Below are 57,391 nucleotides of genomic sequence, written 5' to 3'. Positions count from 1 at the left end.
CGATGGCAGCCGGTCATTTTGAGTACGAGGGCCAAGCTTACCGGATCATTGACCTTCCCGGTACGTATTCGCTGTATTCCAACTCCACTGACGAAGAAGTGGCGCGAAACTATATTATTCTGGAGAATCCGGACGTGACTGTTGTCGTCCTGGACGCGACTTCGCTGGAACGGAACCTCAATCTGGCGCTGCAGGTAATGGAAATGACCAACCGGGTCGTCATCTGCATCAATCTGATCGACGAAGCCATGCGTTTGGGCGTTCGGATCGATGTGGCAAAGCTCCAGGAGCGGCTGGGAGTTCCGGTTGTAACCATCTCGGCCCGGAAAAAGATCGGGATCGACGTCCTGCTTGAGAAAGTGGACCAGGTCGCGTCAGGAAAGCTGATCCCGAAGCCAGCACAGATCGAGTACAGTCAGGAAATCGAGGAGAAAATCAAGGCGCTGGAGCCTCACGTTGTCCGCATTTTGGGAAACCGATTCCCTCCGCGGTGGGTAGCGCTTCGCTTGCTTGACGGAGATACGGATCTCATCGCCACGCTGAAGGCCCCAGCCAGCATCCCGGTTGTTGAAGCCAGGGAGGTGATGCAGTTTGGGAACGCCTCTTGCCACTGAAAAACCGGACTCTCTGGATGCGCTTCTCGCTATGGCCCAAAGACTGGCAAACGGCGAGTCGATCCGCGACGAGATCGTCGGCGACATTTACAAAGCGACTCATTCCATCTGCCAGGAAGCCGTAACATATGAAGACAAAAAAAGACTGGAACAGACCTATCGCCTGGATCGGATCGTAACGTCTCCCATTTGGGGCTTCCCTATTATGCTGGCCATTCTCGGAGTGATCTTCTGGTTGACGATCGCCGGGGCCAACGTCCCCTCCTCCATGCTTGCCTCTCTGTTCGGCACGCTGGAAGACTATCTGACTGCCGGATTTGAGGCCGTTCATGCGCCGGATTGGCTGTACGGAGTATTGGTTCTGGGACTGTATCGGGGCACTTCCTGGGTCGTATCCGTCATGCTGCCGCCGATGGCGATTTTCTTTCCGATCTTCGCTTTATTGGAAAATTTTGGATATTTACCGCGGGTAGCCTTTAACATGGACCGTTTGTTCAAAAGCTCGGGCGGACACGGGAAGCAGGCCCTCACGATGTCCATGGGATTTGGCTGCAATGCCGCTGCTATCCTGTCGACACGCATTATCGAGTCGCCCCGCGAGAGAATGATTGCCATCCTGACCAACAATTTCGTTCCCTGCAACGGCAGATGGCCTACCCTGATCCTGCTGGCTTCCCTCTTCATGGCTGCTGGCGTCGCCAGCCAGTACAACACGCTTGTGACGGCTCTGGTGCTGATGGGAATGGTACTGCTCGGCATCATCGTGACTCTGGGCGTCTCCTGGATCTTGTCCAAGACTGCGCTGCGCGGGGTACCGACGCATTATACGCTGGAGCTGCCGCCGTTTCGCAGGCCGCAAATCCTGAAGACGGTGCTTCTCGCCTCCAAGGACAAATCGCTGAGCGTTCTCAACCGGGCGATTATTGTCGCGGCACCGGCAGGGATCATCACCTGGATCCTGGGCAACATCACCGTAGGGGATGCCAGCATCCTTGCGCACATGGCCTCCTTTTTCGATCCATTTGCCCATGCGCTCGGGCTGGACGGCTATATCATCATGGCCTTTCTGCTCGGCTTGCCTGCCAATGAAATCGTCCTGCCGATTCTTTTGATGGGCTATCTCTCTTCCGGAGCGATGGTCGATCTGGAAAGCACGGCAAACATCAAGGATATTTTCCTGGCACATGGCTGGACCTGGCTCACGGCGCTCAACATGATGCTGTTTTCACTGCTGCACTACCCTTGCGGAACTACGCTGTACAATATTTACAAAGAGACGAAAAGCGTCAAATGGACGGTACTTTCGGCAGTCATCCCGCTGTTCATCGCCATTGCGGTTACATTTGCGACAGCGCAGGCTGTACGTGCATTTGGCTGGTTATAACTCATTTCGGGCGGCCCCTTTGGCCGCCTTTCTTCATTTTCCCCCTCCAATTAATTATCCCCCTCCAATTGAGCTTGCAGAACATACACTGTAGGAAACTCGCTTAATTAGGAGGACCATTGTGGGAAGAAGGAAATGGAAATTCAAGAAAGTTTTTCGCAGCAGATTCGGAAGAGAAATATGGATCGTGAAAGACCGCGCGGGAACAAAGGGGTACTTTAAGTTTCCGGTCACTAAACAGTGGAAAAACTACCGCATCTTGCTCGCAAACGAATATATAGCAGCGGAGCTTGCCGGGCTTGTCGGGCTCCCCGCAGCCGGGGTAAAAGAAATCTCCGTGAAAGGACCAAAGGGGAGACGACCACGAGGAATCGTATCCTTGCGTGCGACGGCCCGTGAAGTCATTCCGTGGAAAAAGGCTTCGCCAGAGGTTCATCAGAACCCGGAGCGGCATGTGCAGCAGTCAGAGCTTTTGGCCCAGCTTGCCGTTTTCGACGCGTGGATCATGAACCCGGATCGGACCAACCGAAACCTGATCCTGTACCGGGATCAGCCTGAAGACCGCTACCGTTGGTACTTGATTGATCACGGTCTCGCTCTGTTTGGATCGCCAGAGAAGTGGAAGGCCAAAAGAGCAAAGCGATCGCAGGCAAGCGATACCCTCTTTCCCCGTACCAACAGAAGAAAAACGAAGCTGCGGGTTCCTGCCGGCTTAAAACGCTTCACATCGGAAAACCGCGCTGCCGTTTCGAAAATGATTGAAAAAATCCAGGCTTTATCCTCCCAGGATGTAAGCAAAGCGATCAAGAAGGTGCCGCCAACATACTTGAAGAGATTAGAGAAGGACTATATCAAGCGGGTATTGCGCTCCAGACAAAAAATGTTGCCAGCGTTCATGGAAGAAGTATTGGCAAAAATCGACAAAAATCGAGCCTGCCGCCCTGAAGCCGGGCCGGGAACGGGAGGGATGCGAAAACAAAAAAAGATGAGAAACAGGAGTTTAGCCGCTGTTTCCCACCTTGCAAACAATATGTATTGGTGCCGATAGAGGGACTTGACCCCCCCCACGGTTTCCCTCACGATTTCAAGTCTCGAGCGTTATTATAACACATGTGGAAATGAAGTCAAGGAAGAAGAATTTAAAACCCGCGAAAAGCCTTGTAAAATCAAGGTTTTTCACGGGTTTTTCTAGTATAAACTGTATGCATGTGTCGTCATGTAACGATTCGCCGATCCAGAACGAGCTGGACCGTAAGTTTACGAAAGAAGAACCGCTGAAAGCCGTTGTGAGTGACTTAACGTATGTTCGGGTCGCAAACAAATGGCACTATATTTGCTTGCTCATGGACTTGTTTAACCGGGAAATCATTGACCACCTAACCTATTCTAGTCGAACCGTTGAATTACGAATTCGTCGAATCACGTATAACCGTCAGCTTTTCTTCAGCCGGTGTTCGCTGTACTGCAGGTGGAATTACTTCTGGATAGCCGATTTGCAGCAATCCAATCAATTTTTCGTCCGGCTTCACGCCTATGCTCTGCCTGAATCCTGGCTGATAGGTGAACGGCTCGGTAAGCCAGACGGCGCCTAACCCCCGTTCCCATGCAGCCAATTGAAAATTTTGTATCAATGCGGCACAGGCGAAGACATCTTCGTCCCACTCCCGCTGCCGTTCGTCCTCCCGAACGCTAACCGCCAAATAGGCTGGAACTTTCATAAGCATGTCCGGATCACGGCGCTTGACTGCATTATGAATAATAGCTTCAACGACTGTTTTTTTCCCTTCACCAACAAATAATGTGAATCGCCATGGTTCGCGAATCCGATGATTTGGCGCCCAGACCGCAACATTTAACAGCTCACAAATCAATTCTTCAGAAACAGGATCCGGTTTGAACTTCTTGATGGACCGTCGCTCCCGGATAATTTGAGCGACAGGAAAATATTCCGTTGTCTTCATTTCCCAAGATGCTCCTTGATCGCTTCGAGTCCTGCAATCTGTCCGAGGAAAAATGTATCGCCAACCAACGTGTCAACAGAATAGACCTGGTTGTTCTTTACGGCTTTAAGATTTTTCCACACCGGGTTATCCGTCCAAATATTAACCAATCCCTGCGGGTCATCCGGATTCATCTGCCTGCGGTTTTCGGCAATAAAGATATGATCGGCACCGAATTCGTTCAAGGCTTCAATCCCGATTCGTCCGCCGATTTTGCCCTCTTCAGGCAAGCCTTTCACCGATTCCAAACCTACTTCCTCATAAAATATCGGAAAGTTTGTCGGGTGGATAACGGTAAAATCTTTCCCGTTGGATATTAGAAATAATACCGTCTCTCCTTGATGCTTGGCTGCCGCAGCTTTTGCTTCTTCTTTCAGCCTCTTAAAGTCGGCGATCACTTCTTTCGCCTTGTCTTCCTTGCCCAGAAGTTCCGCGAATTTCATCAGACGCCCCGGGGCATCCAGCGAATAATCGATAACAACGGTATCCGCCATTTTGTTAAACTCTTCGAATCTGTCTGCCTTCCCCGTACTGCTGATGACAATCAGATCCGGGTCCATCTCCAGCAATGTTTCCAGGTTTGTTTTGCTGCCCAGATCGACGACATTTTTTCCTTCCGCGTATTTCGCAAAAATCGGGGACTTCTCTTTCGTTCCAAAGCCTTCAGAAACGATCGGCGTTTCATCCAGAACGAGCAGATAGTCCGTCGCCATAATATCGACACTGGCGATTCGTTCGGGTTTTTTCTTCAGTTCGAGTTCTCCCATCACATGTTGTATTTTGCGCGGAAACGGTTGAATCTCTGCCTGTTGTTGTTCCGGTGCTTCTGACACCCGCGGTGTTCCATCCTTTCCTGCGGTATTTTCATTCCCTCCACCGCAAGCCGTTAATACAAACGAAATTATTAGAACAGCAAGTAAACCTGCGAACAGTTTGGATATTTGCATTCGTATGTAAACTCCCTTTCTGATAAATTGACAAAAGAAATGGTTCTACCGTCTTAAAAGCCCAGTGCGTTTCTTTAGAGTGATATGAAAATAGCTTTCCATGCTGCGCGTTATCTGGATTTCATCAACAAATAAATAAAATAAGGACCGCCTAATAGGGAAATGATCACACCTGCTGGAACTTCCGTGTACTCCATAAAGCTTCGGCCAATCGTATCTCCCGTTAGTACCAGCAATGCGCCAACTGTTGCCGTAATGGGCAGCATATATTGATGCTGCGGACCAACCAGCCTTCGTGCAATATGCGGACCGAGCAACCCGACAAAGCCGACTCCGCCGCCGACAGCTACACTGGATGCGGCCAAGCCAACCGCTGCAGCCATGAGCACGAGACGCTCCCGTTGAATCTTTACCCCAAGGCTTCCCGCGATTTGCTCATTCATGCCAAGGATGTTCATTACTTTCGATTTCCAATATACAAAAGGCAGCAGGATTACAATCCAAGGCAGCAGTGCCAAAACAAACTTCCAGTTCGATCCCCACAGCGATCCCATTTGCCAAGTGACGACAAATTCGAGGTTGCGGGGATTTAACTGCAGGGTCAATATGATGCTGATCGCGCTCAGCCCCGCCCCCGTCGCAATCCCGGTCAATAGAAGCCGAGTGGGAGAAATGCCGTGTCCTTTTTTATAGGAAAGAATATAGATCAATCCGGCGGTCAACCCAGCGCCAACCATGGCCAAAAAAGGCATCAGGAATGGGGGCGCAACACTTGTGGCTGGATAGAATGACACAAACAGCAGGACGGCGAGGCCCGCACCGGAGTTAATTCCCAGAATACCGGGATCGGATAATCCGTTGCGCGAAATCCCTTGCAGGACAGCTCCCGATACAGCTAGCCCCGCCCCCATCAAAACAGCGATGACCATCCTTGGCAGGCGCAGATCGAACAGTACGATATTTTGTTTTTTCGATCCGTCTCCCAACAGGGTCTGCAGTACCGCAAGCGGCTTAATACTATAGCGCCCTGTATTCAGGCTGATGACAAAACCAACCATTAATAATGCCGCAAACAGGGCAATCAGCAGGATGCTGCGATTTCTCTTTTTATATGAAAACAGGTCGTCCTCCACTATAGCTCCCTCCTTTCCTTGCGAGCCAGGTAAAGGAAAAAGGGAACACCCAATACGGCAATAATAGCGCCAAGCGGCGTCTCATACGGCAGAGCGATCAGTTTGGCGCCGATGTCGGCGAACACGACCAGCGTTCCGCCCATAATGGCAGAACAAGGAATAATCCAGCGATAATCAACGCCGACCAAAAAGCGGACCATATGAGGAATGATTAGGCCGATAAAGCCAACTCCCCCGACCGTGGATACGGAAGCTCCGGCCAGCACCATAACGACAACGGTGCCTATGCCTTTAACCAGACGAGTCCGCTGACCGAGGCCTGCAGCGACATCCTCTCCCAGGCTTAGCACTGTAATGGACCGAGAGATCAGCATGGCTGCAATCAACCCTCCGATAATCCACGGCAGCATGACGGAAACCTGAAACCATTCTGCGGTCGAGATGCCGCCCGCTGACCAGAAGGCCAAGTCATAATGAATCTGAAAAAGCAGCGACAAAGCCTGGCTCACTCCTGTAATGAGCGAACCGACGACGGCTCCGGCCAGCACCAGCTTCAGCGGAGATAACCCGCCTCTCGACATGAAGGCAATGCCGTATACAAGCAATGCACCCAGCCCGGCCCCCAGAAAAGAGAATAGAATAATAAACTTAAAGGGCAGCCAGGGTACAAATGCGAACACCAGCACGATGACAAAGCCTGCTCCTGCGTTAATCCCCAACAAGCCCGTATCGGCAATCGGATTTCGCGTCATTCCCTGCATGATAGCCCCGGCCACGGCAAATGCCGCCCCCACCAGCACGCCAGCCAGCGCTCGCGGCATGCGCAGCTGCTGGATTATCACATGATGGTCGTTACTTGCGTCATAAGCAACGATCGAATACCAGACGGTACTAAACGAAATATTAGCCACTCCCGTAACAATGGAAGCGCCGATACCGAACACAATGGCGAGCAGGCCCGCGAAAATAATAGCGGTTGCTGCCCACGGACGAGTTCGGATCGGTGTTTCATGGAGCAATGTCTGCGATGGGCTCATCGGTATGCCAATCCTCCGTCAATATCAATGAGTGAATTACAATCATCTTTTCTCCCCTCTTTTTACTGATATTGATATTCATTATCAACACAATTGTACAATAATCCATTAAAAATGATATGGAGAATCCTATTTATTTTGTTGTACATTTCTCCGGCCGCCTAATCGGAAAAATGCGCAAGCGCTTCGCTCAGCATATGTTCGTGACCTAATGCAGAATAATGGAACCAGGGATAAACTTTGGTATGATGGACATTCCCGTTCAGGGAAGCTTCATCGTAACCGCTCTGGCATCCATCATGAAAAAGCAGGATATGGTCTGCCTGGAAACCGTTCAACTCCTTCAGTGTACCAAGATCTGTGAATGAGAAGCGATACGTATCGGCAGGCGCATTCATTTGCAGATCACCGTATAAGAACTTGCCGATTTTGCGCCGGTTGGCTCCAAACACTCTGATTCCATCCTTCGATACTCTGGCGGCCAGTACGGTTTCGTAGCGGATTTTTTGAAAAATCCGTTCTTGCGCTGCGGCGACTTTCTGATCGAACTGGATCAGCCATCGCTCCGCTACCTCCTCAATCCCGATGATTGCTGCAATTTCCATCAAATGGTCGCGCCAGGAGGCCGGCTTAAGCGTCAATAACCGGGCAGGCGCGATTTCAGCGAAATATTCAAGCCATAACGTATCCTTATTTGTTCCAATGATCATATCAGGCCTGATCTTGCGCAGTCGATTCAGATCGAAGCCTTCTGCCCTGATCCGCATGTAGGGGGACTTCTGATCATGCTGGTTCCAGAACGGAACAAGACTTTCGGCCGGAACCTTAAGCGCCAGGAGATTCTCCCAAATCGTAGGATGAAGCACCGCTATTCTTCTTCTCAGGGATTTCGCATAGTGGACAGGCGCGACTCCTGTTGTTTTTTTGAATGTCCGGCTGAAGTAGCCGACATCTTGATATCCGACGATTTGCGCTACATCGCCAACTTTGACATCTTCGGTTGCCAGCAGCTGGCATGCTTTATCTATTCTTTTTTGCGTAATATACTGCTGAGGACTTAGGGAAGTATGTTTTTTGAATTTATGATAAAAAACGCTTGGCGTCATTCCAGAGGCACGCGCTATCTTCTCTACCTGAAATGGCTCTGCAAAGTGTTTGTCCATATGTTCCAGCACATGCCGCAGATGAGCCCCGGGATCGGGTTGACCTGCGCTTCGGGACAAGCTTGACAGGAACGCTTGCAAAAACTCCATAAAGCTTAGCTGCAGCAAAGCAGACTTATCTGAAGACTTTCGGAAGCAATGATAAAGCTCCTTCATCCGGTGAAGGATGATCGAACAAGGATGAACATGAATTCTCCCTTGCAGGGGCAGGGGAGTATCCGCAATCTGCCATTGATCCCCCTCCCTGAAAGCTCTGGCAGAGGAAAATACGACACAGTAAATGGATGCCGAATTGGTCATGGGTTCAATCAACCCTTCATCAGAGCCAGGGGGAAGCACATACAGTTCTCCTTTCTCCAATTGATCCATGGCAGGCGGAAAATAAAATCTTGCACTTCCGTTCGCTATAAGAAAAATGCGTTGTTCCCGTCCGGTAACGGGAATGATGCAGGCATCATTAGAAAAATACTGAACATCTGCTACATCAAACACATTTGGCATATTATCCGTCCCTTTCATGATTCTCCATTCCTTTCACAAGAAAACGGCTCCTACCAGTAACATTGTACTCGTAGGAGCCGTTTTAGAAGAAATTGAGACTTTCCTTAGGCAGAAGCTTCTTTCCTCGAAGGCATCGCAAGAGGCTGCTCTATGTTTGGACCCGTTTCGGATGGGGCAAGCTCGAATGGCAAACATAGCGGCACTCCCGTTCGCGGATCAGGGATAATATCTGCTTCGATTCCGAACACTTCACGTAAAACTTCCTGCGTCATCACTTCTTCAGGGGCCCCTTCACTTACGATGGTTCCCTGCTTGATCGCTACCATATGCTGGGCAAATCGGGTAGCATGATTCAGGTCGTGAACGACCATGACAATGGTTCGCTGCTGTTCACTATTTAACTGCTGCAGCAGCTTAAGCACCTCAAGCTGGTGAGCCATATCAAGATATGTTGTCGGTTCGTCCAGAAACAGCATGTTGGTTCCCTGTGCAAGCGCCATGGCGATCCAGGCCCGCTGCCGTTGACCACCGGACAGCTGATCCACCGGTCGATCGCTGAAAGCTCCCATTCCGGTCACCTGGACAGCCCATTGAATGATCTCCTTGTCCTGTTTGGAGAGCGAACCGAATCCCTTCTGATGCGGGAATCGGCCATAGGAAATCAGCTCGGATACGGTCAAGCCATCGGGGGCAACCGGGTTTTGCGGCAAAATCGCAAGCTGCTTGGCGACGTCTTTGGTCGGCTGACTATGAATCGACTTCCCATCCAGAAATACGGTTCCGCCATTCGGCCTCATCATCCGTGCCATTGCTTTCAGAATCGTTGATTTTCCCGAGCCATTCGCGCCGACAAGCGCCGTAATCTTACCTTCTGGAATCGACAAATTCAAATTCTCCACAATGAAACGGTCGGAATACGCGATGTCTAATTTTTCTGTATATAATCGTTTCATAGCCTGCATCTCTCCTCTTCTTACGTCGTAGATAAATGCTTCATGATCTCACGGTTTTTCTGTGCAAATAATTCGTTATGGGAAGAAACCATTCCCTATGCTCTCGCATCAGGTGCAATATATTGTTTTGCTTTATTCACTGTATTCGCAGCATCCTGGAACGCACCTGCGATCAAATGAAGCTTTCCTTCGTGATGCAAGATATCTCCAGCGGCGTACAATCCTTCCACCGATCATATCGATAATGATTATTATTATCAATATATACTTTACCAAATAAAGAGAGATGAATCAACATCCAATTAGACTTATAACCAGATTAAGCAATCCTTTTGAACTGATCAAATTGAGTGAGTGTTTGACAGTTGTAAAAATAAAAAAGTCCTTTAGGTTTTAATCCCAAAGAACATCATCGTTGTTGAATGTTGTATGGTGCCGGTAGAGGGACTTGAACCCCCACGGTTTCCCTCACGATTTTGAGTCGCGCGCGTCTGCCAATTCCGCCATACCGGCACGTATGAAATTCTCATGGTCGGGAAGACAGGATTCGAACCTGCGACCCCTTGGTCCCAAGCCAAGTACTCTACCAAGCTGAGCTACTTCCCGAATAAATCGAAATGTTCGCTCCCCAAAAAGCGATGATGCGTCCAGACATATTGGGGATAAAGTGGCGTGCCCTGAGAGATTCGAACTCCCGACCTTTTGATTCGTAGTCAAACGCTCTATCCAGCTGAGCTAAGGGCACATCTTGTCTGATTTTGTCGCAGCTTGGCGACAATTCAATAATATACAGGTTTTTATCAAAAAAAGCAAGTACAATCTTTATCACCTCCTCCCTTCTTTTCTTCCCTTGTCTCCGGGAAGACGCCCGTTTTTTGCCCCCGCACAGGCAGGTACCCGTATCAGCGGGAAGCTGCTGCTGATCCTATGCACACCTGACACAGGGAGAACAACAGCCCGTCAGAAGCCTCCGAAAATACCGATTGAACGGATAATCCAGCGGATGGCGTCCGTACACAATCCACTTTCCCTTCGCGTTGCGTCGCAATTGATACACCCGGAAAAATATGTCGTCCTTATCAAAACCGAACCAGACAGCGATCGTCACCCCGCCTTTTCCGCGGGAGAGCAATTTCTTTTTGAGAATCGGCGGAGCTCCAATTCCGTCTCCTACCGGTACGGCTAAACGTCCCCGAATCCTCCTCAGCTGCAAATTTCGGATCACTCGCTCCGCCAGGCAGGGGGACATGCTTTTTTGCAAATACCGCCTGATTTTCGCCTTGGAATCAAACCGCTTCGGCAGCAAGACTCCCCTTTCTCCTACGCGCTTTCTAGCCGAAAAGACAATCGTCCAAAAAGAATCCTCAGCCCTTGCGATCGCCCTCATCCATGCTTCGTTCACCCGCAACACCTCCTGCTAAAAGGGTATGCATCTGCCTCTTTGTGCGGTTGGGCTGCTGCCAGTCTACATAATTTTCCTTTGAACGGACAATCTAAATGAGACGATGAAGACAAATGAGGAGGTATGGTATTCGTGTCGGCACAAATCAACACCGATCAATTGAAAAAGGCGGAGGTATCGGCTACTCTTGCCAAGACGCTCATTACGCAGGCGATTGAACAATCCGCCGCCAATCCGCAATTGGCGGAAGAAGCGCTCAAGCAAGCTTCCACAGAGATCGCGCAAGCGCAAACAATGGTATCCCAAGTGCAATCGACTATCCAGACGCAGTCCAAGCAGCAAAAACAGCAAGCGTGACAACAAGGGCAGACCCGTGGCGGTCTGCCCTTTCGTTTGTCATCCCGGGAAAGGCTGGGCTGTTTTCCTGGCGGCGAAGCGCTTTTTGCAAATGAATAACGGGCCATCGGGGTTTCCGCGGCCATGGAAAACCGGGGAATTTTGCTTCCATGGAGGTCTTCCCGCTACAATAGTGGAAGCAAAACGAATGGAAAGGCGTGATTCGCATGTTGCAGCTGCAAGGCATCAATCACCTGCTGTTTTCTGTTTCCGACCTGGATCGTTCCATCCGCTTTTATCAGGATGCGCTTGGAGCCAAGCTGCTTGTCCGCGGTAGAAAGCTGGCATATTTCGACCTGAACGGCCTATGGCTCGCACTCAACGAAGAGACAGACATCCCCCGGAATGAAATTTACCACTCGTACACACATATTGCCTTTTCAGTGGAGGAGAACCAGTTCGAAGAGTGGAAAGATCATCTCTTAGCTTCGGGTGCAGCCATACTGCCCGGGCGCGAACGGGATGAACGGGACAAACGCTCCATTTACTTCACGGACCCGGACGGTCACAAGTTCGAGCTGCATACCGGAACCAGGGAGGATCGGCTAGCTTATTATCGGGAGACAAAGCCGCACATGACTTTTTTTGATTAATACCAGACATCCGGAACGATCGAAGGCAAAATCTTCCCATTCATGGGAAATTTCCTTTTTCCCGCCTATCATTCGTGGTAGACTGGTACAAAAGAACTACAAAAACCAGCTGTTTTCCCCCAAATGAAAACTTCGAAGACAACATTGTAAAAAACCGGCCTATCCCCTGTGAGGAATAGGTCATTTTTACGCTAGCGGAGGTATTTCCCATGTTATGGAACAATGCGAATTCGATCACGATCAACAACAACCCAGGCAAGGCTGATGACGTCGAATCCCCTGAACGAATGAAGAACAAAGTGAAATTTTTGCGGCTTACAAAACACGATCTGGAGATGGTCCGCCGTCTGCAGCCTCTCTTGCGGGAGGCAACCCCTGTCATTACCGACCGGCACTACCAAATGCTTGGCGAATTTCCCGAGCTTTTGTCCATCATTGACCAAAACTCGACAATCGAGCGGCTCTCTGCCTCTTTTCGCCGCTATCTGCAAACGCTTGCCACAGGAGAGCTGACGGAGGAGTATCTCGCCGGGCGGGAAAAAATCGGTGTCATTCACAGTAAAATCGGCCTGGCTCCCGAATGGTACATGGGCTCGTATTTGCGTGTCTACGAGCAGCTGGTGCCGGTGATCGCAAGCGCGTACGCCAAACGGCCCCAAGAGCTTTCCGACGCCCTTCTTGCGCTGCTCAAAATCATTACCCTCGACTCTCAAATCGTGCTGGAATCGTATCAGGCGGACAACGACTTCAAGGTGATAGACCGGCTGGGCAATGTACTGGAGCTCGTCATGCAGATCGATAAAATCAAGCTCGTACTCGACACGCTGGAAACGACTACCAGCGAGGCCGGCAACGTCAGCACCGCTGCCAACGAGCTTTCCCTTTCCGTCCAAAAAGTGGCCCGGTCGGCAGCCGAGGTGGCGGAAAACGCCATGTCTGCCATGGAGCAGGCAGATCAGGGAAAGGAGAGTATCTCCGCTTCCCTGACAGGCTTTCTTGCTATGGCAGAGGAATTTTACGAGACGAAAGCCAAGATCGCCCGCCTGCAAAAATCGATCGACGAGGTCTCACAGGTGGTGGAAATGATCCGCTCGGTCGCCGACCAGACCAATCTGCTCGCGCTCAACGCCTCCATCGAAGCGGCGCGGGCAGGCGAGCACGGGCGAGGCTTCGCTGTCGTAGCCGGAGAGGTGCGAAAATTGGCGGAACAGACCAAATCGTCTGTCCAGTCAATTACGGCCACCATTCAAAACGTGCAGACGGAAGCAAGGCTGGTCGGGGAAACTGCCGACCGGATGTCCGAGCACATCGGCCAAAGAGTAGCTCATACAGAAAAGGCCATCCAGCTGTTTCATGAGATCGTGGACAGTATCGGACTGGTCAGTCAGGCGACGGGGCATATTGCCGCGATCGCGGAAGAGCAATCAGCCGCCACGGCAGACATTACCAGGCGTATTTCGCATGTGCAGGAAAACATGGAGCTGGTCACGTCCAATGTCTCCACAGCCGGCAAAAACGTGTACGACATCGGCGCAGCTGTCAACGAAATGCACAAGCTGAGCGTCAGCCAGGCCGCTTACGTACGAGACAAGCACTACCTGCGAATTGTCAAGACGGATCACCTGCTGTGGAAGTGGTGGCTCAACAACTACATGCTCGGGTATCACCAGATCGAAGAAAATCAACTCGTCAACCATCACCAATGCCGCTTGGGAGCGTGGTACGATGCGGCCAAAGAAAACAGCTCTTTCGGCTCTCTGGAAAGTTTCCGAAAGCTCGAAGAGCCGCATCGCCTGTTTCACGAGCTGGTGCGCGTCATCTTTTTCCATGTAAAGGAAGGCGGACGCGAGGAGGCGCAAGCAGCCTTCTTGCGTCTGGAAGAGGTCTCGGAAGCGGTGATCCGGTGCCTGGATGAGCTGGCTGATGACTTATAGGCATGTCCAGGCAGAATAAAAGCCGTTTACTTCGCTTCGGTCACCTGCGGTTTCCGCTTGTTTTGTCCGAGCGAAAAGGATTTGGAAATCAGCGGATACAACAGCGACACTGCCGCCATCAGCAAGATGACCGCTGATAGCGGCTGCGTGAGAAAAGAAGCGAAGTTTCCGTCGGTGATCAGGAGCTGCCAGTGAAAGGTTTCCTCCATCATTTTTCCCAGAACCAACCCCAAAATCAAAGAGGCCGGGGAGAATTCGTACTTTTTCATGTAGTACCCGATCAGTCCGAATGCAAGCATCATCCACACCTCAAAAAGGGTGCCCCACCCGTGTTTCACCGTAGTGGGGCACCCTTCGTATTTTGTATCCGCGAGTCCGATCTTTTTCGTTGTCCGTTACACCTCTGGAACCGTCGTAGCGACATTCACAGGCTGGCGGTTTTCTTTCTTCGTGTGAATGAGCAGGATATTCAGTATGACGGCGGTCAGCGAACCGGTGACAATCCCGTTTTGCATCAGCATTTTCAGCATGTTCGGCAATTGGTCAAACATCGAGGGCACCGCTGCCGACCCCAGCCCGACGGCGATGCTGCATGCCGCGATCAACAGGTTTTCGTTTTGACGCAAATCCACGCGGGACAGGATGTTAATGCCCGATGCGACAACCATTCCAAACATCGCAATCATTGCTCCGCCGAGCACCGGATCGGGAATGATCGTCGTCAGGGCAGCCAGCTTCGGCAACAGCCCCAGCACGACGAGAATTCCGCCTGCCCCGATCATGACGTCGCGGCTTTTGATGCCGGTCAGCGAGACGAGACCGACGTTTTGCGAGAAGGCCGTATACGGGAACGCATTGAAAATGCCGCCGAGCATAATCGCCGCGCCTTCGCCGCGCAGCCCTTTGACGACATCCTGCTTCGTCACTTCCTTGTCGGTTATCTTGCCCAATGCAAAGTAAACCCCTGTTGATTCCGCCATGCTGATGATATTGACGAGAATCATCGTCACGATGGCAACGATATTGAATTCAGGCACGCCGAAATAAAACGGCTGAACGACGTTTACCCAGGAAGCGGACGCCACGCTTTCAAAGCTGACCATTCCCATAAAGTACGCGACAAGTGTACCCGCAGCAAGACCAATCAGCACCGAAATGGCGCGAATGAAGCCGGTAAACAGGCGATTGACAAGCAGGATGACGACCAGTGTCCCCAGTGCCAAGAGGAGGTTGCGCGGATGCCCGAAATCGGGATTGCCCGCTCCTCCGGCCGCATTGTTCATCGCGACGGGAATCAGCGACAAGCCGATAATCGTAACAACCGAACCTTGCACGACCGTAGGAAAGAACCGAAGCAGCTTGCCAAAGAGCGGAGCGGCCAGCACGACAAATAAACCGGATAAAATAATGGCTCCGTAGGCCGTGGCCAGGTTGCTGGATGACGCAATGGCGATAATCGGTCCGACTGCCGTGAAGGTACAGCCCAGAACGACAGGAAGCTTGATGCCGGTGTAGCGCGTACCGATCACCTGCAGCAGTGTCGCAATCCCGCTGGTAAACAGGTCAGCGGCGATCAGGTAGGCAATCTGGGTCGGGGTCAGATTCAACGCATCCCCGATGATCAGAGGAACGATGACAGCCCCGGCGTACATCGCCAGCACATGCTGCATGCCCAGCGTGAGCGTTTTTTGTTTGGACAACATGGACGTAACTCCTCTCCTTTTTTGACTGCGCAGGATGCTTGACTCGCCTCACAGTGTAAAATCGCTCATTATTCCAACACCGAAATGTGCATTCAGTGTGCTGCTCTCTATGATGTGTGAACGGGAGAAGACTCTGCAAAGTGAATTTCTCCCGGCTTCATCGACTTGATCCGTGCCAGTGATTCGACCCGGACGCCCGCTTTTTCCAACAGTCCTCTTCCCTCCTGGAAGCTCTTTTCCACCACAGCTCCCACTCCGACGAGGTGAGCGCCGGCATCCGCGGCGATCTGCGTCAGTCCGACCAAAGCTGCTCCCGTCGCCAAAAAATCGTCGACGATCAAAACGCGCTCGTCTGCGCTGAGGTATTGCTTGGCGATGCTGATTTGATAGCTTTCTTGACGAGTAAAGGAATAGACAGGAGCGGAGTATACGTCGTCAGAGAGCGTCACCGCTTTTTTCTTTTTCGCGTAAACGAAAGGGACGCCCAGTGCATAGGCAGTTGCAAGAGCAAAATGAATGCCGCTCGCCTCCACCGTCAGGACCTTGGTCACGTTCTCCGATCGGAAGAGATCCGCAAATGCTTGACCAATTTTCATCGTCAGCTCCGCGTCAACCTGATGATTGAGAAAAGCATCCACCTTTAACACAGTTTCGGACAGCGCTCGCCCGTCCCGAATAATTCGCTCTTGCAATTCTTTCACACTATTTCCTCCTATCGCGTTTCATCCAAGTGGAAGTAAAAAAGCCCGGATCAGACAGTCCACCCGCCGGTCTTGCAACCGACTCCAAGTGAAACCTGTCCCTCCGGGCGTATCCTTCAGGGGTCACGAAAACGTGCAAGCGACAACAAGAGGCGGTTTTCCTACGGGAAAAAGCAAGAATCACGCAACTCCCAGTCGCTCGTTCACTCGTAGTCAGGCGATTTACGGTCACCCGGTAGAAACTCATGGGCCAATTCCCAAAATTATACGAGTCATTGATTATGTTCAATTGATACTGACAAATCTATCATATCCTCTATGAAAGGGGCAAGCGTATTTTTTGGAATCCCGAAAATGCACAAACACGCGATGAAAGTAAGACGGCCGGACATAGAAAAACCCCTTGCCAGGCAAAGGGGCGAATGTGATCCGATATGAAAAGCACCGAGTCAAAAGTCATCGTCGACACGGCTGACGGCTACCGTTTCGGCTTCGTTTGCCGAAGAGCCATGTTGATCTTTTTCCATTTGTCTTTTTCGGCTGCCCGCATTCTGGCATCCTCTTTGCGGGCTTGATGCGCCAGCTCCCGCTGCAATTTTCGATAGCTGTCAAAACGGGAATGATCCAGTCTCCCCTCTTCGATCGCCAGCCGGATCGCACAGCCCGGCTCCTTGGCGTGCAGGCAATCGCTGAAGCGGCACTGGGCGGCCAGCGTCTCGATGTCATCAAAGGCATCGCGAAAGCCTTCGTCGCCCTCCCAGAACTGCAGCTCACGCATCCCCGGCGTGTCGATCATCAGGCCGCCGCCCGGGAGCTGAAACAGCTCGCGATGCGTCGTCGTATGCCGCCCGCGGTCATCTCCCTCGCGAACTTCCTTGACGAGCTGGACATTCCGTCCAGAAAGGCGGTTGATCAAGGTAGACTTGCCGACACCGGAAGACCCGAGAAGAGCGACTGTCTTCCCTTCCGCCACATACGGCGTCAGGGCCTCAAGCCCTTCGCCCTGCTCCGAGCTGATCGCATGGACAGGCACGCCGACCGCCACTGATTCTACCTCGGCGATCTTGTCCTCCAGGTCATCGCACAGATCGGATTTGCTCAGGATAATGACCGGAGTGGCTCCGCTCTCCCAGGCTAAAATCAGGTACCGTTCCAAGCGGCGCAAATTGTAATCGTTGTTTAATGCGTTCACCAGAAAAACGGTATCGACGTTGGTGGCGACAATTTGTTCTTCGACGGCTTCGCCCGCCGCTTTTCGGGAAAACTTGCTTTTTCGCGGCAGGATGGCGTGAATGGTCGCCTTTTGTTCATGCGGCCGGGCGCTGATGACCACCCAGTCGCCTACAGCGGGGTAGTCTTCTCTGCCTGTGGCTTCATACCGCAGCTTCCCAGATACCTCGCCCAACAGCTCGCCGTGCTCGGTTAAAATTCGATACAGCCGTTTATGTTCGAGAGCAATACGCCCTACTTCCCATCCTTGTTCGATAAAAGGGGAAAAATGGCCGGCAAAAAAATCGTTCCAGCCCAAAGTCTTTAGATATTGGTTCACGTGCGGATTCCTCCTGCATTCGGTTTTATATGAATATCTTTCAAAACCGGCCACAGGAAATCCTCACTTAAAGAACGGCTACTGCCCGACTGAAAGGAGGATCTTTCCTGTGACCCTTGCTGCAATACTCTTCTCGGCAATCATCATACATACCATAAAACATCTCTCCTTTCAGACCGGTTCCCCGATCCGTACGTCATTATTTCCCAATCATTGTAACACGGATAGCTGGCAGCTTCCATCGGCGGCCCGAATTTTTTTCCCTGGCCTAATCGCCGCCACCGCCGCCACCATCTCCGCCGCCGCTGTCGCCGGATCCTCCGTCTCCCCAGGAGCTGTCGGAATTGCGGGTTCTGTCGTTGTCATTGTAAAACGACGAGGAGCCGCCTGAGTCTCCTCCAGAGGAATGACGCCTTCCGCGGCCCTCTTTCTTAAAGGCTTGCGACATTAATCCGATGAACACCACAAATGCGGCAAGCACCCCAATAAAGACTGCCATTCCCATCGCTCTCCCTCCGTTCTGTTATTTTCTGCGTGTACGAACAGTATAGCACGAGATGCGGGCCCGGTTCACAAAATGCCCGCATTCAACCTTGCTGCCGCAAAACACAGAACGATAGAGGCAGCAGGAAATTTCAACCTTTCAACAGAAACTCGTTTCCGTCTGTATCCTTGAAACGGGCGAAGCTGCCCCAGGCCATTTTCTTCGGCTCCTCCAAAAAGATTACGCCCCTCTGGCTCATCTCCTGATAGGTTTTGTCGATGTCCTCACATACGAACACGATCGAGGCCTTCATCTGCTCAGACCCGGGCATCATGGCTTTGGGGTAGATGACGAGATGCGACTCGGCCCCCTTCGGACCGACTTCCAGCCAGGAGGCATTGGGCGTCATCGGGTCGTCGCGATGTACGACAAATCCCACCTTCTCGGTCCAAAATTCACGAGCCTTCGCCTGGTCCTCCACGTAAACTGCTACTGTAGCGATTTGTTTAATCATCACGCTGGCCTCCTGAAATGAATGTAGTCATATTCACCATACCATATACAATACATGCTGCACACGGATGACAGCGCCCATACATGGCTTCTGCGGAGAGAAAGTCGGACTCACAGGCCCGCTGCCCGCTGCCCGCGAGGTGCGACTGCCAGGATGTTGGCAATGCAAAACACCCGGCAAGCTCGTCGGGCGTAGCAGTACGCTTTTACCCGGTCTCCGTTTATCGCAATAATTTTTACGGCCCGCTTGGTCGTCTCTCCGGTGCGGCTTTGGTAGATCAGATCGACCGTCTGCTGCCGCTTGCAATAGCGCTCCAATTCGCGTCTCATGATGTCACCACCAAACAGGAACATTTGTTCTTATTATAGCGAACGACAAAGCTACATGCAAGAAACCTCTTCAAAGAGCGGTAACAGGCGAGTAGTGCCTGCATCTGCCCTCCAAAGAGGTTTTTCTCCGCGCGGGAAAAGGCCCGAGCGAAATTCTATTCCTTTCTCGTCAGCATCCGGGAGCCCAGAAGCACAGCCCACGCTTTTTCCCCATCCTTCCAGAAAAACGGCAGGGGCATCTCGCCTTTCAGGGTAACCAGCGTATGGCTGTCACTCGCCCGAAGCGTGAACTGCCCGCCGGCAATATCCGCTTGCAGCGCGCCGCCAACAAAGGATATGCGGACGCTGCCGCCTTCCACGCACGAATAGAAGCCGACAAAGCGCTCCAGCTCTTCGGCGGATGCCTCGTAATCCGGCTCCTTCGCCCGCCACTCCAACGGAAGGTCCAGCGCGCTGTTGACGGCCGCGAGCCACAAATCCCGCACCGGGACATCCGCTACATTGGTCAGGACGACGGCAACAATCCCCTCCTCGGGCACAAATCCGAAGTGTGACGAGACCCCCGGCTGCGAGCCCCCATGCTCGACAAGCGTCCGCCCTTCCCAGCCGGGCGTAGACTTCAGCGCGTACCCGTAGTATGTGTTTCTTCCGACCTTGTGGACCGGATGCCGCATCCGTCTGAGCGAAGCCTCGCTGACGATGCTCTCCTTCCGGCAACGTCCTCCATTTACGTAGAGCTGGCCGTATTTGAGCAAATCATGGACATTGGAGCGGATGCCTCCCCCTACCTCATAATTCCCCAGCAGCGGCCAATCCGCTTGCTTCCAGCCATTGCCGCCGGCCTCCTTGACATAGGGAACAGAGACGTCCGGCAGCCGGCTCACCTCTTCCAGACTAAAGGTAGAGCGGTTTATCTCCAAAGGGTCCAGCAGCCGGCTCGTCACATGCCTGCGGAACAGACGCCCCGTCACTCTCTCTACAATCAGCCCGAGCAGCAAAAACGTGTCGTTGCAATAGCTGAAATACTCTCCCGGTCTGCCCAGCAGCTCGTGCCGTTCTTCGGAAAGGTACTCCAGATGGTCCGACAGCTTGCACAACTCCTCTCTGCGGCGAACCGGAGCAAGGCCGGTCGTATGACTCAGCAGGTGATGAATGCGGACGCTGGCCGGGTCCTGGAGTGACCCGAGGGAGAATTCCGGCAGATAGGCGTTGACCGGATCTTCGATAGACAGCTTCCCTTCCTCCGCAAGCTGCATGACAGCCATCGCCGTGAAGGACTTCGTCACGGACGCGATGCCAAATACCGTATCCGGCGTGACCGGTTCCTTCGTTTCCAGATTTCGCACCCCGAAGCCTTTTTGAAACAGCAGCTCCCCGTGCCGGGAAACGGCAACCGCTGCCCCAATGATTCTCTCCTCCTCCATTTTGCGGTACATGTACTCCTCAAAAGGCGACCACTGTCCTGCGCTCACCGCTATTCCTCCTGTTCCGCAAACGGGTACGCATAAATGGTCCGACCGGCTCTCCCTGTTGTCGTCGCGGCCTGAGAGAGCGAATTGAGGATCGCTTCCTCCGCCGCTTCACTGGCTGCGGCGAACAGTTGATTCATGACCGGGTGGTCCTCGCGAAGCTGGGTCCTCGCTTCCGTCATCCGATCCGAGGCATGGGGAATTTTATGCGCTGTCGAAAAGGCGATGCAAATGTCGCCGCTTCCGTGGCTGTAATGGCTGCCCGTCCGTCCCAGCCCGATGCCCGTCCGCTTGGCCACGCGGAGCAGCTGGCGGTCGCTGAACGGCGCGTCCGTGCCCAGCACGATGATGATCGATCCGTCCGGCGGGTTGTCCAGCGCCCGGGCGGCTGACGAGCGGAGCCACTCGTACTTTTCAGCCTGAAAGTCTTCGGGCTTCCCGAAATTGCTCAACACGAGCACGCCCACTGTGTACGTCGCTTCTTCCGTCTGGATGAGCCGCGAGGAGGTTCCGATACCGCCTTTGTGTCCGAAGCAGACCATCCCTTTTCCGGCGCCCACGGCCCCCTCCTCCGCTTGCTCCGCCGACGCCCGCCGGATCGCTTCGAGCGCATGCTCCGGCTTTACCGCGCAAGCCCTGATCGAATTGAGATGGCCATCGTTGCACTCTCCCACGACGATGTTGATCGTTCCCGTAGTGTCGCCGATTTCGCTGTTCTGCTCCAGCATGTAGTTGAGCGTCCCCTGCGTGACGGCCGGTACGGAAAACGTATTGGTCAGCATGATCGGCGACTCCAGAACGCCCAGCTCATTTACCTGGACCAATCCGGTCGTCTTCCCGAAGCCGTTGAACACGCAGCTTGCCGCTGTCACCTTTTCGCGAAAGAGGCTTCCGCCGTGCGGAAGGATCGCGGTCACTCCTGTACAGACGTATTCCCCTTCGCCCGACTCCAACGGATAATCCAGCGTGACATGCCCGACCAGGACACCCTCCACGTCCGTCAAACAATTTTTCCTGCCGGTCGGCAGCTTTCCGATGACGATGCCGCGATCGCGGATTTTTATACGATTCATATCCAAAGCCCCTCTGTCTGCTCTTCGTTAACGCGGGCGATTCCGCAGGAAGTTCTCGCTGGCAAAGCCCCGCACTTCGCTTTCTGAATAGCGCTTCAATAGTTCGTTGAGCAGGTTGTCGATCATCCCTGCATGCTCCAGCCCCTCCACAAAGCTGCCGATCCCGTCAAAATCGGAGCCAAGGCCGAGCTGGCGAACACCGCCAAGCGAGCAAAAATGGTCGATATGCCGGATCAAGTCGTCGATTGTCGCTTGTCCGCCTTGTTTGACAAAATACGGGTAGTAGACGATATGGATCATCCCGCCCTTGTCAAACATCGCCTTGGCCTGCTCATCGTACAGGTTGCGGGGATGGTCGCAAATCGCCCTGGCGTTGGAGTGGCTGGCGATCGGATAGTCAGCCAGCTCCATGACGTCCCAAAAGCTCTGTTCACAGAGATGGGAGACATCGGTCAGCACCTTGTGCTCGTTGTTCAGGCGGACGATCTCCTTGCCAAACGAAGTCAAGCCGGCATTTCTCTTCTCCAAAGCGCCATCGGCGGCCAGATTGGCAAAATTCCAGGTCAGGCCGACAGAGCGCACGCCGAGTTGGAACAGGATTCGCAGCTTTTTCAAATCATTTCCAATCGCATCCACGCCCTCCAGCGTCAGCATCGCTCCGATCTCGCCGTCCCCCAGGGTGTCGAGGTCGGCCCATTTCTTGATCTGCTTCATCTCGGGATGCGTCAGGACGTCCTGGTAAAAGCAGTCGATCTGGTCGAGCACTGCTTGAAATTGCTGCTCGGATTTCAATTGCGGCGGCACGTACAGGGCAAAGCATTGCAGCTTTACCTCTCCCTGCTTCAACCGCTCCAGATTGGTATGCAGCTCAGCCGAATCCATGTAAGAAAGCGGTTCCTTGCTTTTCCACATCTTGTAAAGGGCATCACAGTGAAAATCTACGATATTCATCAGCTTTCGTTCCTTTCACATTGTTGTAGCAAACACTATTCGCGATCCTTTATCCGGGCTGCATTCGCTGTTAAGCGTCGGCGGTGACCGCTGTCGTCAACGCTTGGAAATGGCGTTGGAGCAAGCGGGTCAGCTGCCCCGGCTGTCCGTCTCCGATGAGCTTTTCCCCGACCTGGACGATCGGCATGACCTCGGAGGTCGTGCTGGTGATGAACACTTCATCGGCCTCATACAGCTCTTCGATCGCCACATGCCTTTCCTCAAAAGGGATTGCGGCCGCCTGCGCGATTCGCTGAACAGCCATTCGCGTAATGCCCGCGAGAATATGGCGGGACAGCGGGGTCGTCCGGATGCGGGAATCCTTGATCACAAACACGTTGGAGCTGGTTCCTTCCGTGAGCTTTCCGTCCCGGTGGAGGATCGCCTCCAGGCAGCCTGCCTTGTGCGCCTCCTGCTTCGCCAAAAGATTCGGCAAAAGGTTGAGCGATTTGATGTAGCAATTCATCCAGCGTTCGTCCGGATGCAAAATTGCTTTCGCCCCTCTCTCCCGAAATTCCGCCGGGATGCTGCGGAACGGCTTGGCGGTCATCGAGATCGAAACGGGCGCATCGGGGAAGAGGTGGTTGCGCGGGGCCAAGCCTCGGGTAATTTGCAGGTAGACGTCCAGATTGTCCAGACCGCTTCGCTCGATCAACTGGAAGATGATCTCCTTGAAGCTCTCGCGGCTCTGATCAAACGCCAGCGCGATTGCTTCCGCGCTCATATACAGCCGGTCGAGGTGCTCCTCCAGCATGAACGGCTTGTTATTATAGATTCTTATAACCTCGTAGACACCATCGCCAAATTGATGCCCTCTCTCATCTATCGGAACGACCGGATCGTTTGAACCGACAAATTTTCCGTTAAAATAAGCCACGCTCATCTATCTGTTGTCCTCCTTTTTGCAGGCTGGCACCTGCCTGTATGCGGCGAACAGCCGTCCTTCCTTTCAAAGTAATGTATTTTTTTACGCGAATCCAATAGAATAATGCCATACGCGTTATCAACTTTTTCAATAAGGAGTCCAACATGAATGCGGAGCAAATCGAAGCCTTTATTTTTGTCGCGCTGACCGGCAGCTTTAGCAAGACGGCCGATCTTTTGTACTTGTCTCAGCCGACCGTCAGCATGCGGATCAAAGCCCTGGAAAACACGCTGGGCTGCAAGCTGTTCCAGCGTTCCGGCAATTCCGTTTTCCTTACGCGGGAGGGGGATGTCTTTCTGCCTTACGCAAAAAGCGTGCTGCAGTCGCTGCAGGACGGGCAGATGGCGATCCAGCGTTCTTACGGCCGTCTGGAGGGCGAACTGGTCGTCTCCGCTGTGTTCGTGGCCGCGTTCTACATCCTGCCGGAGCTGGTGGACAAGTTTACGCAGCTCTATCCCAAGATCAAGCTGACAATTTTCACGGGTCACTCCCATCAGGTGCTGGAGATGGTTCTGCGCCATGAGGTGTCGTTCGGGATCGCCCGCGCCGTCAATCATTCGCAAATCAAACGGGTCCAGCTGATGCCGGACGAAATGGTGCTGGCTGTCCACCCGGACCACCCGTTTCAGAACAAAACCCAGGTCACCCTCGAAGACGTATCGCGGGAAAAGCTGATTTTGTTTAACAGGGGGTCTTTGGACTGGACGCTGATCAACGGAGCATTCAGCCATTATCAGCTGGAGAACAACGTGGTGATGGAAGCGGACAATATCGAGGTGGTCAAGCGCATGGTGAAGCAAAAACTGGGAATCGCCTTTTTGCCTCGCTTTTCGATTCAGGAGGATGTGGCTGCGGCAGACCTGAAGGAAGTCGAAGTGCTGAGCCTGCCGCATATCAATCGAAATTTTGAGCTGATTTATCATAAAGATGCGACAATCAACGGTATCACGAAGACGTTTATCGACTTTTTGATCGCCAACCGGGTCAAAGTATGACTGCATGCTTTTCCAGCCAGCATGAAAAGGTGCAAATGGACTGCAGCACCGCCTATTTTCGTCCCACTCGGTCCAAAAACGCCAGGACGAGCCGGTTACATTCAGCTGGCTGATCCATCGGCGGGAGATGGGCCGAGTCTGGAAGAAGGACTTTCTCCGCGTTTGCCATACGCTCCGCCAGTGTGTCCGCCATTTTTTGAAAGTCGTCATAATCCTTCTGCCCGGCGATCACCAGCGCAGGCACCTCAATCTCTTCCAGCCGTTCAATCGGCGGAGGCGAAAGCCAGGCCGGCTGGTTTTTCAGCTGGGGCAAATCGTAGGCGTGCGCTGTCATCCGCACGTAGTTCGCCCTCGCTGCAAGGCTTTCTTCCCGAGTCTCTTGCCCAGGCCCGTCAAACCACATCCGGGCCGACATTTCCACAGTCTCTTCCTTTGTACCTGTCTCATACATTTCCACAAAACGGGCAAAATCCTGCATCCTTCGCTCAGACCGCGGATACCCTGTCAAAGTCGGAGATACGAGTACAAGGCTTTTCACCATCTCCGGATAGGCCAGAACAAGCTCCTGTGCGACTACGCTTCCAAAGGAGTGGCCGATTACATGGGCTTCCGCTATCCCCAGTCCTTGCAGCACGGCTCTGGCATCGTCGTACAGGGTAAACGGCCCTTCCGAATTCGGTGTCCGGCCCATGCCTCGCAGGTCAAAGCTGATGACGCGATAGCGCTCGGAAAAAGCCGCAAGCTGCTCGCTCCACATCCGGGTATCCAGATTAAGACCGTGAATCAAGAGCAAAGCCTCTCCCGCGCCGCATGCTTCATAGTAAAATGACGTGCCGTTTGCTTCTACAAACCCCGTTACTTTCTGCAATGACATTTCCATTTTTTATCACCCTTCTTCACTATCGCACAGCGGGGGTGAAATATCCAGAAAATACAGAAAACAACATCTATTTGCCACATTTTATCTCCGCGCGAAAAAACAAAAAAGCAGCCGGAGAGAAAACCCAAGTTTCCCGCCCGACTGCTCTCTGTCAAACCTCATCTATGATCCTGCAAGATCAGCCTCTCGCTTCTTAGCGGCCGCTCTTCATTTCTGTCCAGTAGCGGTCGTACTCCTGCAGAGTATCCCCTACGTCGACGAGCCACTCGGCGCGTGCCATGTCCTCTTTATCCAGGAAGATCATCTTGTTCGCCCGATACTCTTCGCTGTGCAGCGGATACGCCTTTTCATTCGGATTGCTGTAGCCGATCCACTCGTAGTTTTTCACGCTTACTTCCGGGTCCATCAGGTAGTTGATGAATTTCTCCGCCAGTTCCTTGTGCTTGGCTCCTTTCGGAATCGCCAGGGTGTCGGCCCAGATCGTAGCGCCCTCTTTCGGAACGACGTATTCGACGTCCGGATTCTCGCCGTTGATGATCGCCGCGTCGCCGGACCAGACTGTGCCGATCCACGCTTCCTCCGCGATCATTTTTTGCTTGATGTTGTCCGTGTCAAACGCGACGACGCTCGGCAAAAGCGTTTTTAAATCCGCATACGCTTTTTCCAGCTCGCCTTTATCCTTGGTGCTGTTGGAAAACCCGTTTTTGATCAGCCCGACGCCCATGACCTCGCGCGGGTCGTTCAGCATGATGACGCGGCCCTTGTACTCCGGATTCCACAGATCCTGCCAGCTGGTGATTTCGCCTTTCACGTACTTTTTGTTGTACGCGATTCCGGTAATGCCCCAGGTGTACACGAGCGAATGCTTGTTGCCCGGATCGAACGGTGGCGTTTGGAAGGTCGAGACAATATTTTTCTCGTTCGGGATATTTTCCTTGTTCAACTCTTCTAGAAGCCCCAGCTTGATCATGGTGGCTACCATGTAATCCGACGGCTGGATCAGGTCGTAGCCGGAGGCGCCCGCCTGGATTTTCGCCAGCATTTCTTCGTTGCTGCCGTACATGTCGTAGTTTACCTTGACGTTGAACTTCTGTTCAAAGTCCTTGATCACGTCAGGGTTGAAGTTGTCCGCCCAGCTGTAAATATTGAGCACCTGCTCCTCCTGGCTCGAAGAAGAACAGCCTGCGGCAGTAAGCGCAAGAGCGGCGGCCATGGCGCCAATCATCAGGGATTTCCACTTTTTCATCTTTCTTTTTCAACCTCCAGTCTTTTGTTTGGGTGTATGTCCACTTAAAAAGTGAGCGACTTGGAATCTTTGCGGCGGAACAGCTCCGCCACAATGACGAGCAGAACCGTAAACACGATCAAAAGCGTCGACAGGGCATTGACCTCGGGAGATACGCCGCGTTTGACCAGTCCGTAGATGTACAGCGGCAAGGTCGTCGAGTTGGGACCGGCGACGAAAAACGAGATGACAAAATCGTCCAGCGACAAGGTAAAGGACATCAGAAACCCGGCGATAATGCTGGGCGAAATCAATGGCAGCGTGATGTGGCGCAAGGTCTCCCACGCCGTCGCGCCCAAATCCTGCGCCGCTTCTTCCAGCTCCTTGCCCATATCGGCCAGCCGCGTGTTGATGATGACGATCACGTAAGGCAGGCTGAAGGTGACGTGAGCCATGATGAGCGTCAATTTCCCCAGCTCGAGGTGAATCTGGCTGAACAAGACCAGCAGAGACAGCCCCATCATGATTTCCGGGATGACGATGGGCAAGTAGGTCAACCCGTTGAACACGCTTCTCCATCTGAGCGAGTAATGCTTCATCGCAAGCGCAGCAGCAGTTCCAAACAAGGTCGCCAGCACACTGCTGATCAGGGCGATGCTCAGGCTGTTCCACAAAGCCTCCATAACCTGCCTGTTGTCAAACAGGGAAACGTACCATTTCCAGGTAAAGCCCGACCAGACGGCATTGATCCGCGAGTCGTTAAACGAATACAGCATCAATACGGCGATCGGCAAGTATAAAAAGACGAGCATGGCCCAGGAATAGCCGGCCATTGTGCGGTGTCGCAGCGCTTTCATGCTGTCCCCTCCTTTGCCTCGGCGGCATTGACCGCCCGGTAGTAGAGGTAGATCAACACCATGGACAGCAGCATCAGGACGATGGAAAGAGCAGAACCAAACGGCCAGTCACGTGCCGACAGGAACTGATTTTGAATGACGTTTCCCATCAGCGCAGACTTCGCTCCGCCCATCACATCCGGTACGACGAACATCCCGATCGAGGAGACGAACACCAGAATCGAACCGGTCATGACACCCGATTTGGTCAAGGGAAGGGTGACGTGCCAAAACGTCTTCCACGGCGTCGCGCCCAAATCGTAGGCGGCTTCCAGCTTCCGCCGGTCCAGCTGCTCCAGCGAAACGTAAATCGGCAGGACCATGAACGGCAGCAGCGTGTACACCATCCCTACCATCACGGAGCCGAAATTGTACAAAAGCGGCAAAGGCTCGTGAATCAATCCTGCCGAAAGCAAGAGCGAGTTGATCACTCCCTGCGACCGCAGAATGATGACCCAGGCGTAGGAACGAACCAAGAAGTTGATCCAAAACGGAATCATGACGAGCAGCAGCCAAATTTTTTGAGCGGACCGCTCCATGCGGGAAATGTAATAGGCCATCGGGTAGGCGCACACGAGAGAAATCGCCGTTGTCAGGACCGCCACGAGAAAGGTGTCAAAAAAAATCTGGATGTAAAGCGGGTCGACCATCCGGGCGTAGTTGCTCAGCGTAAACTCATAGACAACCTGCCCGTAGGTGCCGCGCTTCATAAAAGACAGCGCAGTGATCATCAACATCGGCAAGACGAAGAGCGCCCCCAGCCAAACGAAAGCCGGCAGCGCCAAAATCTTCAACTGCTTTCCGTTTTTCAAGCGAGCATCACCTCGTCTGCCTGCGACCACCCGATCGCCACATGGTCCCCTGCCTGCCAGCTCCGGCTCTCTGTCGCGTACTCATGAGCCAGTACCGTCATCTCCTCGCTGTCAAGGCGAATGAACAGCTTGCTCATGTTGCCGAGAAACACCATATCGGTGACAGTGCCTCTCTTGCGGTGCTTGTCCTGCTCGGCCTCTTTCGAATAGATCTTGACTTTTTCCGGTCTGACCGCAAAGCAGGAATTTCCGCTCCGGAAAATATTGTTTTCACCGATAAAAGTAGCGACAAACAGCGTCTTGGGATGATTGTATATTTCCGCCGGCGTGGCGATTTGTTCGATCCGCCCTTTGTTCATGACAGCGATTCGGTCGGACATCGCCATCGCCTCTTCCTGGTCGTGCGTGACGTAAATAAATGTAATGCCCAAATTTTTCTGCAAATTTTTCAGCTCAAGCTGCAAGCTTTTTCTCAGCTGGTAATCAAGTGCGCCAAGCGGCTCGTCAAGCAGCAGCACCTTCGGGTTGTTTACGATCGCCCGGGCGATTGCCACCCGCTGCTGCTGCCCTCCGGAGAGCTGCTTCGGCGTGCGCTTGCGCAGTTCAACGAGCTGTGTGTACTGCAGCACTTCCTCCAGCCTCCGCTGCTGCTCCTCTGCGGCTACCTTCTTCATCTTCAGGCCAAACAGAATGTTCTGCTCGACATTCATGTGCGGAAACAAGGCGTATTGCTGGAAGACCATGTTCATGTCGCGTTGATAGGGAGGAATGCTGGTCAGCTCCTTGCCGTCCAGGTAAATCTCCCCCGAGGTCGGCTGTTCAAAGCCGGCAATCATCCGGAGCAGTGTCGTCTTACCGCAGCCGCTCGGTCCCAAAAGCGTTAGAAATTCCCCTTCCTGAATGGAAAGGGAGAGCGGCGGAACCACGACAGAACCGGAAAAATGCTTTTCAATTGATTCCAGATTTATCATCGTTTTCATTCGGTCATCTTCTCACAATATGTCTATTTGCTCATACCAATCTAGGTAAATATATCGTGTATGACACGTTTTGTAAACAGTTTCGGAACGTTGCGGAAACTTTTTTTACTGACCGGGAAAACCTTGCTGCTTCCGGGAAATGCATCCCGTCCGATCCGCTTCTGTCCCTGCAGTCAGTTTCAATCCGACTATCCCGACAATGATGCATCGTTTTCCATGGCGACACAGGAGCGAAAATAGAAGGCGAATGATTGGCGCACATTACTAGTAGCAACTGGCGAGACACTAAGAAAAACAGGGGCGAAAAACAGTGCAAAACGTCTGTTGAAACCCCTGTCCTCTGTCTATATAATTACGCTATGAATAGTTATCAGGAGGGTACACCTTTGAACACGCTGGCGTATGGATTGCTTGGACTGGTGGCGCGCACTCCCAGCTCCGGATATGACCTGATGCTCCAACTGCAGCCGTTTTGGCAGGCCAAACACAGCCAAATCTATCCCTTGCTGGCCAAGATGGAGCAGGAGGGCTACTTGGAATTTACGCGAGTTCCGCAGACTGATCGGCCTGACAAGAAAGTGTATTCCATAACCGAAAAAGGGCGAATCGCTCTGCGGGAATGGCTGACGCAGTCTACTGCCGAGCCCGTCCTGCGCGACGAGCTGTTTCTCAAAGCGTACTGCCTTTGGCTGACAGATCGGCCCACTGCTCGCAAGCTGTTTGAAGAAAGAGAAGCGCATTGCCTGGAGCAATTGAGCATGTTTGAGACTTTTTTGGAAGAACTGAAGCTCGCTTGCGACGGCATGCCTGAAGACCACGGATCGCCTTATTTTGGGGAGTACATCCTCTTGAGCAGGGGAGTCAGCAGCATGCGCGAGGAATTGAGCTGGTGCCGCTGGGTAATGGAGCTGCTGGATAAACAGGCCTGACTCGCTGCCTGTCATGTACATAGACCTGGCTGCAGCTGTTCCCTTGCGCATCGACCGAGACTTTTCTCGGCTTCTTTCTTGGACCGCTTGCAGCCGCTTCCTGTCCTTCTCTCCCGCTCATTCGATTTGATGTCTCTCTACCTCCGCGAGAGTCGGCAGAGATGGCTGCGCTCCATGCCTGGTTACCACGATCGCGGCTACCCTGCTGGCGAATTTGGCCGCCTCCTCGTCAGTCATTCCTTTCGCCATGCCGACTGCAAAGGCAGCGGTAAAAGAGTCCCCTGCAGCCGTCGTATCCACCGCCTGGACCTTCAGGGAGGGGACGTGTTTTGCACCTTCCGCGTTGACGATAAGCGCCCCCTTCTCTCCCATCGTCACAACGACTCGCTTCGGCCCTTGTCCGAGCAATGCCCTCGCCGCCGCTTCCATTTGAGACAGCGTCTCCACCGGCATGCCCGCCAAAAGCTCAAGCTCGGTTTCATTGGGAGTGATCGTATCGACATGCCGCAAAAACGAAGGCGACAGCGAACGGGCAGGAGCCGGATTCAGAACTGCCGTTTTGCCCAACTCATGCACCTTTTTGACCGCGTATTCGACGACTTCCAGCGGAATTTCCAACTGAACCAGGAGGATGTCGCAGGCCTCCAGCAGCCGCCTGTGCCGATCGATGTCTTCTGTCCCCATCATGCCATTGGCGCCGGGAACGAGCACGATATTGTTCTCTCCGCTGGCACTGACGTTGATCAAGGCCATCCCCGTCGTCCCTTCCCGTACGATCCCTTCCATGTGAACGCGGGAATCGGCCAAGCTTCCGAGCAGCATATCCCCGTACGTATCGCTGCCCACCCGCCCGATCATGTGAACAGCAGCGCCCAGACGCGCCGCGGCTACAGCCTGATTGGCCCCCTTTCCCCCCGGGATGGTTTGAAACGAGGTGCTCGCAATCGTTTCCCCCGCTTTTGGCAAGTGAGGGACATGCGAGACGAGATCCATATTCAGACTGCCGACAACAACGATATTCATTGCGTAATTTCCCCGCTTTCTGATCAGCTGTTTCTCATTCTTTCCATTTTCGCTCCCCGTTCCTTCGTTTCCTTTGCATTCGCCCGTTTTTGCCTTTCCGCAAGAGAAATGATTGCATAAATTTTCTAAATAATAGAAACAAAAAATTCAGAATCTTAGGTTTGACAAGATTATCCTTCATCGCTTACTATTAGACCTATCCGATGTGTAACCGGTTACACACAATGATCAGAATCACGCATGAATGCCTGAAAAATCTAGGTTTTCACCCTATTCATCAACATGTAATCGGTTTTCTTCTCACCGATTGCAAAAAGGATGGTGCTGATTGGCAACGATTAGAGATGTGGCTAAGCTCGCCGGTGTCTCGGTAGCAACTGTCTCCCGTGTCATCAACAAGAACGGTTACGTCAACAAGGAAACGGAACAGGCCGTGCAGCAGGCCATCAAAATGTTGAACTACGAACCGAACAAAGTGGCGAGAGGCTTGGCCAGCAAAAAAACGGAAACGATCGCACTCATCATGCCCGATATTTCCAACCCGTTTTTTTCCGAGCTGGCCCGCGCAGTGGAAGACGCCGCGCGCTTGTACGGGTATACCGTACTCATCTGCAACTCCGACAACGATTCCGGCAAAGAGCAAACGTACATCAACGTGCTGAAAAAACGGTATGTTGACGGAATACTGTTTGCCACGCATTCATTGAAGGCGGCCGATATCAGCGCCATGAACGAAGCCGGCATTCCACTGGTTATTCTCGATCGTGCTCCTTCCAAAGCCTCCTGTTATGTCGTCCGCTCCAAGAATTACGAGGGAGCGACCATGGCTGTCCGCCATCTGCTTCAGATCGGGTGCAAAAAAATCGCCCATATCTACGGACCGCAGGAAACGGCGACAGGAAAAGAGAGATTGCTGGGCTACGAGGACTCCGTCCGTCATTTTGAGTGGTTTACCCCTAGCCTGATGGTCCCCGGCCACTTCCGGATCAACGGAGGAATGGAGGCTGTCGAGCAGCTGCTGGCCCGTCATCCCGACGTAGACGGCATCTTTGCCGGCAACGACCTGATGGCGCTTGGAGCCTTGAAAAAATTGCAGCAAATGGGCCTGTCCGTTCCCGATCAAGTCGCCCTGTGCGGCTTTGACGGCATCGAGCTGACAGTGATTACCGAGCCGGAACTGACGACGATCTCTCAGCCGATTTACGACATGGGAGCGCTGTCAACCCGCTTATTGATTCAAAAAATCGAGGGAGTGGCTGTTGACAATCAAATCTATGAATTCGATGTGGAATTGATCGCAAGAGGCTCTACGAGAAAGGACATGAAAACACCATGAGACAACCAAACATTGTGGTCATCGGGAGCCTGAATATGGATATCGTCGTCGAAGCTCCCCGTTTTCCACAAGTGGGAGAGACTATTTCAGGCACCAGGGCTCACTTCATTCCCGGCGGCAAAGGCGGGAATCAGGCCGTAGCCGCTTCCAGGCTCGGAGCCCACACGGTCATGGTCGGCATGGTTGGCGATGACGCATTCGGAGGGGCGCTGACGCACTCGCTTTCAGCCAACCAGGTCGTCACCAAGAGGGTCACCAAGACCAACGATGCTCCTACTGGTCTTGCTTCTATTATGATTGCTCACGATGACAATCACATCGTCGTCGTTCCAGGAGCAAACGCACACTGTCTGCCCGAGAATATCGAAGGGCTTGAGGAGACGATCGCAGCTGCCGATCTCGTCCTCCTTCAGCTGGAGATACCGCTGGAGACGGTGGTCGCTTCGGCGGAGCTGGCCAAGCGTCACGGAAAAACCGTCATTTTGAATCCCGCTCCCGCCCAAAAGCTTCCTGAAGCCCTGTTGAAGTCTGTCGACTACATGACGCCAAACCGCTCCGAGCTTTACCTGCTCACCGGTATCGACCCCTATGGAGACGGGCTCGAAAAAGCAATCGATGCCCTCCTTGAAATGGGGCCCCGCTGCGTGGTCACCACGCTTGGCTCCGCAGGGTCTGTGTACAAGGAGGCGGGAAAACATCTGGTATCCGTCCCGGCCCATCATGTGCAGGTCATGGACACGACCGGCGCCGGCGACGCTTTCAACGCCGGCCTTGGCTACGGGCTGTCGATTGGCTATGAACTGGACAAGGCCGTCCGCTTTGCCGGAAAAGTATCGGCTCTCGCCGTTACCCGTTTTGGCGCGCAGGCCGGGATGCCGACGCTGGACGAAGTGAAAGCGTTTGCGCTGCAGCTCATGCAGCCGGAATGATTCTTATCGGTTTCGGTTTCACTACTTTTCATATAAAAAATGGGGGAAACAACAATGAAGAAAAGTCTGTTAGGAAAAATTGGAGCAAGTCTTTTGGTTCTGTCCATGGCCTTGACTGGCTGCGGCGGAGGTTCCGGCGCTGACAACGCTGCGAAGCCTAGTGAAGCAAGCAAAGGCGATGCCAAAAAGGACGCATCGGCAGAAAAGAAACTGTCTGTCGGCTACTACGTAAGCGGAAACCTCGGAGACAGCGGTTTCTTCGACTCCGCCAAGGAAGGGCTCGACAAGGCTGAAAAAGAGCTGGACATCGAAGTAAAAACCGTTCAGGGCGGTGCGAACCAATCCGACTGGCCAACCGGTCTGGAATCCATGGTCGCAAGCAAAAAATACGAGGTTATCGTCGTTGGGACAAGCCAGATGAAAGAGACAACGATCGAACTGGCCAAGCGTTATCCCGAGCAAAAGTTCATCTACTTTGACGAAACCATTTCAGACGTGCCAAACATCTACTCTGTGAAGTACAACCAACGCGAGGGCTCCTTCCTTGCTGGCGCCTTTGCCGCAATGGTGACGACCAGCAAAGATTTGAAATCGGCGAACCCGGATAAAACCATCGGCTTCCTCGGCGGTATGGACATTCCGATCATCAACGACTTCAAAGCCGGTTACGAGCAAGGCGCGAAGTTCATCGATCCTGAAGTGAAAGTCATCTCTTCCTTTGTCGGCGACTTCAACAACGCACCAAAAGGCAAAGAGCTGTCCTTGGCCCAATACAACTCCCAGAACGTCGACATCATCTTCACCGTAGCTGGACCTGCAGGTATCGGCGGTCTGGAAGCGGCTAAAGAATCCGGCAAGTATGCAATCGGCGTCAACAGCAACCAAAACATGGTGCAACCGGGTCACGTACTTACCTCGATGCTGAAAAACGTAGGAAACTCGATCTACCGCGCTATTGACCTGTACAAAAAAGGCGACCTGCCGTTCGGTCAAAACGAGTCTCTCGGCATCTACGAAGACGGTGTAGGCCTGGCGAAAGACGATCTGTACAACGAGCATGTGCCGCAAGCAATCCGCGATAAGATGGAAGAGCTTCAAGTAAAAGTCGTGAGCGGAGAAATCAAGATTAACCAAGATTAATGAGGAGGTACGCCATGGCTGACCTGCTGGAAATGCGCAATATACACAAGGTGTATCCGAATGGCACAAGAGCCAATCAAGGCGTTTCATTCTCCGTCCGACAAGGCGAAATCCATGCACTTGTAGGCGAAAACGGTGCAGGAAAATCGACGTTGATGAAGATTTTGTTCGGTCTTGAGAGCCCGACCGAAGGAGATATTTTTTACCGGGGCGAGAAAGTCGTTCTGATGAGTCCCAAAGATGCGATCAAATACGAAATCGGGATGGTGCACCAGCATTTCATGCTGGTCCCCTCCTTTACTGTCGCGCAAAATATCGTGCTCGGCTCCGAGCCGACGAAGGGCGTCCTGTCTGACCATCAGAGGGCCATCGCGGAAACGGAACGTCTGATTCAGGAGTTCGGCCTCAAGGTCGATCCGCATGCCAAAGTAGAGAACATTTCCGTAGGCCTGAAGCAGCGCGTAGAAATCTTGAAGGTTCTGTACCGTGGAGCGCGGCTCATCATCCTCGATGAGCCGACCGCGGTCCTCACCCCTCAGGAAACGGATGAACTGTTCCAATCTTTGAAAAAGCTGGTGTCGCAAGGCTATACGATCATCTTTATCACGCACAAGCTGAATGAAGTCATGGAAATTTCCGACCGAATCACGGTTTTGCGTGCAGGAAAAACCATCTCTACTCTGAATACCTCCGAAACCTCAAAAGAAGAGATTTCTCGCTTGATGGTAGGACGAGATGTTCTATTGCGGGTCGAAAAGCAGCCCGCCAAGCCCAAAGAGACCGTTCTCTCACTGGAACAGGTCATTTATGTATCCGAAACGGGCAAGCAAGTGCTGAACGATATTTCCTTCCAGGTGCGAGCTGGTGAAATCTTCGGTATCGCCGGTGTGGAAGGAAACGGCCAGACCGAGTTGATCGAAGTCATAACAGGCTTCCGTAAAAACTTCAAGGGCCGCATTACTTTTATCAACGAAGAATTGGCAGGAAAGAGCATCGAAGAAATTCGCAACATCGGGATTGGTCACATTCCTGAAGATCGACAGACCAGAGGTGCCTGCCTGACTTCCTCTATCAAGGAAAATTTGATCCTGGATTTGTATCGTGACAAATCGTTTCGACGCGGTCTCTTTCTCAATCAAAAGAAAATCAATGAGCATGCAGACAAGCTGATCCAGGAATTTGATATTCGTACCCAGAGCCGCGATACGCTGGCGGGGGCACTGTCAGGCGGAAACATCCAAAAAATTGTCGTCGCTCGCGAGATTTCCAAAAATCCCAAGCTGCTGATCGCCGCCCAACCGACGCGCGGTGTCGACATCGGCTCCATCGAGTTCATTCACAAGGAGATCGTCAAAAAGCGCGATGAAGGCGCGGCGGTTCTGCTCGTATCTGCCGAGCTGTCGGAAGTGATGAGCTTAAGCGACCGGATCGGGGTTCTCTACAACGGAGAGCTGGCTGTTATTTTGGAAAATTCAGAGAGCCTGACAGAAGAAGAAATCGGCTTTTACATGTTGGGTGTCAAAAAGCAAGAAAAGAGGGCGAGCGCCACATGAATCAGCGAAGTGCAGTATACCTCGATCTCCTCGGTATTTTATTGGCTATTGTCGCGGCGCTGGTTATCGGTATCCTCGTTATTTTTCTCGTGAGCGATGAGCCTGTCGCCGCGCTGCAAGCACTGTTGATCGAACCGTTCACGACCCTGTTCAGCTTCGGTTCGATTCTCAACCGGATGATTCCTCTCGTGTTCACCGGCCTTGCGATCGTCGTCGTCTTTCAAAGCGGCGTGTTCAGCATGGGGGCGGAAGGTCAGCTGTACATCGGCGCGTTGACCGGAGCTTTGGCGGCCGTCTATTTGCCGGAAATGTCTCCTTGGGTTCACATCCCGCTCGTCATTTTGGCGGCGCTCATCGGCGGAGCCCTGTACGGCTTTTTGCCCGGCTTGTTAAAGGCCTATTTTAAAGCGGACGAGATCGTTTCCACATTGATGTTCAACTTTATCGCCACGCTGTTTGTTTCCTATTTGCTGAACTACGTGTTCAAGGCGCCTGACAGCGGCGGCTTTGCCCGGCTCCCCTTTATCCAGGAGAGCGCTCGTTTGGGTCCCATTTTTGACGGATTCCCCACACACGCGGGCTTCCTGCTTGCCTTGCTGGCAGCTCTGGCGGTTTACCTGCTGCTGTACAAGACAAAAACAGGCTATGAGCTTCGCACAGTAGGGAAAAACCCGCTGTTTGCGGAGTACGGCGGCATCAAACCGAAAAAAGTGCTGATCCTCAGCATCGTCATCAGCGGCGCTCTGGCCGGTCTGGGTGGCACCGTCGAAGTCATTGGCCTTCACGGTACACTGAAAGACAACTTTTCTGCCGGTCTCGGATTTGACGGAATCATCGTCTCGCTTTTGGCTCGCAACCACCCTATCGCAGTATTGCTGTCGGCCTTCTTCTATGCGTATTTGCAGGTGGGCGGCCAGATCATGCAGGCGAACAGCGACGTGCCGCGAGACTTGGCGATCATTATTCAAGCCTTGCTGGTGATTTTTGTCTCTTCCCAAGCGATCTTCGCTTACCTGAAACAGCGCAAACTGATGTCGTCCCGTGGAGGTGAGCGCGTTGCTAAGTAGTCTGTGGGAACAAACCATTAACCTGACGCTGTTTGTCATCCTTCTGCGGATGATGCCCCCTATTCTGCTCGGGGCTCTGGGCGGTCTGATGACTGACCGCGCCGGTGTAATCAACATCGGCATCGAGGGACTTATGCTGGTATCCGCCTTTACGTCGATCGCGGCAGGCTCTGCCACAGGCAGCTGGATCATCGGGATTGCCGCCGGCGTGCTTGCTGCGATGGTGGTCAGCTACGCGATGGCCTTCTTTTCGCTGAAAATGAACGTGGACATCATCGTCACCGGATTTGCCGTCAACATTTTCGGTGCCGGCATCACGGTATTGATGATGAGCATTTTGTACGATTCCCACGGAAACTATGTACCGGAACATCCTGTCTCGATTCCGAATATCGTTATTCCCTTCCTCGATCAAATCCCCTTCATCGGGAAATTGTTGAGCGGGCATAACTTGATGGTCTGGATTTCCATCCTCGCCGTTGTTTTTTGCTACTTCCTTTTGTATCACACGCCTTACGGAACCCATTTGCGGGCGACCGGGGAAGAACCGAGCGCGGCTCGCTCTCTCGGGATTTCGGTCGTGCGGATCCAGTACTCGGCTCTCGTGTGGAGCGGCTTTTTCGCCGGCTTGGCAGGGTCTTATCTCTCGATGGGGATGACCAGCATGTTCGTTCGTGACATGACCGCCGGTACCGGATTTTTGGCGCTTGCCGTCGTGATCTTCGGCAATCGCAACCCGTTCGGAATTTTAGCCGGCTCCGCCGTGTTTGCGCTGGCGACGGCGATGACCATGATTATCGAAACGACACCGGGCAACGTAATCCCGAGCCAGTTCATCAAAATGGTGCCGTATATCGTCACGATTGTCGCGCTCGTTGTTTACGCCATCCGCAAGCATCGCAAAACCTTATTTACGTAAATTCATTCCATTCCCCATCGCCTTCTGATCGGGGAATGGACACTTTTTGGAGGTAATTGCCATGACAGACGTAATCAGAATGCTCATCGACGCAGACACCGGGATTGACGATTCGCTCGCCATCCTTCACGCATTGAAAGCCCCAGACGTCAAAGTAGAAGGCATCACTACGGTATTCGGCAACGCCAGTGTAGCCCAGGCAACCGACAACACCCTGCGCTTGATCAAGCTGGCCAATCCCGGCTACGAGGTGCCGGTAGCCATGGGAGCCGCCAAGCCGCTCACCCGCGAATGGGCCGGCCCGGTCTCCCACGTCCACGGCAACAACGGGATCGGTGACGTCGACCTGCCTGCTTCCGAGCAAAAGGCGCTCTCCGAGACGGCAGCCCAGTTTATCGTCCGCAAGGCAAATGAATTGGGCGGGGAATTGACTTTGGTCACACTCGGCCGATTGACCAACCTGGCGGAAGCGCTCGAGATCGATCCCGAGCTCCCGAAAAAAGTGAAGCGCGTCTTTATCATGGGCGGAACTGTCTTTGCTCCCGGCAATGTGACGCCGAGAGCGGAAGCCAACTTCCGCGGGGACCCCGAGGCAGTCGCCGCTGTCATGAAATCTGGCCTCAAAATCACCATGGTCGGATTGGACGTTACCATGAAGGTCAGACTGACGCAGCAGCACCTCGATGCAGCCGCAGGCTGCTGCCGTCCGGAAAACAAGCCGATCGTACAGTACATGAACGACGCCCTGCAGCATTATTTCCGCTTCTACTGGCAGGTGGACAACCTGATGGGCGCTTGCCCGACGCACGATCCGCTCACCGTTCTGGTCGCTCGGATGCCATGGGTGGTTCGGACGCAAACGATGAAAGTGAGCATCGAGACTGAGGGCGTGTACTGTGCCGGTTCGGTTGTCGCCGATCTGCGGACCAAGCCGAGCGAAGGCCATGAAATCGAAGTGTGCGTAGACGTGGATGCCGAGAAGATTCCTCATCATCTGCTGTCCGTGTTTTAGCAAAAGACGGCTTCTCTTGTAAGCGATTGTATACTTAGCAAGCCGTTCACAGATCGCAAACTTTCGCCAACCATGCACCGAAAAGGGGCAGTCCCTTCGTCTGAACCAGACTTTTGGGACTGCCCTTCCTCAAGGATCGCAGCAATCATTTCCCGCTTTCTTTTGCAGATTTTTTGGGTTCTCTCGCTTGAGGATCTCTCTGCTTTTTCGAGACATCCTTATACCCCGTCGGAATCGCTTGCTTTTTGGACAAGGATGAAAGATCCGGCTGTTTGTCAAACTCGATAGACAGAACCTCAATCGAGTTCGTCACTTCATTCTTGCTGTTTGTCTCCACCAGCTTCAGCAATACGCCCGTTTCCTTGTCTACCCACATTTTAAAATGGGTAGATTGATGTTTCTCAGCCAAAATTGGATCGTCATGCTCCCCTTCAATGACGATTGTAGCGCGATTTAACAGTTTTTCTTCTCCGACTACTTTATGATTGTTAGGTGTTAACCAAAACGCATAGTCTTGAGGGAATAATACATCATTTGCCACTCCTGAGAAAGCGGGGTCCTGCCTTTTTACAAATGCCAATTCTCCTTGATCATTTTTATATGAGCGAGGAGTATTCTGGTCGAGTGCCACAGTTTGCTGTTGAGTTGCTGTTTTATTTTGTAAATATGTTTTATTGGTATGATTAATTGACATAAACATTTTTCCGTCAAATGCTGTTTCCTTAAGTACTTTGCTCTTGTTGTCCATTACTTTGACATGGCTTCGAGGATTTTCTCCCCGATAAACCTCAAAATCTACTATCTCATCTACGCCAATTGGTGTAAGTATAGCCCGGTAAGAGCCTGTAGCACTTTGATAATAATCGATAGCATTCAGCATTTTACTTTGAACTGAAACCGAGGAATTAATAGTGGAGTTCGCCTCAAGTGAAGAGTATTGCTGACTACTATCGTTTGACGGAGATTCCGCTGCAGTTCCTTTAAGTGTATAAAATCCAGTCAATCCAAGGCCTACTAAGGAAGTTGCAAGAATTGCTACAAATTTCTTTTTCATCTGTTAAAACCTCCCTTTCATTATAATCATTTATCACAGAGAAACAGCGTCAGCACCTGTCTGGGTGTTTGATCTTCCACTCTCATCCTCGCCATATAAAATAACCCATGTCTTACCCGAATCTAGCCTTATGGTCCCTACTTCATTCCAACCCGATCTAGCTGAATATTGATTGATAGAACCAACATGCTCTTCATATGTCCAACCCTGGTGCGATACATAATACATAGCTTCTCTATTTGTAAAATCCACATTTGCTAAGTATGCTTCTAATGTTGCACGCCCTGCTGGTAGACTTCCCATACCCCATTCGTACCAAGTACCTGCTCGTTCTGAAATGATGCGATGATCCTTGTTATAACTACCTGACTGCCCACTTTTATAGGTCCACGAACCGTCGTAATCATGGGTGCAACCTGAACTTGACGTAGGGTCGTTGTCACATATTTTAGCTGATGCACCATCAATTAAAGTAAAATTACCTACAACCACAAGCGAGAGAGCTAAACCTAGCGATAAAAATTTTTTCATTAATCTTGCTATCACCTTTCGTAATTAATATTTTTAAATTCCCTAACATCTTTTTATTACATAGTAGATACCACCTCCTATTTACATTGACGTTGCATAAGAGAAAAAGTTACATAATCCTCCATATTTAACTATATTTTTACTAATCTAGTCGTTTCGTGCATCCCTCTGAATATCAAGTAACCTTTATAAGATTTTTGAAACCTTTGCCCAGACACTACTGCAATTTACGACTGAAAACGAAATGGAACCTTAAGAAAATTTGCTTAATCAAACTCTTTGGTTGCTGAGTCTTAGAATCAAGAATGCACTAGTCTTGTTTTTTCACTCATTCGAAGTTACGCTATGTTGGACTAATGTGTATATATAATCTATAAGTTTCTATTTACCAAAAAACAGACCGCCTTTAGCTTAATAAGTCAGGCGGTCTTTCACTGTTATCTATTAAGCTTATCACTGCAATCTCTTACCAAGCAGAAAGGGAAACTGCGCCCCCTTCACTCTACTCTTCCACTCCGATATACAAGCCCTCCCCCGACATACGTGAACTGCACTTCAAAATCGTCGCCAAGCACGACCAGATCGGCGTCAAACCCGGCTTGCAGCCGTCCTTTTTGCGTACCGAGCCCGAGGATTGTCGCCGGCGTTTCCGATGCCATTGCCACAGCTTCCGCGAGCGGTACTCCCGACAGCTCGACCATGTTTCGCACGGCGCGGTTCAGCGTCAGGATGCTCCCGGCCAGAGTACCGTCTGCCAGCTGGGCTTCCGAACCGCGGACATTCACTTCCTGTCCGCCCAGATCGTACGTGCCTTCGCCCAATGCCGCCGCGCGCATGGAGTCGCTGACCAGCGCGAGCCGAGCCGCCGATTTGACGCGGTACAAAATCCGCATGACGGCCGGATGTACGTGCACGCCGTCGGCGATCAGCTCGGTGCTCAGCTGCTCGTGGTACATGGCGGCGCCGACCACTCCCGGCTCGCGGTGATGCAGCCCCGTCATCGCGTTGAAGCAGTGGGTGAAGTGGCAGACGCCGTTATCCACGGCTTTCCCGGCTTGGGCAAAGCTGGCGCCCGTATGCCCGGCGGAAACGACGACACCCTGCTCCTTCAGCCACTGGATCGCTTCGATCGCCTCGGGCTGTTCCGGTGCGATCGTTACTACTTTCATTAAACCATCGGCCAGATCGTACAAGCGGCGAACATCTTCCAGCTTGGGGACTGCGATGTTTTCCTCTTTTTGCGCCCCTTTATACCTCGGGTTGATCCACGGCCCCTCCAGATGGATTCCGACGATGGAGGCGCCGACAGTACCCTGCCGGGATACTTCCGCCACATTGCGGATCGCCTTTTCCAGATCGGGATAAGGCGCGGTCATCGTGGTCGCCAAAAACGAAGTGACGCCATAGCCCGCCAACGCCCGGGAAATCGTCTGCAGGGCCTCAGGGGTCCCGTCCATCGTGTCGCTCCCGGCGATCCCGTGCATGTGCATATCCACGAAGCCCGGACAAAGAAAGCCGTTTTCCACCCGCTCCACGCGATCGGGCAAAGCGTTGCCGTACCCGTCTGCCGCCCCTGCGTACTCGATGGCTGCTCCATTTATCACGACCAGTCCGTCCAGGATGTCCTGTCCGTTCGCTACTACCCTTCCCCGCAGGGCAAATCTATTTGTCATTGTATATCCCTCCATCTATTGCTGCTGCTTGTTACGAGACTCTTTTTCGCCAGGAGAGCTGCGAGTGAACGGGGGAGGCAAACGGGTTTGCCTTGGTCTTAACGGAACGGCTAATTGTAACGGGTATTTCGGCATTACGTTACTCCGGCTTGCGCGTTACTACGGCTTGAACGCTATTCCGCTTAAAATCTATTCCCGCTTGAACGGCTTTTCCAGCTCGATCTCGTCGCGCAAAGGGATGCCGTCCGTGCCAATCACGGGGATAGAGGGCTTCTGCCTTCTCGCCTGCTCCACAGCGTTTCGCCGTACCGCTACCAATTCGTAGCCGCGCTTTTGATAGAATCGCAGCGCGTTCAGGTTGTCATTGGTCGTCAGCAGCCATATCCGCTTTATTCCGTTTTGCGCAGCCGCCCGCTCTACCGCGAGCATGAGGGCGCTGCCAATCCCCATCCCCTCGCGCAGGCTGTCCAGAGAGACGATCTGCCAACCATCCTCAGTCTCTTTATACGTAACCAAGCCCGCTGTCTTTTCCCCGTACAGGGCGACAAAACCAGGAAGCTGGTCGCAATGGTACACTTGATCCCCGTAGACCATCTGCCGACTGCCCCACTGCTGTTCCAAAAAGCCTGCCAGCCATCCCCTGTCTTCCGGTGTAATCGCTCTGACTTGAAATTCGTTCATCGATTTTTGTCCTCCTCTATTGTAACGCAACTACCCTCTCCAGCCGAAGGCAAAGTTTGTCGACAGGGTGACCGGCAGCTTTCCCGCAGGCGAAACGCGGCCCGTGAGCACCCGTGCCAGCGATTGCATGGCGAGCGGTCTGCTTTCATAACTGCATACATAAGTCCCCGCCCCAGGAAAAAGGGAATAATCAAACGGATTGCGAATGGCGGCTACGATCAGCCGGTTCCCGTGGACGGCGAGCAGTTCGTCGACAAGCCGGGACTGGCCGGGGAAAAAGGCCGCATTGTAAGTGGCGACGATGACCTGCCCGAAGCCTTTGCTGGCTGCCACTGCCTGGGCAATCTCATTCGGCGCCGGGTCCGTTCCCACTACTTTCTCGGAAATCCGCATCCCCATGCCGCTTAAATAATAGGCGAGCGTCTCCTTGTCCGCATACCGTTCGTCCGCGTCGTTGGCCGCCCTAACCACCGGCCAGATGACGCACGTGTCCGCCCCTCTTCGCAGCGGCAGGTTCTTCCCTTCATCCTTGACGACCGTGATGCTTTGCTCGCTGATACGCTCGGCGGTCCGCCGCTCCTCCGCTGCTTCCAGCCGTGCTTCGACGGCTTCCCAGGGAAGCATGGCCTCCTCCATCCTGCGCTGCTGCTTCAGCCGCAAGATTCTGACGACGGATCGGTCGATGCGCTGCTCGGATATTTTGCCGCTTTGGACTGCTTGCAAGAGCGCTTCAAACGCCTCCCGCTGACGTTCGTACCGGTGGCTGACCATGACCAGATCGACTCCCGCTTCCACCGCCATAACGGCAGCCGGCCCCACGCCGTAGTTAGCGGCGATCGCGTCCATCTCCAGGCAATCGCTAACCACGACACCGTCATAGCCCCATTCTTCTCTCAAGATACCCGTGATCACGGCGGGAGACAACGTGCTCGGCAGCTTCCTCGGCTCGACCTCGTGCAGCACGATATGGGCTGTCATCACCATGTCTACGCCAGCTTCGACCGCTTTTTTGAACGGCACCAGCTCCAGCTGCTCCAAACGCTTACGGTCGAGCGGGAGAACAGGCACGTCAAAATGCGAGTCAACGCTCGTATCCCCATGTCCGGGGAAGTGCTTCACGGTCGCGGCGATCCCTGCCGACTGAAAGCCGCGAACCGCCGCAACTCCCATCCTGCTCACCAGCTCCGCCGTTTCCCCGTAGGAGCGGACGCCAATCACCGGATTGAGCGGATTGTTGTTGATATCGACACTAGGGGCAAAATTTATATTTATTCCAAGTAAACGAAGTTCACTTCCACTGATCCTAGCCAACTCAAAAGCAGCCGACTCATCCCGGGTAGCTCCGACTGCCATGTTTCCAGGCAAGGGAGTCACCCCGCTCGTCACGCGCGTCACCATGCCGCCCTCCTGATCGATCGCGATGCCCAGCGGAATGTCGCTGTGCTCGGCAGCCCACTGCTTTAGTTCGCTGGAAAGCTTGTGCACTTGTTCCACAGAACCTGCATTGCGGCTAAAGTAGATGATATGGCCCAGCCCGCAGTGCCGGATCAGGTTGCGTATCCCTTCCGTCGGCTGATGCCCGTCAAAGCCGCACACCAGCATTTGACCGATTTTTTCGCGCAAGCTCAAATTTCCGACCGTCCTCATTTCGCTCCACTCCCTCATTCTTTTTGCATGGCCTGCTCGCGGTATTCCGACGGTGTAAGTCCGGTGTTTTTTTGAAACACCTTGGAAAAATACCGCCGATCCGGATAGCCTACCTCCCGGCTGATCTCATGAATCGTTTTTCCGCTCACGGACAGGAGAAAACGGGCACGCTCCATTCGCTGCTGCGTCAAATACTCCACAAAAGTGAGGCGCGTATGCTGCTTGAACAAGAGGCTGAAGTAGCTGGAGCTGATGCCGAGATGCCCCGCTACCTCTTCTACGCCCAAATCCCGGGTGAGGTGCTTGTGGATGTATTCCCTGGCTCCGATCATCAACACGTCGCCGGTTTTCTTTTTGACGCTGTCCCGGATGCTGTCCTCCAGCACCCGGTTGATCACCTGTAAAAGCTCCCTGATCCCGTGCGCCCGCTCCAGCTTCATCCAGACCAGCTCCTCCAGCTGCCCGGTGATGATCTGCATGTCCTTCATTTCCCGGACCAGATGGAGCAGGAAATAGCGCAAGATTTGTTCCGTCCGCATCAACGAATACCTGGACGCAGACTGCAGGTCATCGCGCATGCGGGCAAGCGTCCGTTTGATCGAAGCCAGTTCGTGCCGTTTCAAACCGGACAACAGCTCTTCGAGAAGACTCCACCAGGCGCACTCAGCCGTACCCGACCTCTGCGTGTCCGGCTCAACCGCAAAAATCGCCTTCTCGTGGTGCGCAAGATCGAAGTGAATCGCCTTTTTCACCTGTTGATACACTTCGGAGAGCTTTTGGACGGTGACGATTTCCGTAAAATAGCCGACACTGAGCGAAAAGGAGAGATGCCGGGAGACGGCCTTTTGCAAGCGGCCTGCCCAGGAGCGGATTTCCGCTTCCTCCACGGGACGATCCCGCAACGCCAGCAGACACCACTCTCCCTCGCGCAACGTCAGGACCGAGGCATTTCCCGCAGCCTGTGCAAAGCAGTCGCGCAGCACGTTTTGCACGGAAAAATTCCACAGGTTGCGCTCCTCATGGCTCCAGTGACGAGCGAGCTGCGGGTAATCGTCCAGATCGGCAACAAGCACCGCATATTTCTCCCTCGCCCCCTCCGTTTTCCCTGCGATCGTGTAATGGCAATGTCCGGCTGCTTGCCCCATCAGCGCGTCGAACAGGTACTTTTGCCTGGCCAGCTCGGCAAACTCCCGCCACACTTTTTCCTCCATCGAACGAGCCTGCTTGCGCTGCCGAATTTCTCCGCCCACCCTCGCGATTACCTCGTGCAGCTCCTGGTAGTTGATCGGCTTGACGATGTAGTCCTTGACACCGTAGCGGATCGCCGAGCGCGTGTACTCAAAATCGGTGAAGCCCGTCAGCATGATCACCTCGCACGGCTCGCCCGCATCGCGAATTTCCTTGACCAGCGAGACTCCGTCCATGATCGGCATGCGAATATCGGACAAAATCAGATCGGGCCGATGCTCCTGAAAGGCCGACCATGCTTCCGCCCCGTTTTGCGCCAGAGAGACGACCTGCATGTCGAGCAGCTCCCACGGGATGACCATGTTCAAATTTTTCAGAATATGAACCTCGTCATCCACCAGCATGACGCTCAGCTTCATACAACTCCTCCTGACTGTACTTCGGAATCACGCACCGCACCGTCGTTCCTTCGCCCGGCATGCTGCACAGAAAGAGGCCGTACGCTTTTCCGTACGAGATTCGTATCCGGTCGGCCACGTTGGCCACACCCAGGCCACGGCGGTCTGCAAGTTCCGGCAAAGAGCTGTTCGTTGCGCTTCGGGCCGACACCAAACTGCGGCCTGCCGACGCCTTTTCCTGCCCTCCCGTCAGATTCCCCGACTCAGCCAGCTGGGCCAGCTGATCCGCCGTCATGCCTTTGCCGTTGTCGCGGACAGTCAGAACGATCGAGCCTTGCCGCTCTTCGGCGGTGATCGAGATGAATCCTCTGTGACGGATCCCTTCAAAGCCGTGCTGGATGCTGTTCTCCACGAGCGGCTGCAAGGTCAGCTTGAGGATGGAATACTGGTGCAGATGGGCAGGGATTTGAATCTCGTAGGAAAACAGATTTTCAAACCGGAATGACTGGATTTCCAGATAGCTTCGCAAATGCTCCAGCTCGCGCTTGATCGGGATGTGCTCGCGGTCGCTGATGCTGATGCGGAGAATATTGCCGAGCCGGTAAATCATCTGGCTTACCTTTTGCCCTTCGTTCTGGATCGCCAGCGCATTGATCGACTCCAGGGTGTTGAACAGGAAGTGCGGGTGAATCTGCGCCTGGAGCAGCGCCAGCTCTGCCCGTTTTTTGCGCTCCTGCTCCCGCTTCACCTCCTCCAATAAATGCTGGATCGTCCCGACCATGCTGTTGAACCCTCCGGCCAGCCGCGTCAGCTCGTCATCCCCGGACGGCTTCGCCCGAACCGCGAGATCCCCCCGCTCGGCCCGTTTCATCAAACGGACGATCTGTATGATCGTCTGGGTAATCCTGTTGACAAACAGCATGTTGAACAGGAGTGCAGCGATCAGGGAAAGCAGCAGGACCCCTCCGACCCAGCGGGTAATCGTCGTGCTGTCCCGGGAGACAGTGGCCCAGGACGCGACTGAAACGAGATACCAGTCACTTGCTGGCAGCTTGTAGACGGAAAAGAGGCTGTCCTCCTCCTGCAGCATCCCCCGGTAGCTTTGGTACTCCGCATCAGGTTGAAACGGAGCCGTCTTTAGCAGGCCGGTGCCGCCCAGCTCCGTTCGTGAATCGTACAGGACCGTCCCCTGTTTGTTTGCGATCAGGTAGCGGCCGTTTTGCCGATAGGACAAAGGCGTCTGGGAAAACATCCGGTGCAGCTCGCTTAGTTTCACTTCCATCAGCAAAATGGCTCTGTTCTCAAAGGTGTTCATGTCCTTGACGAGGCGCACCTGCGTAAACATCCCGGGATTCGCGCTCAGATCCGGCTGCTCGTAGGGGCCGATCCACGCCGGAAGGCCGTTTTTCCGGGCAGCGCGTTCGATCACCGGATGCCGGATAAACGTCTCATACGGAATCGTCTGCCCCTGTGGGCGGAACGTTTTGAACATGCGCCCATCGAGCCGGTACAAGGCCACGTACTGGACGGCCGGATGGGTGAAAAAAACGCGCCGCAGCGCCATCTCCGCCTCGTTTGTCTCCAGAAGCTCATTGGCGGACGAGTCCGCGCTGGCGGTGAGAAACGGCTGAAGGGCGGGACTGGTGATCCCGGCGTCGGAGACATTGCCGATTTCCGACAGAACGTACTGGAGATTTCTGCCCAAAGCCTTCAGCGTTTCTTCCGTATGTTCTCCGTAGCGCTTTTGAATGGCGTTTTGCGAAAGAACATACGTAACGGTCCCCAGCAGGCAGAGCGGTATGATGATAAATCCGATAAACGCGACAATCAATTTATGGCGCAGGTTGCGGAGCATACGGATTATCCTTTCACGCTGCCCGCCGTTACCCCCTCAATGATTTTCCGCTGCAAAAAGAGGTAGACGATCACGACGGGCACGACGCTGTACATGACCGCCGCGGACAGCAGCGCATAGTTTGTCTGAAACGCATCCTTGAACACGGACATGCCCACTGGCAGGGTACGCAGCGTTTCCTTGGAGAGAAACAGCAGCGCCATGATAAATTCGTTCCACACATTGATAAAGTTGAGAATAAATACGGTCACGATCGCCGGCATCGTCACCGGAAGAATGATCCGCACAAACAAGCCGAAAGCGCCCAAGCCGTCCACGACCGCCGCTTCCTCCAGCTCGCGCGGGATCGCCTTCATAAAAGCCGACAGAATAAAAATCGTGACGGGGAGAGCAAAGGTGGCGTTGATCAAAATCAGGGACAAGTGCGTGTCGATCAGCTTCAGCTCTTGCAGCAGACGGTAGAGAGGAATGAGCAGCGCTCCGCCCGGCACGACCAATCCCAGCAGGAAAAGCTGGTAGACCCAGCTGCTCATCCGGGGAAAATTCATCCGGGTGATCGCAAAGGCGGCAGCCGAGCCGATGATGACGATCAAGATACAGGTAATCGTGCTGATGTACAGGCTGTTAAAGAAATAGGTGCTGACTTTCGCCGTTTTCCACGCCTCCACGTAGTTTTGCCACTGAAGGCTCGAAGGCAGCCCCCAGGGGCTCTCGGTGATTTCCCGCGGCGTCTTCAGGGACGAAATCGCCAGCCAGACCAGCGGATACAAGGTGACGAGGACGTATACAGTCAAAAGCGTGTGGGGAATGACATTCCGGCGGTACAGCCAGGCGCGCATCAGTGCAGCACCTCCTGCCCGTTTTTGTTGGCCCGCTGGATGATCCAGGCAAACAGCAGCGTGAGCAGAAAGATAACGACGGCGATCGCGCTTCCGTAGCCGTACTCGTATTCACGGAATGCCTTGGTGACCATGTAGGTGGCCATCACATCTGTCGTCTGGAACGGCCCGCCTTCCGTCATCACCATGATGATGTCGAGCGCCTTCATCGAGCCGGACACGTTTAGCAAAAAGATGACCACCAGGACAGGGCGGATCAGCGGCAGCGTGATGTACCACGTCTTTTGCCAGACATTGGCCCCGTCGATCTCCGCCGCTTCCCCAAGTTCGCGCGGCACCCCGAGTATGGCCGCCAGCACCAGCACGACGTAAAAGCCGGTCCATTGCCAGGCGTTGGCGACAAGGACGCTGATCATCGCCCACTTGGGATCGGATAGCCAATACTGGGTGAGGCTGTCGAGATGAAGCAGGCGAAGCAGATTGTTGAGCAGCCCTGCGTCCGGATGGTAAATGTAGAGCCACAGGACCCCCACTACCGCCGTGGAAAGAATGGTCGGGAGAAAGACGCCTGTTCGGTAAAAGGTATGAAACCTTCTCACCTGGCTCAGAAGCAGAGCGACAGCCACGATGATCGGCATGGAGATGAAGGTGCTGAACAGGATGAAGGAGACGTTGTTGAAAAAGGAGCGCCGAAACACCTCATCCTCCAGCAGCTCGGCGAAGTTGTCCACGCCGACAAAGGTCATCTCTGTCACGCCGTCCCATTGGAAGAAAGCATAGTAAAGAGACTGGACCAGCGGAATTCCCATAAATACGACGTACAATCCAATTGCTGGTAGCAAAAACATAAAAAAAAGCCACGGTCTTGTCAACACGTTGTTCATTGCATGCCTCCACTTTCGCCACTTAGCGTAAACGGTAAGAGAGGGAGCCACTTGACTTGGCGAAGTGGCTCCTCTTTCATCCTGCTATTTGGCCCTTTGGAATCTTTTGGAATGACTATTTGCTCTGATTCGCCTTGTCCTGTTCTTTTTGCAGACGCTCCGCCACCTGCTCCGGCGTTTTTACCTTCCCGATCAGCTCCTGCAGCGAATTTTCCACAGCCAGCTTGATCGGAGGCTGCACGACGGCATCATACGCTCGCCAGGTGCTGCTGGCGCTGTTGATCGCCTGGATGACCTCGGTAATCAGCAGATCGGCGCCGGACAGATCGCTCAGCTTCATCGACGGGAGCACGCGGTCCTCCACCAGCATCCGCTTTTGCACCTCTTCGTTGAAATGCTCCTTGATAAAGGCGTAGACCATCTGCTTTTGGTCCTCGGTCAGGTCTTTGGAGAAGCCGAAGCCGTTGGAGTAGCCGGCGTTGATCGAAGTCTGGTCGCCCTTTCCTCCGCTGATCGCCGGGAAGGGGAAGAAACCGATCTGCCCTTTCAAATCCCCGGCCTCGTCGCCGCTGTAGCGGGTGGCATCCCAGCTCCCGGTAAAGACCATGCCGGCCTCTCCGCGCAGGAACTGGGCTCCCTGATCCGAGTAAGGCAGGCCCAGCGCCCCTTTGGTAAAGTAGTCGGCATTTACGAGAGAAGCGTAGTCGGCGAGCGCTTTGACGATTTCCGGATCGGTCCACTTGTGCGTGCCGCTGACCAGTCCTTCGATCGCCGGCATCCCGGCATTCCGCTCCAGAATCGTGTTGAACAGCATCGCGTTGACCCAACCGTCCTTGGCCGCGAGCGCAATCGGCACTTTGCCCGCCGCCTTCAGCTTTTCGCTTGCGGCGCTGAATTCCTCCCATGTCTTCGGAACGCTGAGACCCAGTTCGGCAAAAAGCTTTTTATTGTAGAAAAATCCTTCGGCATACCCGCCTATCGGCAGACCGTAGACGCGGCCGTCGACCGTGAACTCCTCCAGGTTGACGAACTTGTCTTTGAGGCCCGACTCGGCCAGAAAGTCGGTCAAGTCAAGCAGCCGCCCGGCCTTGACGTACAGCTTCGTATCGGCGCCGCCAAACATTTCGAAGATTTTCGGAGGATTCCCCGCCGCCATCTCCGCTTTCAGCTTTTGGTCGCGGTTGACGTTTTCATCCATGCCTTCCAGTTCGATTTTCAGACCCGGATTTTTTTCTTCTGTCTTTTTGACGACATCTTCCAAAATTTTCAGTCTTGTTTTGCTGGTCTCCTTGATTTGCGTATGTCTGAGCGACAAGGTTACTTCCTTTTTGGCAGCGCTTCCAGAATTGTCCGCAGGCGCTGTCGAACCGGCCTGCGGCTGTGTGCCCGTGCTGGCGCCGCCGCCGCTGCTACAGGCGGCGACGAATAGCAGCGAGGACAAAAGCACCAGGGCTCCCCCCTGTTTCCATGCTTGTTTCATTGCCCGTTTCATTTCAGACCCCCCGTTTTTCCCTAATTTTGTATGTACGCTCATTATAGGTTTGAAAGTTATTGGCAGGTAGGTCGAAATTTCTTTACAAACAGGGGGAAAAAACTCTACGGGGCTGGTGTTTCCCCTGACCCGGCCGACATGAAAACGAGCAATGCCCATTTCGCGTTTTTTAATGATTCCGGTGTAAAGTCAACGGTCCTGATTGTGCCTTCATCCGTCGCCTGCATGCCCCATACCGCGGCACGTTCTCCATCCTGCAAATTCAGCTCCTCCGAAAGCTCGATCGGACTGCTGGCGACCTGCTTCGCATCGACAACCCAATCAAGCTGACTGCTGCTGGACGAGCCATTTTTATTGGTGAGGGCAATCGTGATTTCGTAATGCGTCTTGTTCGGGTCCTCTCCCTGGCTGCCCTTCACGGAGAAGATCGCTTCCCCGTCAAAGCTGTATAGCCCCTCTTTGTCGTCTTTATCCCTGATGCTTTCCCCAAACTCCCCGAGAGTCTCTGTCTTTTTGCCGTATTCCCACACTTCCAGCGTCGTTTTGATCTCGTTACTGTGACCGCCGTATTTTACTTGTACCGCGCCGGACATCAATCCTAAAAACGGTTTGAACTTTTGCGCCTCTCCCGCAAAAAGGTCGACCGGCTTTACTTGCATGGCCGCCTCCGGTGCCTTCTCCACTTGCGTACACGCCGCTGTCGATACCGCAAATCCTGCGACAAGAACGAGCCCTAGCCACTTTTTCATCGTTTCTGTCCCCTTTATCTGAAAGTACATCGAATATTCGTAAGAACGAATCCATTGTAACCAATAACCTTTCGCGAAACAATTGACCAATGGCTCAGACTCCTGCAGGGGACGGAAAAAGAAAAAGGCTCCGCCGGATTGTTCTGCGAAGCCATTCTTTATCCTTGCGAAAGAGAGTACGAAAGCGAAAGAGGAGCTGTCGGTGAACCGCTCCTAGTTTTCGCTGTCAGAATACTGCCCCTTGCTTTGTCCACCGGATTGATGTTGGGAGAAGTTCCGGAGTTACCTCTTCCGGGTCGCGAATCAAATCGCCGCGCTCACCGCTTCCCCAGCAAGCTCTCCGTCTCTTCCACCAGTTTGCTCACCAACTGTCCGGCGCTCAGCGTTCTCCCCAGCGCCCCTGCCTGCCCGGCCCACATGGAGAGAAATTCGCTTCTCTCCTGCCTGGACGCAGCCTGGCGAATATCGCGGGTCATGGCGTTTTGCGCCGGATACGACGGGATGTCTTCGGCGTAAGGGGCGAGCAGCCGCATGAATTCATTATTCACACCGCGAGCCGCTTTTCCGGAAAAGGCCGTGGTCAGAACCGTCTCCTCATCGCTTGCCGACAGTACAGCCTGCTTGTGCAAACGATGAGCGCCGCTCTCTTCCGTCAGGAGAAACGCAGTGCCCAGCTGAGCTGCCTGCGCTCCGAGCATGAAAGCGGCGGCGATTCCTCTGCCGTCCATAATCCCCCCTGCGGCAATTACCGGAACGGACAGCCGGTCTGCCATTTGCGGAATCAATGCCATCAGTCCGACCAGGTTGTTCGGCGAATCCGGCAAAAACGAACCGCGGTGCCCGCCCGCCTCGCTTCCCTGGGCCACCACCATGTCCACGCCGCTTGCTTCCAGGGCCACGCCTTCCCGTACCGTCGTAGCCGTCCCCATGACGACGATGCCGCGCTTTTTGCACTCCGCCATCGATCTTTTGTCCAAGAGGCCAAATGTAAAGCTGAACACAGGCACCCGCTCTTCCAGCACAGCGGCCATCTGCTCTTCGAACGGCTCCGCGACCTTCCCGAGCTCGGGATCCTCCGGGATGCCGAGACGCCGCCTCGTCTCATTCATAATCTGCCGGACTGCTTCGCCCGGGGCCGTTCTTCCGCTCTCTTCTTCCGGGATGAACAGGTTGACGCCAAACGGCTTGTCGGTCAGCTCGCGGATGGCCCGGATCGCCGCTCGAATCTGTTCGCCGCTCATATAGCCCGCTCCCAGCGTACCGAGTCCACCTGCCTGCGAGACGGCGGCAACCAGCTCCGGAGTCGTCGTACCCCCGGCCATTCCCGCCTGGATGATCGGCAGGTCTATTCCCAGTCTCCTCGTCACTTCACTCGCGATCCACATGAAAGCTCGCTCCTCTCTGGTCATTTCCACTCTTTTTCCCGTTGCACCAAGTCGATAAAATGAGCCAGAATCCGTGCTGTCAGCCCCCACACAACCCGTCCCTCCAGCTGGTAGAAGTAGTGGGAGACAGCGCCATACCGCCACGGGTACTCTTCTCCGCCCGGTATGAGGTGGTATGGGTAATCCGGCCCCGGCTCTACCCGCATTTTCGCCTGATACATGTCAGGGCTTGCCGCAAGCAGCGTGGCTAACGGCACTAAAAACACTTCGCCTACCTCTGCAGGATTTGGACCCAGCTCCTCCAAGGAATCGAGGAAGCCGACGAAGGGGTAAATACAGGAGGCAGGGGTAACCAACGTATCCAGTCTTCCGACGAAGCGAATGCATGCGAGCGGCAATCCCAGCTCCTCGCTCGTCTCCCGGCGCCCGGCGTCCCATTCGGACGCATCCTCCGGGTCGATCCGGCCGCCGGGAAAGCAGATTTCCCCCGCTTGTCTCCGCATCGAAGCGGCCCGTTTTTCAAACAGCACAGATAATTGTCCATCTTCCCCCTTTACCAGGGGGATCAGTACGCTGTAGCGGGAGAAATCTTGTTCTCCCATAATCCCCGGCCTGTACGCTCCCAGTACCGCTTCCACTTCGGCGAGCGTTTTGTCCCTATTCCTGTTTCTTCCATCTGCCATTTGATTTACGCCCCCATTTCATGCAGCCTGAAAAACGCGGGCAATGGAGTTGGCACCATCATACTCCACCCCGGTTACAAGCCGTTCCATCCCGCAGTCGCACTGGAAACCACGCTTCGTCCGCAGCTGTCGGGCACAGCTAATCCTCTATGTAAACGGATATTTCGATCAGGTTCTGATCGGGATCCCGCAAATAGACCGAGCGGATTTTTCCGACTGCCCCCGTTCTGTCCACCGGTCCTTCCAAAATCGGGACCCCGCACGCCTCCAAATGGGCTATAACCTGCTCCAGCTGGACGGAAGCGATCAAACAAAGGTCGGCAGAGCCCGGCACTGGATGGTCGGCCTTGGGCTCAAACTCATGCCCGGCCTGATGCAGATTTATTTTTTGCCGCCCAAACTGCAGCGCAAATCTCCCGCCGCCAAACGTCACAACCGTCATGCCCAGCACCCGCTCGTAAAACGCGCAGGTGGCCTCCACATCCTTTACGGTAAGCACAAGATGATCCAATCTGTCGATCATTTCCTTCTTCCTCCCATCGCAGGTCCTGGCAACAAAAAGACGCAGTCTCCTGTTTTCAGGATACCACGTCTCTTTGTTTTCGTTTATCTGTTATTCCGCTTTTACCCACGTCACCTGGTTCATTTCGAGATCGGACAGCCAATCCTCCGGTGCCGCTTCATCACAGATCACCATGTCGATCGCCGCAAGATCGGCCACCTGACACAAGGTGCTCGTGCCGATTTTGGAATGGTCGGCCATGACGATCACTTCACTGGCATGCTCGATATACCGTTTGGCCAACAAAGCTCTCTCCAGCTCGTAACAGGTGATCCCCCTGTCCGTCATGATGCCGTCAACGGATAAAAACGCTTTGTCTACATAGAAACTGCTCATCATCTTCTCGGCGAAGGCGCCGGCTACGCGGTGATGCTTGGCATTCACCTTGCCGCCGAGAAAAAACAGCTCGGCGGACAGAAGTCCCTGATTTTGATAGCTTACGAGCATGGCCAGAGCAGTGACCGAGCTGGTGATGATGACAAGCTCCTTTCTGTCTGCAAGGAATTCGATCATCTGCAAGGTTGTCGTTCCTTCGTCGATAATGATCGTGTCCTGGTCCTGCACCAGAGCTGCCGCCGCTCGTCCGATCCGCTTCTTTTCCTCGGCTCTGAGTACCTCCCGCGACAGATGAGAAGGCTCGGCCCGCTCCTGCCGCGGCTTCACTGCTCCTCCGTACACGCGCTTCAGCTTCTTTTCCGCCTCCAGCTCCTCCAAGTAGCGACGGATGGACTCCGAAGAAACCTGCAGCGCCTCTACCAGATCGTTGGTGCGCACCTTGCCCTGGGCATCCAGCAGCTGAAGTATGGTTTTTTTCCGTTCCTCCCCGTTCAACGACACACCGTTACGCCCCCTGCCCGCTCTTCCTTCATTCAATTGAGCGATCCTGTCTATCTCGATAAGGCCGTTTTTTCACTTACGCAGCGGTCACGACCAAAGCAAACGCTTCTCCCGGCTTACCCACTGTGGTCTCATTCCCCAGCCCGTACGTTTTCCTCTTCCTTCCTCTTGAGAATTGTAGAGGAATTGGGCGGTACAATCAAGAATCCGGTGCCCGCTCCCGCCAGCCGCCGCGTCCGGGCCCTCCCGGCGGTCAAGGTCGGACCTCTGGTTTTAGCGCCAATATATGTTGGCTCTGACAGCCTGCAACAATCTCTTGATATCCTCGGCATACACTTCCCCGATATTGCCGATCCGGAAGGTCTCCGTCTGTGAAATTTTTCCCGGATAGATGACAAATCCCGCCTGCTTCAAGCGTTCGTAAAACGTTTCAAAGCGAAACGCCGGATGATCGGGATAGCGAAACGAGGTGATGATCGGAGACTGCCAGCGCGCCGGAAGCAGGCAGGCAAAGCCGAGCTCCTCCATTCCCTCGACCAGAAGGCGCTGATTGGCAGCGTAGCGCTTGTACCTCGCTTCGACGCCCCCCTCTTCCTCCAGCTCCACGAGAGCTTGATAAAAAGCCCGAACAGTATGCGTGGGAGAGGTAAAACGCCACTTCCCGCCGTGCTTCTCCATCGTTTCCCACTGGTCAAACAAGTCGAGCGAGAGGGAGCGCCCCCGCCCTTTGCACGCCTCAAGCGACGCCGTTTTGGCGATGACAAAGCCGAAGCCGGGAACGCCCTGGATGCACTTGTTGGCGCTGCTGACGAGAAAATCGGCTTCCAGCGCTGCCGCGTCCAGCGGTATCCCGCCAAAGCTGCTCATCGCATCGATGATCAGAACTTTTCCGAAGCGTTTGACCACGCCGGCAATTTGCTCAATGGGATTCAGCATTCCTGTGGTCGTCTCGCAATGTACCGCGGCCACATGCGTAATGGCGGAATCCTGTTCCAGCTTTTCGGCGAGCCTGTCCGGGCTAACCGGCTCCAATTCGGGGAAGTCCATATGCTCTGCCGCAATGCCGTGCACGGCGGCTATTTTGGCGATGCGGTCGCCGTAGGCGCCGTTAGTCAAGACCAGCAGCTTGCCATCCTTTGGCATAGCCGAGCTGATCACCGCTTCCACGCAAAAGGTCCCGCTCCCCTGCATCAGGACAGACGTATAGCCCTCAGACGCTCCGGCAGCCAGCGAAACGAGCCTGCGACGGATGTTTTGGACCAATTGATTGTAATCGTCGTCCCACGTACACCAGTCGCGGAGCATGGCGGCCCGGACGCTTGGCGAGGTGGACAGCGGTCCCGGCGTCAGCAGCAGGTACGGGTTGTCCGGTCCGCTTTCTTTGTTGGCGAGAAGCTCGCTGTGTCTGGCTGTCATGGCTTTTCCCCCCGGGCCAGACGTTCC

56 protein-coding genes, 3 tRNA genes, 2 pseudogenes and 1 riboswitch (2 of these 62 only partly in view) are annotated in these 57,391 nt (G+C 53.7%); of the genes and pseudogenes, 16 read left to right on the top strand and 45 right to left on the bottom strand.

Features of this window, described 5'->3' with window-relative positions:
• The 4 genes and pseudogenes from Q3F21_RS00815 to Q3F21_RS00800 form a co-directional block, all read left to right on the top strand.
• Positions 1–614, top strand: partial view of a FeoB small GTPase domain-containing protein gene (locus tag Q3F21_RS00815; protein ID WP_340249148.1) — the 3' portion only. It extends 115 nt beyond the left edge of the window; only the last 614 of its 729 coding nucleotides appear in the window; its start codon lies off the left edge, out of view; its stop codon occupies positions 612–614.
• Positions 592–1,998 carry a nucleoside recognition domain-containing protein gene (locus Q3F21_RS00810; RefSeq protein WP_340249146.1) on the top strand — a complete coding sequence of 469 codons (1,407 nt, stop codon included), beginning with the start codon at positions 592–594 and terminating at the stop codon, positions 1,996–1,998. The genes Q3F21_RS00815 and Q3F21_RS00810 overlap by 23 nt, the downstream gene beginning before the upstream one ends.
• Positions 1,999–2,185: 187 nt before the next feature.
• Positions 2,186–3,046, top strand: coding sequence for a HipA family kinase (locus tag Q3F21_RS00805; protein ID WP_340249144.1), 861 nt, complete (start codon positions 2,186–2,188; stop codon positions 3,044–3,046).
• 190 nt (positions 3,047–3,236) lie between these two features.
• Positions 3,237–3,374: pseudogene (locus Q3F21_RS00800) on the top strand (IS3 family transposase); the annotation flags it as partial.
• Between the two features lie 27 nt (positions 3,375–3,401).
• On the opposite strand, the gene Q3F21_RS00795 reads toward Q3F21_RS00800, so the two are convergent.
• From Q3F21_RS00795 to Q3F21_RS00745, 11 genes and pseudogenes are all read right to left on the bottom strand, one after another.
• The gene (locus Q3F21_RS00795) at positions 3,402–3,959 is read right to left on the bottom strand and encodes a nitroreductase family protein (RefSeq protein WP_340249141.1); all 558 of its coding nucleotides are present in this window, start codon (positions 3,957–3,959) and stop codon (positions 3,402–3,404) included.
• Positions 3,956–4,831, bottom strand: a complete 876-nt coding sequence (locus Q3F21_RS00790) for an ABC transporter substrate-binding protein (RefSeq protein WP_340249139.1) — start codon at positions 4,829–4,831, stop codon at positions 3,956–3,958. The genes Q3F21_RS00795 and Q3F21_RS00790 overlap by 4 nt, the downstream gene beginning before the upstream one ends.
• A gap of 224 nt (positions 4,832–5,055) precedes the next feature.
• Positions 5,056–6,078, bottom strand: a complete 1,023-nt coding sequence (locus Q3F21_RS00785; RefSeq protein WP_340249136.1) for a FecCD family ABC transporter permease — start codon at positions 6,076–6,078, stop codon at positions 5,056–5,058.
• Positions 6,078–7,115, bottom strand: a complete 1,038-nt coding sequence (locus tag Q3F21_RS00780; protein WP_340249134.1) for a FecCD family ABC transporter permease — start codon at positions 7,113–7,115, stop codon at positions 6,078–6,080. Before Q3F21_RS00780 ends, Q3F21_RS00785 begins: the two co-directional genes overlap by 1 nt.
• Before the next feature lie 161 nt (positions 7,116–7,276).
• Positions 7,277–8,797 (bottom strand): AraC family transcriptional regulator, encoded by a 1,521-nt coding sequence (locus tag Q3F21_RS00775; RefSeq protein WP_340249132.1) that lies wholly within the window; start codon positions 8,795–8,797, stop codon positions 7,277–7,279.
• A gap of 86 nt (positions 8,798–8,883) precedes the next feature.
• Positions 8,884–9,732 carry an ABC transporter ATP-binding protein gene (locus Q3F21_RS00770; RefSeq protein WP_340249129.1) on the bottom strand — a complete coding sequence of 283 codons (849 nt, stop codon included), beginning with the start codon at positions 9,730–9,732 and terminating at the stop codon, positions 8,884–8,886.
• Between the two features lie 20 nt (positions 9,733–9,752).
• Positions 9,753–9,965, bottom strand: a pseudogene (locus Q3F21_RS00765) (thioredoxin reductase); the annotation flags it as partial.
• Positions 9,966–10,162: 197 nt separating this feature from the next.
• A tRNA-Leu gene (locus tag Q3F21_RS00760) sits at positions 10,163–10,245 on the bottom strand.
• Between the two features lie 16 nt (positions 10,246–10,261).
• Positions 10,262–10,338: transfer RNA gene (locus tag Q3F21_RS00755), tRNA-Pro, on the bottom strand.
• A 62-nt stretch (positions 10,339–10,400) separates the two neighbouring features.
• Positions 10,401–10,477 (bottom strand) — tRNA-Arg (locus Q3F21_RS00750).
• A 180-nt stretch (positions 10,478–10,657) separates the two neighbouring features.
• Positions 10,658–11,134 (bottom strand): hypothetical protein, encoded by a 477-nt coding sequence (locus tag Q3F21_RS00745; protein WP_340249128.1) that lies wholly within the window; start codon positions 11,132–11,134, stop codon positions 10,658–10,660.
• Between the two features lie 132 nt (positions 11,135–11,266).
• Here Q3F21_RS00745 and Q3F21_RS00740 point away from each other — a divergent pair, with 132 nt between their 5' ends.
• The 3 genes from Q3F21_RS00740 (at position 11,267) to Q3F21_RS00730 (ending at position 14,057) form a co-directional block, all read left to right on the top strand.
• The gene (locus Q3F21_RS00740; RefSeq protein WP_340249126.1) at positions 11,267–11,491 is read left to right on the top strand and encodes a hypothetical protein; all 225 of its coding nucleotides are present in this window, start codon (positions 11,267–11,269) and stop codon (positions 11,489–11,491) included.
• Between the two features lie 206 nt (positions 11,492–11,697).
• Positions 11,698–12,123 (top strand): metallothiol transferase FosB, encoded by a 426-nt coding sequence (fosB, locus tag Q3F21_RS00735; protein ID WP_340249124.1) that lies wholly within the window; start codon positions 11,698–11,700, stop codon positions 12,121–12,123.
• Positions 12,124–12,332: 209 nt separating this feature from the next.
• Positions 12,333–14,057: a protoglobin domain-containing protein gene (locus tag Q3F21_RS00730; RefSeq protein ID WP_340249122.1), complete on the top strand. Its 1,725-nt coding sequence runs from the start codon at positions 12,333–12,335 to the stop codon at positions 14,055–14,057.
• A 26-nt stretch (positions 14,058–14,083) separates the two neighbouring features.
• Here the strand turns inward: Q3F21_RS00730 and Q3F21_RS00725 are convergent, their stop codons facing one another.
• The 11 genes from Q3F21_RS00725 to dat all read right to left on the bottom strand — a co-directional run bounded on the left by Q3F21_RS00725 (position 14,084) and on the right by dat (position 23,752).
• On the bottom strand, positions 14,084–14,395 hold the full coding sequence (locus Q3F21_RS00725; RefSeq protein WP_340249120.1) for a hypothetical protein: 312 nt from the start codon (positions 14,393–14,395) through the stop codon (positions 14,084–14,086).
• A 57-nt stretch (positions 14,396–14,452) separates the two neighbouring features.
• Positions 14,453–15,760 carry a nucleobase:cation symporter-2 family protein gene (locus Q3F21_RS00720; RefSeq protein ID WP_340249118.1) on the bottom strand — a complete coding sequence of 436 codons (1,308 nt, stop codon included), beginning with the start codon at positions 15,758–15,760 and terminating at the stop codon, positions 14,453–14,455.
• 107 nt (positions 15,761–15,867) lie between these two features.
• Entirely contained in the window at positions 15,868–16,461 is a 594-nt protein-coding gene (locus Q3F21_RS00715; protein WP_340249115.1) for a xanthine phosphoribosyltransferase, read from the bottom strand.
• 190 nt (positions 16,462–16,651) lie between these two features.
• Positions 16,652–16,752: riboswitch (purine riboswitch) on the bottom strand.
• A gap of 187 nt (positions 16,753–16,939) precedes the next feature.
• Positions 16,940–18,010 (bottom strand): ribosome small subunit-dependent GTPase A, encoded by a 1,071-nt coding sequence (gene rsgA, locus Q3F21_RS00710; RefSeq protein ID WP_340249113.1) that lies wholly within the window; start codon positions 18,008–18,010, stop codon positions 16,940–16,942.
• Positions 18,011–18,278: 268 nt separating this feature from the next.
• Positions 18,279–18,509 (bottom strand): hypothetical protein, encoded by a 231-nt coding sequence (locus Q3F21_RS00705; RefSeq protein WP_340249111.1) that lies wholly within the window; start codon positions 18,507–18,509, stop codon positions 18,279–18,281.
• 136 nt (positions 18,510–18,645) lie between these two features.
• The gene (locus Q3F21_RS00700; RefSeq protein WP_340249109.1) at positions 18,646–19,008 is read right to left on the bottom strand and encodes a VOC family protein; all 363 of its coding nucleotides are present in this window, start codon (positions 19,006–19,008) and stop codon (positions 18,646–18,648) included.
• Positions 19,009–19,118: 110 nt separating this feature from the next.
• Positions 19,119–19,337 (bottom strand): WYL domain-containing protein, encoded by a 219-nt coding sequence (locus tag Q3F21_RS00695; RefSeq protein WP_340249106.1) that lies wholly within the window; start codon positions 19,335–19,337, stop codon positions 19,119–19,121.
• Positions 19,338–19,492: 155 nt separating this feature from the next.
• Positions 19,493–20,809: a serine hydrolase domain-containing protein gene (locus tag Q3F21_RS00690; RefSeq protein WP_340249104.1), complete on the bottom strand. Its 1,317-nt coding sequence runs from the start codon at positions 20,807–20,809 to the stop codon at positions 19,493–19,495.
• Positions 20,810–20,811: 2 nt separating this feature from the next.
• Entirely contained in the window at positions 20,812–21,879 is a 1,068-nt protein-coding gene (locus Q3F21_RS00685; protein ID WP_340249102.1) for a P1 family peptidase, read from the bottom strand.
• 27 nt (positions 21,880–21,906) lie between these two features.
• Positions 21,907–22,830 (bottom strand): dipeptidase, encoded by a 924-nt coding sequence (locus Q3F21_RS00680; protein ID WP_340249101.1) that lies wholly within the window; start codon positions 22,828–22,830, stop codon positions 21,907–21,909.
• A gap of 70 nt (positions 22,831–22,900) precedes the next feature.
• Entirely contained in the window at positions 22,901–23,752 is an 852-nt protein-coding gene (gene dat / locus Q3F21_RS00675; protein ID WP_340249098.1) for a D-amino-acid transaminase, read from the bottom strand.
• A gap of 146 nt (positions 23,753–23,898) precedes the next feature.
• Here dat and Q3F21_RS00670 point away from each other — a divergent pair, with 146 nt between their 5' ends.
• Positions 23,899–24,789, top strand: coding sequence for a LysR family transcriptional regulator (locus tag Q3F21_RS00670; protein WP_340249095.1), 891 nt, complete (start codon positions 23,899–23,901; stop codon positions 24,787–24,789).
• Between the two features lie 52 nt (positions 24,790–24,841).
• Here the strand turns inward: Q3F21_RS00670 and Q3F21_RS00665 are convergent, their stop codons facing one another.
• The 5 genes from Q3F21_RS00665 to Q3F21_RS00645 all read right to left on the bottom strand — a co-directional run bounded on the left by Q3F21_RS00665 (position 24,842) and on the right by Q3F21_RS00645 (position 29,582).
• Positions 24,842–25,669: an alpha/beta fold hydrolase gene (locus Q3F21_RS00665; RefSeq protein ID WP_340249093.1), complete on the bottom strand. Its 828-nt coding sequence runs from the start codon at positions 25,667–25,669 to the stop codon at positions 24,842–24,844.
• A gap of 193 nt (positions 25,670–25,862) precedes the next feature.
• Positions 25,863–26,915, bottom strand: a complete 1,053-nt coding sequence (locus tag Q3F21_RS00660; RefSeq protein WP_425341199.1) for a polyamine ABC transporter substrate-binding protein — start codon at positions 26,913–26,915, stop codon at positions 25,863–25,865.
• Between the two features lie 44 nt (positions 26,916–26,959).
• Positions 26,960–27,751 carry an ABC transporter permease gene (locus Q3F21_RS00655; protein ID WP_340249090.1) on the bottom strand — a complete coding sequence of 264 codons (792 nt, stop codon included), beginning with the start codon at positions 27,749–27,751 and terminating at the stop codon, positions 26,960–26,962.
• Positions 27,748–28,602: an ABC transporter permease gene (locus tag Q3F21_RS00650; protein WP_340249087.1), complete on the bottom strand. Its 855-nt coding sequence runs from the start codon at positions 28,600–28,602 to the stop codon at positions 27,748–27,750. Before Q3F21_RS00650 ends, Q3F21_RS00655 begins: the two co-directional genes overlap by 4 nt.
• Positions 28,599–29,582 (bottom strand): ABC transporter ATP-binding protein, encoded by a 984-nt coding sequence (locus Q3F21_RS00645; RefSeq protein ID WP_340249085.1) that lies wholly within the window; start codon positions 29,580–29,582, stop codon positions 28,599–28,601. Before Q3F21_RS00645 ends, Q3F21_RS00650 begins: the two co-directional genes overlap by 4 nt.
• Positions 29,583–29,968: 386 nt before the next feature.
• Here Q3F21_RS00645 and Q3F21_RS00640 point away from each other — a divergent pair, with 386 nt between their 5' ends.
• Positions 29,969–30,511: a PadR family transcriptional regulator gene (locus Q3F21_RS00640; protein ID WP_340249082.1), complete on the top strand. Its 543-nt coding sequence runs from the start codon at positions 29,969–29,971 to the stop codon at positions 30,509–30,511.
• Positions 30,512–30,628: 117 nt separating this feature from the next.
• On the opposite strand, the gene rbsK (Q3F21_RS00635) is transcribed toward Q3F21_RS00640, so the two are convergent.
• Positions 30,629–31,534: a ribokinase gene (rbsK, locus tag Q3F21_RS00635; protein WP_340249079.1), complete on the bottom strand. Its 906-nt coding sequence runs from the start codon at positions 31,532–31,534 to the stop codon at positions 30,629–30,631.
• Positions 31,535–31,862: 328 nt separating this feature from the next.
• On the opposite strand from rbsK (Q3F21_RS00635), the gene Q3F21_RS00630 reads away from it, so the two are divergent.
• The 7 genes from Q3F21_RS00630 (at position 31,863) to Q3F21_RS00600 (ending at position 39,490) form a co-directional block, all read left to right on the top strand.
• Positions 31,863–32,870 (top strand): LacI family DNA-binding transcriptional regulator, encoded by a 1,008-nt coding sequence (locus tag Q3F21_RS00630; RefSeq protein ID WP_340249077.1) that lies wholly within the window; start codon positions 31,863–31,865, stop codon positions 32,868–32,870.
• Complete coding sequence (gene rbsK, locus Q3F21_RS00625; protein WP_340249074.1) at positions 32,867–33,799, top strand: ribokinase; 933 nt, start codon at positions 32,867–32,869, stop codon at positions 33,797–33,799. Before Q3F21_RS00630 ends, rbsK (Q3F21_RS00625) begins: the two co-directional genes overlap by 4 nt.
• Positions 33,800–33,853: 54 nt before the next feature.
• The gene (locus Q3F21_RS00620) at positions 33,854–34,939 is read left to right on the top strand and encodes a BMP family lipoprotein (protein WP_340249071.1); all 1,086 of its coding nucleotides are present in this window, start codon (positions 33,854–33,856) and stop codon (positions 34,937–34,939) included.
• 14 nt (positions 34,940–34,953) lie between these two features.
• The gene (locus Q3F21_RS00615) at positions 34,954–36,492 is read left to right on the top strand and encodes an ABC transporter ATP-binding protein (RefSeq protein ID WP_340249069.1); all 1,539 of its coding nucleotides are present in this window, start codon (positions 34,954–34,956) and stop codon (positions 36,490–36,492) included.
• A complete protein-coding gene (locus Q3F21_RS00610; RefSeq protein WP_340249067.1) occupies positions 36,489–37,559 on the top strand; it encodes an ABC transporter permease in 1,071 nt (356 codons plus the stop codon). Before Q3F21_RS00615 ends, Q3F21_RS00610 begins: the two co-directional genes overlap by 4 nt.
• Positions 37,549–38,478 (top strand): ABC transporter permease, encoded by a 930-nt coding sequence (locus Q3F21_RS00605; RefSeq protein ID WP_340249065.1) that lies wholly within the window; start codon positions 37,549–37,551, stop codon positions 38,476–38,478. Before Q3F21_RS00610 ends, Q3F21_RS00605 begins: the two co-directional genes overlap by 11 nt.
• Before the next feature lie 61 nt (positions 38,479–38,539).
• Entirely contained in the window at positions 38,540–39,490 is a 951-nt protein-coding gene (locus tag Q3F21_RS00600; RefSeq protein ID WP_340249063.1) for a nucleoside hydrolase, read from the top strand.
• Between the two features lie 145 nt (positions 39,491–39,635).
• Here Q3F21_RS00600 and Q3F21_RS00595 read toward each other — a convergent pair whose 3' ends face one another.
• From Q3F21_RS00595 to phnX, 17 genes are all read right to left on the bottom strand, one after another.
• Positions 39,636–40,544, bottom strand: a complete 909-nt coding sequence (locus Q3F21_RS00595) for a hypothetical protein (RefSeq protein ID WP_340249060.1) — start codon at positions 40,542–40,544, stop codon at positions 39,636–39,638.
• A 33-nt stretch (positions 40,545–40,577) separates the two neighbouring features.
• Entirely contained in the window at positions 40,578–41,075 is a 498-nt protein-coding gene (locus tag Q3F21_RS00590) for a hypothetical protein (protein ID WP_340249058.1), read from the bottom strand.
• A 497-nt stretch (positions 41,076–41,572) separates the two neighbouring features.
• A complete protein-coding gene (gene nagA, locus Q3F21_RS00585; protein ID WP_340249056.1) occupies positions 41,573–42,748 on the bottom strand; it encodes an N-acetylglucosamine-6-phosphate deacetylase in 1,176 nt (391 codons plus the stop codon).
• Positions 42,749–42,937: 189 nt separating this feature from the next.
• Entirely contained in the window at positions 42,938–43,429 is a 492-nt protein-coding gene (locus Q3F21_RS00580) for a GNAT family N-acetyltransferase (protein WP_340249054.1), read from the bottom strand.
• Positions 43,430–43,459: 30 nt separating this feature from the next.
• Positions 43,460–45,076 carry a glycoside hydrolase family 3 protein gene (locus Q3F21_RS00575; protein WP_340249052.1) on the bottom strand — a complete coding sequence of 539 codons (1,617 nt, stop codon included), beginning with the start codon at positions 45,074–45,076 and terminating at the stop codon, positions 43,460–43,462.
• 14 nt (positions 45,077–45,090) lie between these two features.
• Complete coding sequence (locus Q3F21_RS00570) at positions 45,091–46,683, bottom strand: response regulator (protein WP_340249050.1); 1,593 nt, start codon at positions 46,681–46,683, stop codon at positions 45,091–45,093.
• Complete coding sequence (locus tag Q3F21_RS00565; protein WP_340249047.1) at positions 46,655–48,517, bottom strand: cache domain-containing sensor histidine kinase; 1,863 nt, start codon at positions 48,515–48,517, stop codon at positions 46,655–46,657. The genes Q3F21_RS00570 and Q3F21_RS00565 overlap by 29 nt, the downstream gene beginning before the upstream one ends.
• Before the next feature lie 5 nt (positions 48,518–48,522).
• Positions 48,523–49,356 (bottom strand): carbohydrate ABC transporter permease, encoded by an 834-nt coding sequence (locus Q3F21_RS00560; protein WP_340249045.1) that lies wholly within the window; start codon positions 49,354–49,356, stop codon positions 48,523–48,525.
• Positions 49,356–50,240: a carbohydrate ABC transporter permease gene (locus tag Q3F21_RS00555; protein ID WP_340249043.1), complete on the bottom strand. Its 885-nt coding sequence runs from the start codon at positions 50,238–50,240 to the stop codon at positions 49,356–49,358. The genes Q3F21_RS00560 and Q3F21_RS00555 overlap by 1 nt, the downstream gene beginning before the upstream one ends.
• A gap of 115 nt (positions 50,241–50,355) precedes the next feature.
• Positions 50,356–51,732, bottom strand: a complete 1,377-nt coding sequence (locus tag Q3F21_RS00550; protein WP_340249040.1) for an extracellular solute-binding protein — start codon at positions 51,730–51,732, stop codon at positions 50,356–50,358.
• A gap of 104 nt (positions 51,733–51,836) precedes the next feature.
• Positions 51,837–52,481, bottom strand: a complete 645-nt coding sequence (locus Q3F21_RS00545) for a hypothetical protein (protein ID WP_340249038.1) — start codon at positions 52,479–52,481, stop codon at positions 51,837–51,839.
• 317 nt (positions 52,482–52,798) lie between these two features.
• Positions 52,799–53,866 carry an NAD(P)H-dependent flavin oxidoreductase gene (locus Q3F21_RS00540; RefSeq protein WP_340249035.1) on the bottom strand — a complete coding sequence of 356 codons (1,068 nt, stop codon included), beginning with the start codon at positions 53,864–53,866 and terminating at the stop codon, positions 52,799–52,801.
• Positions 53,867–53,886: 20 nt separating this feature from the next.
• On the bottom strand, positions 53,887–54,549 hold the full coding sequence (locus tag Q3F21_RS00535) for an NUDIX hydrolase (RefSeq protein WP_340249034.1): 663 nt from the start codon (positions 54,547–54,549) through the stop codon (positions 53,887–53,889).
• 139 nt (positions 54,550–54,688) lie between these two features.
• Positions 54,689–55,072, bottom strand: coding sequence for a VOC family protein (locus Q3F21_RS00530; protein WP_340249031.1), 384 nt, complete (start codon positions 55,070–55,072; stop codon positions 54,689–54,691).
• Between the two features lie 90 nt (positions 55,073–55,162).
• The gene (locus Q3F21_RS00525) at positions 55,163–55,948 is read right to left on the bottom strand and encodes a DeoR/GlpR family DNA-binding transcription regulator (RefSeq protein ID WP_340249029.1); all 786 of its coding nucleotides are present in this window, start codon (positions 55,946–55,948) and stop codon (positions 55,163–55,165) included.
• Positions 55,949–56,221: 273 nt separating this feature from the next.
• Positions 56,222–57,364 (bottom strand): 2-aminoethylphosphonate--pyruvate transaminase, encoded by a 1,143-nt coding sequence (gene phnW, locus Q3F21_RS00520; RefSeq protein WP_340249026.1) that lies wholly within the window; start codon positions 57,362–57,364, stop codon positions 56,222–56,224.
• On the bottom strand, positions 57,361–57,391 hold the 3' end of the coding sequence (phnX, locus tag Q3F21_RS00515) for a phosphonoacetaldehyde hydrolase (protein ID WP_340249024.1). The gene runs 767 nt beyond the window's last position; only the last 31 of its 798 coding nucleotides appear in the window; the start codon falls outside the window, past its right edge — the gene reads right to left on this strand; it ends in the stop codon at positions 57,361–57,363. Before phnX ends, phnW begins: the two co-directional genes overlap by 4 nt.

It is taken from the genome of Brevibacillus borstelensis, from assembly GCF_037834415.1.
Taxonomy (GTDB): domain Bacteria; phylum Bacillota; class Bacilli; order Brevibacillales; family Brevibacillaceae; genus Brevibacillus; species Brevibacillus borstelensis_A.
The sequence above is the reverse complement of the archived record's forward strand: the minus strand, read 5'-3'. Positions and strand labels throughout refer to the sequence as shown.

Excerpts from the sequence above, each read along its gene's own strand:
- Q3F21_RS00795 (WP_340249141.1), bottom strand. The coding sequence starts at position 3,959 with ATGAAGACAACGGAATATTTTCCTGTCGCTCAAATTATCCGGGAGCGA.
- Q3F21_RS00780 (WP_340249134.1), bottom strand. The coding sequence starts at position 7,115 with ATGAGCCCATCGCAGACATTGCTCCATGAAACACCGATCCGAACTCGT.
- Q3F21_RS00775 (WP_340249132.1), bottom strand. The coding sequence starts at position 8,797 with ATGAAAGGGACGGATAATATGCCAAATGTGTTTGATGTAGCAGATGTT.
- Q3F21_RS00770 (WP_340249129.1), bottom strand. The coding sequence starts at position 9,732 with ATGAAACGATTATATACAGAAAAATTAGACATCGCGTATTCCGACCGT.
- fosB (WP_340249124.1), top strand. The coding sequence starts at position 11,698 with ATGTTGCAGCTGCAAGGCATCAATCACCTGCTGTTTTCTGTTTCCGAC.
- Q3F21_RS00730 (WP_340249122.1), top strand. The coding sequence starts at position 12,333 with ATGTTATGGAACAATGCGAATTCGATCACGATCAACAACAACCCAGGC.
- Q3F21_RS00720 (WP_340249118.1), bottom strand. The coding sequence starts at position 15,760 with ATGTTGTCCAAACAAAAAACGCTCACGCTGGGCATGCAGCATGTGCTG.
- Q3F21_RS00705 (WP_340249111.1), bottom strand. The coding sequence starts at position 18,509 with ATGGCAGTCTTTATTGGGGTGCTTGCCGCATTTGTGGTGTTCATCGGA.
- Q3F21_RS00700 (WP_340249109.1), bottom strand. The coding sequence starts at position 19,008 with ATGATTAAACAAATCGCTACAGTAGCAGTTTACGTGGAGGACCAGGCG.
- Q3F21_RS00695 (WP_340249106.1), bottom strand. The coding sequence starts at position 19,337 with ATGAGACGCGAATTGGAGCGCTATTGCAAGCGGCAGCAGACGGTCGAT.
- Q3F21_RS00685 (WP_340249102.1), bottom strand. The coding sequence starts at position 21,879 with ATGAATCGTATAAAAATCCGCGATCGCGGCATCGTCATCGGAAAGCTG.
- Q3F21_RS00680 (WP_340249101.1), bottom strand. The coding sequence starts at position 22,830 with ATGAATATCGTAGATTTTCACTGTGATGCCCTTTACAAGATGTGGAAA.
- dat (WP_340249098.1), bottom strand. The coding sequence starts at position 23,752 with ATGAGCGTGGCTTATTTTAACGGAAAATTTGTCGGTTCAAACGATCCG.
- Q3F21_RS00670 (WP_340249095.1), top strand. The coding sequence starts at position 23,899 with ATGAATGCGGAGCAAATCGAAGCCTTTATTTTTGTCGCGCTGACCGGC.
- Q3F21_RS00665 (WP_340249093.1), bottom strand. The coding sequence starts at position 25,669 with ATGGAAATGTCATTGCAGAAAGTAACGGGGTTTGTAGAAGCAAACGGC.
- Q3F21_RS00660 (WP_425341199.1), bottom strand. The coding sequence starts at position 26,915 with ATGAAAAAGTGGAAATCCCTGATGATTGGCGCCATGGCCGCCGCTCTT.
- Q3F21_RS00655 (WP_340249090.1), bottom strand. The coding sequence starts at position 27,751 with ATGAAAGCGCTGCGACACCGCACAATGGCCGGCTATTCCTGGGCCATG.
- Q3F21_RS00645 (WP_340249085.1), bottom strand. The coding sequence starts at position 29,582 with ATGAAAACGATGATAAATCTGGAATCAATTGAAAAGCATTTTTCCGGT.
- rbsK (WP_340249079.1), bottom strand. The coding sequence starts at position 31,534 with ATGAATATCGTTGTTGTCGGCAGTCTGAATATGGATCTCGTCTCGCAT.
- rbsK (WP_340249074.1), top strand. The coding sequence starts at position 32,867 with ATGAGACAACCAAACATTGTGGTCATCGGGAGCCTGAATATGGATATC.
- Q3F21_RS00620 (WP_340249071.1), top strand. The coding sequence starts at position 33,854 with ATGAAGAAAAGTCTGTTAGGAAAAATTGGAGCAAGTCTTTTGGTTCTG.
- Q3F21_RS00615 (WP_340249069.1), top strand. The coding sequence starts at position 34,954 with ATGGCTGACCTGCTGGAAATGCGCAATATACACAAGGTGTATCCGAAT.
- Q3F21_RS00610 (WP_340249067.1), top strand. The coding sequence starts at position 36,489 with ATGAATCAGCGAAGTGCAGTATACCTCGATCTCCTCGGTATTTTATTG.
- Q3F21_RS00600 (WP_340249063.1), top strand. The coding sequence starts at position 38,540 with ATGACAGACGTAATCAGAATGCTCATCGACGCAGACACCGGGATTGAC.
- Q3F21_RS00595 (WP_340249060.1), bottom strand. The coding sequence starts at position 40,544 with ATGAAAAAGAAATTTGTAGCAATTCTTGCAACTTCCTTAGTAGGCCTT.
- Q3F21_RS00590 (WP_340249058.1), bottom strand. The coding sequence starts at position 41,075 with ATGAAAAAATTTTTATCGCTAGGTTTAGCTCTCTCGCTTGTGGTTGTA.
- nagA (WP_340249056.1), bottom strand. The coding sequence starts at position 42,748 with ATGACAAATAGATTTGCCCTGCGGGGAAGGGTAGTAGCGAACGGACAG.
- Q3F21_RS00580 (WP_340249054.1), bottom strand. The coding sequence starts at position 43,429 with ATGAACGAATTTCAAGTCAGAGCGATTACACCGGAAGACAGGGGATGG.
- Q3F21_RS00575 (WP_340249052.1), bottom strand. The coding sequence starts at position 45,076 with ATGAGGACGGTCGGAAATTTGAGCTTGCGCGAAAAAATCGGTCAAATG.
- Q3F21_RS00570 (WP_340249050.1), bottom strand. The coding sequence starts at position 46,683 with ATGAAGCTGAGCGTCATGCTGGTGGATGACGAGGTTCATATTCTGAAA.
- Q3F21_RS00565 (WP_340249047.1), bottom strand. The coding sequence starts at position 48,517 with ATGCTCCGCAACCTGCGCCATAAATTGATTGTCGCGTTTATCGGATTT.
- Q3F21_RS00560 (WP_340249045.1), bottom strand. The coding sequence starts at position 49,356 with ATGCGCGCCTGGCTGTACCGCCGGAATGTCATTCCCCACACGCTTTTG.
- Q3F21_RS00555 (WP_340249043.1), bottom strand. The coding sequence starts at position 50,240 with ATGAACAACGTGTTGACAAGACCGTGGCTTTTTTTTATGTTTTTGCTA.
- Q3F21_RS00550 (WP_340249040.1), bottom strand. The coding sequence starts at position 51,732 with ATGAAACGGGCAATGAAACAAGCATGGAAACAGGGGGGAGCCCTGGTG.
- Q3F21_RS00545 (WP_340249038.1), bottom strand. The coding sequence starts at position 52,481 with ATGAAAAAGTGGCTAGGGCTCGTTCTTGTCGCAGGATTTGCGGTATCG.
- Q3F21_RS00540 (WP_340249035.1), bottom strand. The coding sequence starts at position 53,866 with ATGTGGATCGCGAGTGAAGTGACGAGGAGACTGGGAATAGACCTGCCG.
- Q3F21_RS00535 (WP_340249034.1), bottom strand. The coding sequence starts at position 54,549 with ATGGCAGATGGAAGAAACAGGAATAGGGACAAAACGCTCGCCGAAGTG.
- Q3F21_RS00530 (WP_340249031.1), bottom strand. The coding sequence starts at position 55,072 with ATGATCGACAGATTGGATCATCTTGTGCTTACCGTAAAGGATGTGGAG.
- phnW (WP_340249026.1), bottom strand. The coding sequence starts at position 57,364 with ATGACAGCCAGACACAGCGAGCTTCTCGCCAACAAAGAAAGCGGACCG.